Source organism: Egibacteraceae bacterium (assembly GCA_035540635.1).
Taxonomy (GTDB): domain Bacteria; phylum Actinomycetota; class Nitriliruptoria; order Euzebyales; family Egibacteraceae; genus DATLGH01.
Genome location: DATLGH010000014.1, coordinates 1 through 53,615 on the forward strand (window position 1 = coordinate 1; position 53,615 = coordinate 53,615).

Consider the following 53,615-nt stretch of genomic DNA (forward strand, 5'->3'; position numbering starts at 1 on the left):
CGCCGCCGGGCTCGCCGGCACCAAGGCGATGGAACAGGTGGCCAGCCGCCTCATGGCCCTGGAGTCCGAAGCCGACCAGCAACGCGAGCAGGCCGTGGGGCCGGGCCCGCCGTTCGTCCTCGCCGCCCGCAACCTCGCCCAGCGCGTCCTCGGCGTCGATCCCGACGAGGACCAGCAGAGCAAGGCCGGCATGATCCTGCACTACGGCGCAGGGCTCGCCTGGGCGCCGCTGTACCAGCAGCTGCGCCGCCGCACCGGCATGGGGCCCGTCGCCGCCGGCCTGGCGACCGGCGCGTCCCAGTCACTGCTGCTCGACGAGGTCGTCACTCCTGCCATCGGCGCGAGCGCCCCCAACCGCGACTATCCCGTGTCCACCCACCTGCGCGGCCTCGCCGCCCACCTGGCCTACGGCCTCGCCATCGCCGCCGTCACCGAGTTCGTCTGGAAGGCCACCGGCGCAGTCACGCGGTAACCACCGCCGCACCCGTCCGGCCGCCTGCCAGACTCCGGTCGTCCCGACCCCGGTCGAAGGCCGCCCCATCGAGCGTCTGCGCGTCATCGAGCACAACCTGGCCCCGCTGGTGGTCATCACGGCCGTGGCTGGCCTGGCGATCCCCGCGGTCGGTGTCTGGCTCAGCGGATGGGTCACGCCGCTGCTGGCGCTGCTCATGCTGTGCGTCAGCCTGACCTTCGACCTCGCCGAGCAGCCTCGACATGCCTGGTTGGCGGCTACCGGTACGGCCGGACGCCGGGGTCCTGCGCGGATGAGGCCTGGGAGTGCGGCGGATCCCACAAGGTCGCGACGGCAGCCGGAACCGCCGTCGTGCGGCGACTATCGGACGTTGTAGACGTGCAGGGGTCGGCACGAATCGGTGAGAAGACCGGGCCGTCGGGCGTGGTGCGCCACCGGGGGTTGTGCGCGATCTCCCAGGAGTGGCCGACGCTTCCATGCCCCCGCCCCCGCTCAGGATCCCATGCGCAGACTGTAGGCAGGAATTGGCATCCACCGCGCCTGTGCTTACGCCGCCGCGTCGGCGACATTGCCTCCCGGCGATCGGAGGCCAGGGGTTGTCGCCGCAGCGGCGTGCAGGCAGGCTGGTCGCCGTGCTGGTGCTGTGGGAGGTACTGACAGAGTTCGCCGCAGCCGTCGCCCGTGGGGACAAGTCCTGGTGGCCCCTTGTTGCCTCATTCGCGGTTGTAGCCGGGGCCGTCGTCGGTGTGCTCTGGCTACTGTAGGTCAGCATCGGGCGTTCCCTCGCGGGTGCCGCCCGCGCTGGTCGGGTTCCGCGACGGAGGCATCAGACGTCGCGGGGACGGGAGGCAGAAGGCAGATAGGACAGGTCTTTGGCGACCAGATGCTTGGGCCTCAACCTAACGAACTGGGTCCCCGCCCAGGGAGGCGCGTCGACGTCGAACCGGTCACGGTCCCAGCTGCTGGGATCCTCACCGAGATATCGGGCCAGTTTGCGTCGCGCCCGGTGTGCATCGTAGGAGTTCAGCTCGGCGCGTCCTCGAGCCAGCACCTGCTTGACATGTCCGCGGGCGAGGTCGCAGGTGTCCACGGTGAGTGCGACACGCGGATCACCCGTGAGTTCGCTGGCCAGACTCGACCACGGCCCGGTAAGCCACCAGAACGACCCGTCTTCCCACAAGTACCAGACCGGCCGCAAGACGGGACCTTGTTGCCCGATGCTGCCCACTCGTGCGGTGAGGGGTTGCGCCAGGAAGTCGTCGACGTCGAAGTCGAAGCGGTCCATGAACATCTCCAGCCCGGAGGGCACCAGGGCCTGCGTGACCCTACTCGACCGCGCTCTACTTCGAGCGGTGGACTCCGAGAGAGCATCGGCAGGCCGAGGCGTTATTCCACGTGGCCAGACGCACTGGCCGATGCGATCCTTCGCCAGCAAGGACCGCGTCGATGGTTACGGTCGACATCCGGCGCTCCCACCCTGGCTCGTGATCTGGAAAAGGGCGAGACATCCCATGGTCCGGGCGCAATGTCGCAGGGTTCGTAGATCCCCGGCTCCCGTACGGTTGGCCGGACCTTCCGGGATGCTCGGCTACGGGGATCTGACGCCCGGTGGCTCCCGGCCGGGGGGCCCCTCACGGGCAGATGGCCGGCAGACGAGTAGAGGGGTGCTGCCCAATGCAGCGGTTACCGAGCGAGCCTGAGGACCGTGGGCCTGATCCTGGGACTGCGCCGTCGCGGCAGTTCGAGGGTGATTTGGCGTCGGGTCGCCAGGGCGTGGGTGGCTGCGCGTCGCCAGTCGCGGTGAGCCTCTGCGCGTTCGAGTCGCTGGACCCGGAGCTGCTCAGGGCCGGCGGGTCCCAGCCGCGGAAACAACAGTCGCGGCGATCCGTCCGCCATGACCTGCGTGAGTGGCGTGCAGGGGTTGCCGGGCGCGTTCGAGGTCGCTGGGGTCGAAGGGTGGCGGGTTGTCGAGAACGGCTTGCTGGCGGGCGTCGAGTTCGGCGAGGGTCTGGTCGTCGAGGTCGTCGAGGTCGCGGAGGCGACGGGCGAGGCAGCGGTCGGCTTGCAGGGAGGCGTGGTCCCAGGCGGCCCGTGCGTCGGCGGGAGCCAGGCGAGCGGTCCCCGTGGACGTGGTGCGGGGGTTGCGCCGAGGACCCCGAGCCGCCAGTGCAGGACAGCGGCGGCGGAGCGGGCGTCACCGATCGGGCGCATCGTGATCGCTTCGTCGACGAGGGCTGCGGGTCGGGCCGGCCGAGGGCAACCTCGCGAGCGCGGCTGATCAGGCTGGGCCACTGCGGATCCTCGGCTGCTGCGCCGAGCCCGCGTGCGGTCAGGGTCTGGTGGAGCCACTGATCGGTGGCGCTGCGGGCGGCGTCCTCGAAGACCGCGCCGAGCTGCGCCAGGGAGGTGATGTCGCGCGGCGAGCCCTCGATGACCTGGTGCGCGGCGAGCCGATCGGGACCCGTGCGCCCGAGGACCCGCGAGAGGACCTTCTCTGGGGGCCGGTAGGTCGTGATGGTCGCGGACGACGTCGCCGTCGGAGTCGACCACGACCCACAGGTGGTTGCCGTTGCGTCGGGCAGGTGATCGTGGACCCGTCGGTGTGGCGGCACACGTCGGCGGCACCATCCGGATATGTCTGGATGACGGTCCACACCGGTTGACGACCCAGCTAGCGCGAGAGGCGCGGCCGATGCGGTCGCCGAACGGGCAGGCGCGCACGCGCCCGCCCTTGCCGAGGACGGTCACCACGTCCAGGTCGAGGTCGACGCGCTCGACGGTCAGCCTGGCGACCTCGGACAGCCGCGCGCCCGTGTCGAACAGCAGCCGCGCGCCCGTGTCGAACAGCATCCGCACGAGCGCGGCGTCACGGCGCCCGACGTACGTCTTGGCCTTCAGGTGTCGAGCACGGCCCGCACCTGGTCGACGCTGAGCACGTCGACCGGCTGCTCGGCACATGTACGCGCATTGTGCCCATGGGCGAGGTGGGCAGCTCTCCCTCGTCGACCAGCCAGTTCAACCACGGCTGCAAACTGCGCTGTACTGCCCCGACCGCAGCCCTCGACATGACGAAACTCCCTCCTCAGAGGGGGTTTGCGCGCCGGGGAGGATTTGAACCCCCGACCTTCTGATCCGTAGTCAGACGCTCTATCCACTGAGCTACCGGCGCGGGCGCGCCCATCGTAGCGTGGCCGGTCGCAGGGTCCAACCGGGGCTAGCGGTGAGGGGCGTAGACGGTAAGAGGCTCGGGGGCCTTCTCGATCGTGAAGGCGGCCGCGCAGTCGAACGGCTCGCCGTCGCGGGTGACCCGCAGCGGCCCGGTCAGCGAGCGGATGCGGACCTCCCGCTGCAGCGACCGCCGGTACACGCGGCTGCGCTCGAGGGTGCCGGTGGCCACGGCGAGCAGAAGGCGGGCGCGCGCCCAGCGCGGCTCGGCATCGACGATGCGCACGTCGAACAGCCCGTCGGCAAGGCGACGGCGCCAGGCGGGGGCGACCCCCGAGCCCTCGTAGCGGCAGTTGCCGACGAAGACCAGCCACGCCGAGCGCTGCTCGCCGTCCATCTCGAGGCGCAGGGGGCTGCGGCCCCGCAGCGCCTGCACGACGGCGAGGAGCATCGCGGGCCACTCCCCCACCCGCCGGCGCAGCCGCGCCCGCTCGTCGACGAGCCGCGGGTACACCCCCATGCAGGCGACGTTGCAGAACGGCCGGCCGTCGACCGTGGCGAGGTCCACGGTCATCCGCTCGCCCGACTCGACCGCCCCGGCGACGTCGGCGACGCCGCCGATGCCGAGGTCGCGGGCGAGGTGGTTGAGCGTGCCCGCCGGCACGACGACGAGCGGGCGGGCGGTGTCGTGCGCGACCGCCGCGGCGGCGTTGACGGACCCGTCGCCGCCGGCGACGCCGAGGGCGCGCGCGGTCGCCGTGTGTGCGCGCAGGACCGCGGTGAGGTCGTCGCCCTCGCCGATCTCGACGACCTGGGCGGCCGGCAGCTGCTCGGCGAGCTCGCCGAGGGGGTCCGGGCCGAGGGCAGGCCCGGCGGCGGGGTTGCCGACCACGACGAGGCCTTCCCCGCGCGGCAGCGGCGCGGGGTCAAGTCGCGCCTCGGGCGGCACCTCCTGCTCCTCGGCCGGCGGGGTGGGCACCCAGAGCCCCCGCGATGCCCAGGCGATGCCGGCCCCGATCGCCGCCCCGGCGAGCACGTCGCCCGGGTAGTGCACCCCGGTGTAGACGCGCGAGGTGGCGACCGCCGCCGCGAGCGCCGCAATGGGGGCCGCGAGGCGCGGCTTCTCGATCGCGACCCCCGTCGCGAACGCCGCTGCCGACGCCGAGTGCCCCGAGGGGAACGACGTGGAGGTGGGCAGGCGCGCGAGTCGGCGAACCTCCGGCACGATGCCGATCGCCGGGCGCGAGCGCCGGGCGAGCAGCTTCGCGGGCAGGTTCACCACCGCGGAGGTCACCGCGAGGACCACGACACCCCGGGCGGCTGCGCGCCGCCCGAACCGACCACCGGCTGCGGCGAGCACGGCTGCGGTAACCATCCACAGCACCGAGTGGTTCGCGGCGCGGCTCAGGCGCGGCAGCACCGCGTCGAGTATCGGAGCGTTGCGGCGCGCGACCCAGCGGAACGCGGCGACGTCGGCGCGCTGGAGGGCAGCCGGTACGCGCCCGCGCAGGCCGGGGCGCATGACGAGCTCGGGCCCCGGGCGGGCTGCGCGACGGCGGGGCACCGCCGCCTCGCTCAGCGCCGCCACACGCGGGCCGGCTCCCGTGGCGGCAGCGGGCGCAGCGTCTCCCACCGGCGCCGCCAGTCGGCCACCTCGGGCCCCGACGGGGAGGGGATGGCGCCCTCGGCGTCGCTGCGCAGCGACGCCCACCAGCCCGCGTCCTCCTCGTGCAGGCCTCGCGCGACCGCCTGGACGAGGCGCACGGTGAGCTCACGGGGCCGCTCGTCGGGGCCCGGGTACACCGGTGGCCCGAACCGCACCGCGAGCGGCGGGCGGCCGGGCCTCGCCCACGACCGGCCGCGCGGCATGGCTGCGTGCGTGCCGCGGATCGCGACGGGCACGGCGGGCACCCCGCGGTCGAGGCACAGCCGCGCGGGGCCGTGGCGGAACGTGCGCAGCCAGCCGTCCGGGGACCGGGTGCCCTCGGGGAACAGCAGCAGGCTCCAGCCGTCGTCGATGAGCTCGCGGGCGGTGGAGGCGGCGCGCTTGCCGCCCCGGCGCTCGACGGGGAAGGCGTTGAAGGCGAGCGCCGTCGCCGCCGCCCGCCAGCGCGCGTCGAAGAAGTAGTCGGCTGCCGCGCCGACCGCCGTGCGTTCCCGCCAGCGCAGCGGCAGGGAGCACAGCACGAGCGGCGCGTCGAGGTGACTCGAGTGGTTGGCGACGAAGATCACCGGGCCGCGCACCTCGTCGAGGCGGTCGAGGCCCTCCACGCGCGGACGGGTCTCGCGCCACACGAGCGGTCGGAGCAGGAACCGCTGCACCCCCTCGCGCGCGACGCAGCCCGCGGTCGTGCGCGCCCAGGCGGTGGGGAACTCCCGCGGCTCGGGTTCGGGCGTCCACGGCTCCGCCGAGCGGGGGGTGAGCGACCGCCGGGTCCAGCGCCACCCGCGGGCCACCTGCTCGATCTCGCGTGCGAGGCTCATCGCGTGTCCCCTCCCGTCATCGCACGTCCGCGAGCGTGAGCGGCGGCGAGTGCAGGTAGGTGATCCGCGGCGAGCGGCCCACCGTGTCGGAGGCCATCTCGAGCGCGTCGGCGAACGTCGACGCGGTCCGGAACCCCATCCGCGCCACCGCCCGCCGGTCCGCGCCGACGAGGATGACGTCGCCGACGTGCTGCAACGCGTGCGCGCCCCAGTACCACATGTAGAACGGGTGGACGCCGTGGTAGGCGTAGGAGTTGCGGTAGAGGTGGATGTACCACGGGTCGGTGGCGTAGCGCTGCTCGAACTTCGTCTCGATCGTCGCGGGGTCGGTCGTCTCCGCGAGGACCTCGTCGAAGAAGTCGACGTAGCTCGGGTGGTGCACCTGGTGGAACTCCCACGGCGTGGGATGGAACAGGACGAGCGTGCCGCCTTCGCGGACCATCGGCTGGCCGCGGTACATGTTGAAGTAGTAGCCGAGCCCGAGGCACATCACGAGGATCGGGTTCATGATCGAGTTCACGTTGTACGGGCAGATGAACGGCAGCCCGAAGACGAGCACGTCGGCCTGCCCGTCGACCTCGACGAGCTGCTGGCGGTGGATCTTGGCGAGCGTGCGCTGGTGGACCGGCTCGGTGGCGCCCGCGTGGACGCCCGTCACCCCGTAGGGGGCGGCGACACGCTGCCAGACCTTGCGGCGCAGGGACGCCGGCGCGAGGTCGTTCGCCCGCTTGGCCGCGAGGTAGCTCGCCTGGTCGCGCAGCGACCACTCCCACTCGCGCTTGTTGAGGAACCCGAACTCCGCGGGGAACGTGTCGTTGTTGAGCGTCGTCTCGATCGTGAAGATCCGCACGCCGCTGTCGGCGAGGAGCTTGCCCATGCGCGCGTACGACGAGTGCATCGCCGAGTTCGGCGGGTCCATGAACGACCTGGAGCGCTGAAGCGTGTGCACGTTGTGGTGGGGGCGCAGGCTGCGGTAGCTCGCGAGGCCCACCGGCACGGACTTGTGGCCACCGCTCATCGGCACGAGGTTGACGTTGACGTAGACGATGAGGTCACTTGACGCCGCCCGGCGGTTGATCTCCACCGTTTCGCCGTGGTCGGTCTCGCCGACGTGGGTCAGCCCGCCGGGATCCTCGGCGTCGTGGTTGCGCAGGTGGTCGGGCCAGAACGAGCGGAACACCCGCTCGCCGAGCATCCGTTTCAGCTCGGCCGGCGTCATGCGGCGGTGCAGCGCGTTCGCGGCGACGAGCTCGACGTCGTCGACGCCCGCGGCGGCGGCGCGCTCGAGCACCGCCTCGATGACGCGTTGGCGCACGTCGGGCGTCACCATCTGCGGCAGGGGGATCGACAGGTCGTCGAAGACGATCGTGAGGCGCATGTCGGCGAACAGCAGCTCGTCGAGCGGCTCGCTGTCGAGCGGGTGATCGAGGGCGTGGCGGATCGCCGCGCCGACGTCGCGGATCCCCGGCAGCGAGTCCGGCGGGTAGAGCACCCGCGTGCCCAGGGGGAAGGACTCGAGCCCGAAGCCCTCGCCACGGTGCACGACGAGCGGCGGGGTGCGCTCGTCGACCTCGAGCACGAAACCAGGTCGGGACATGGGGTGGCTACTCCTCCTGGGGGGCGAAAGCGATCTTCAGCGCGCCGAGGCGCCCTGCGGCGAACGCGTGGTCGATCGCCTCCCGCCAGCGCTGCAGCGGATAGGTGGCGCTGACGACGCCCTCGAGGGGGGCCTCGGCGGCCAGCGTCATCGCGGCGGCGAAGTCCGACCCGCGCCCGGGTGCCTCCCCGGTCGTGGCTGCGGGCTCGTGCTCGGGGGTGTGCGCGTGCCCCGAGGTCCCGCCGGTTGCGTACGCACCGACGAGCTCGAGCTCGCGGAACCACACGGGCGTGAGGTCGGCCCGGGCGGTCGGCAGGCCGGCGAGCACGACCCGCCCGCCGGCGCGCACGGTGCGCAGCGCGAGGTTGAGCCCGCCCGACGCGCCCGTCGCCTCGAACGCGACGTCGGCCCCGCCGAGCAGGTAGTCGCTGCCCCGCTCGGGATGCAGCAGGAACGCCTGGGACGACCGACGCAGCGCCTTCACCGCACGGTCGGGCGCGACCACGTCGGTCGCCCCGAACACGGCGGCGAGCTCACGCTGGCGGTCGTGCTTCGCGACGACGGTGATCTCCGCCGCCTGCGTGAACGCCCGTATCGCGAGCAGCGTGAACAACCCGACGGTGCCGGCGCCGACGACGAGGACGGCGTCGCCCGCGCCGATGCGGGCACGCCGCACGGCGTGGACGGCACAGGCCAGCGGCTCGACGAGCACCGCCCGCTCGTCGGACAGCGAGTCGGGCACCCGGTGCAGCTGCTCGCGGTGGGCGACGAGGCGGCGACTCCATCCCCCGCCGGTGTCCGCGCAGTAGCCCGTCTGCAGCCCCGGGGCCACGTGGCCGACGGTCACGCGGTCGCAGCGCCCCTGCTCGCCGGCGGCGCACGAGCTGCACGGGCCGACGCCCCGCGGCCCGCACGACAGCACGGGGTCGAGCACGACCCGCGTGCCCGCGGCCAGCCCGTCGAGGTCCTCGAGCAGCTCGCCGACCACCTCGTGGCCCGGCACGAAGGGCATCGAGACGAGCGGGGAGAAGTAGAACGACGACTGCCCCGACAGGGTGGCGAGGTCCGAGCCGCAGATGCCGGCAAGGCGTGGGCGCACCCGCGCCCACCCCGGGCCGGGCAGGCGCGGCTCGTCGCGGTTGACGAGCCGCAGCGGCGCGACGGGGCCCGCGAGGGCACCGGGGAGTCGACCCCCGACCGCCTTCGCGGCGAGGTAGCGCGACGTCGACCGGTACAGCTCCAGGGACAGCGTCACACCGGCACCTTCATCCCGGGCAGGGCGAGCCGGGGCGTGCCGCCGGAGTTCGGCCACTCCTCGACCGGCCAGCGCCGGCGGCGCGCGACCCGGTAGAGGCCATGGTCGGGGTTGACGGCCACGGGGTTTCCGACGGCCTCGAGCAGCGGCAGGTCGGAGTGACTGTCACCGTAGGCCCAGCTCGCCGTGAGGTCGTCGCCGGCCGCGCCGGCGCGCCGCCGCAGCCAGGCCGCACGGGCCTCGCCGACCAGCGGGGGCAGGGACAGGTAGCCGGTGTAGACGCCAGCGGGGTCGACGGCGAGGCGGGTGGCGACGACCTCGTCGAACAGCGGGCGCAGCGGCTCGACGAGCGGCTCGAGCGCCCCGGTGACGAGCACCGTGCGATGCCCGACGGCGCGGTGGTGGCGGACCCGGCGCACGGCGGCCGGGGCGGCGCGACGGAGCATGAGGTCGGCGACGTGCTGCTCGACGAGGCGCGCGAGACCCTCGACGGTCGCCCCCTCGTAGTGGCGGTAGAAGGCGCGGAGGAACTCGCCGCGGTCGCGGCGGTCGGCGGCGAGCAGCCCCGGCAGGGCGCGGGCGATCCCGGCGAGTTCGCTGGGCCACGCCCGCTGCGGCAGCTCGGCGAGGCGCAGCCAGACGTAGGACTCGACGACGTTGGACGACAGGATCGTGCCCTCGAGGTCGAAGACGGCGAGCACGCCGTCGCCGCCGCCGGCCGGCTCGGGGCTGCGGGCGCGGCGCGAGCGGGGGCGGTCCTGGCGCAGCGCCGCGCTGACGGCCGGGCAGTGCACGTCCTCGAGGTAGTGGCGCCAGTCGATGTCGCGGGCGTCGAAGCCGAAGGCCTCCTGCTCGCCGGGGGGCAGCGAGCGGTGCAGGGCCGAGGCGGCGTCGTCGGTGTAGCGGACCTCCGCCTCGGTGTAGGAGCCGTAGAGGTCGGCGTAGCGGCGCATGAACTCGACCCGGCGGCGCTCGCGGTGAACCTTCGTGAGCCACTCGCGGGTGCGCGCGGAACGGGGCACGCGCTCGAGGACGCGGTCGGCCACCTCGACGAGCTGCTCCCCGGTGCGCAGCAGCCGCTCGACGCGCACCCGGCCGGGGAAGCGCCACTCCGGTAGTGCGACGGCCCCCCGGTCGCTGTCGGGCAGCGGATCGCGTTCGAAGTAGGCGCGCACATGGTCGTAGAGCTCACGGAAGGCGAGCGGGTTCCGGGCCCCCGACGAGACGTGGTAGTAGGCGGGACGGGCCGGTTCGGGCGGACTGGCGGCCGCGGCGATGAGCGCGTTGGCGACGAAGTCGACCGGGATGATGTCGATGACCCCGTCGGGCACGGCCGGGAACTCGGGCAGGGCGCCCCGGCCGTAGGCGAGGATGATCGGCTCGGCCATCTTGAAGCCCTCGATCCACCCCGGGTAGGGGTGGCGCAGGGCGCTTTCGACGACGGAGGGCCGCACGATCGACAGAGGCAGGCCGCCCTCGGCGGCGAGCTCCTCCACCGCCCGCTCGCCGAGCGCCTTCGTGAGGGTGTAGACGTCGGGCCACCCGAGGCTTGCGGCACGCGCCCGCCCGTAGTCGACGAGGCGCTCGGTGACCTGATCGCGTCGGCGGCGCTCCGCGTCGGTCGCGACCGCCTGCGGGCCGGCGCGCCCGTGCTCCCGGCGCGCCGCCTCCATGCAGCGGTCGAGGACCTCGGGGCGGCGGGAGGCCCGCTCGACGTCGGCGCGGGCAGCGAGCGCGGCGTCGAGCTCCACGCGCCAGTCCGCGTCGTGGTCGAGGCTCGTCTCGTGCACCACCCCCTTGCGGACGCCGGCGACGTAGGCGGTCGACACGTGCACGAGGTGGGCTGCCGGGCTTGACCGCGCGACCGCCTCGTAGAGCCCGATCGCACCGGAGACGTTGACGGTGAACGCCTCGTCGATCGGCGGGTCGAAGCTGACCGTCGCCGCGCAGTGGATGACCGCGGCGAGGTCGGGGGGCAGCTCGGGGGTCTGCGGACCGATGCCGCCCTCGACGACGATGACGCGCTCGTCGAGGGTGCGGGCGACCTCCTCGTCGCCGACCCGCTGCCGCCAGCTCGCGAACGCCGGCTGGTCGAGCAGGCGCTCGAGGCGCTGCCGGCCGCTGCGGCGGGCACGGGGGCGGACGAGCACCGCGACCTCGGTGTCGGGCAGGTCGGCGAGCAGCCGCTCGACAACCGCCTGGCCGATGAACCCCGTCACGCCGGTGACGAGGACCCGCTTTCCCCCGAGCGCCTCCTGGATCACCGCCTTCCTCCTGCCGTGAGCGGTCCCCCGGCAGCCTCGCGGGTGTTGACGCCTGCGTCAATTCCCTGCGCACGTGGGTAGTCTCCCGCGATGCGCATCGGAATCCTCACCGGCGGCGGCGACGTCCCGGGACTCAATCCCTGCATCAAGGCCGTCGTGACCCGCGTGATCGACGACGGGCACGAGGTCGTCGGCATCCGCCGCGGGTGGGCCGGCCTGCTCGAATGCGACCTCGACGACCCCGACACCGTCGCCCGGCACACCGTGCCGCTCGACCGGGGGCGGGTGCGGACCGTCGACCGGAGCGGCGGCACGTTCCTGCACTCGTCGCGGACGAACCCCGCCAAGGTCCGCAAGGACGAGGCCCCCGCGTTCCTGGGGCTCGACGGCGACGGGCCGTGGGACGCAACCGCGCACGTGCTGGCGGTGCTCGACCGCCTGAGGATCGACGCGCTCATCCCCATCGGCGGGGACGACACCCTGTCCTACGCGCTGCGCCTGCACACCGAGGGCGTGCCGGTCGTGGCGATCCCGAAGACCATGGACAACGACGTCCACGGCACCGACTACTGCATCGGCTTCTCGACGGCGATCACCCGCAGCGTCGGGTTCATCCACTCGCTGCGCACCTCCGCCGGCTCCCACGAGCGGCTCGCCGTCGTCGAGCTCTTCGGCCGCTACTCCGGCGAGACCTCCCTGATCGCCGCCTACCTCGCCGGCGTCGACCGCGCCGTCATCAGCGAGGTGCCCTTCGAAATCGAGCGCCTCGCCCGCCTGCTCTGCGGCGACCGCTCCGCCAACCCGTCGAACTACGCGATGTGCACCATCTCCGAAGGCGCACAGATGCTCGGAGGCGAGGTCATGGTCACCGGTCGCGAAGACGCCTACGGCCACCGCAAGCTCGGCGGGATCGGCGCGGTCACCGGCCAGGTCCTCGCGGAGATCACCGGCGAAGGGGTCATCACCCAGCAGCTCGGCTACCTCATGCGGTCCGGGGCGCCCGACTCCCTCGACCTCATGGTGGCGACCAACTACGCGGTCATGGCCGCCGACCTCGCCGTCGAGGGCTCGCGGGGGCGCATGGTCGCGCTGCGCAACGGCACCTACACGAACGTGCCCATCTCGGTCACCGGCGAGGGCGCCAAGCGCGTCGACGTCGACGCGCTGTACGACGTCGACAACTACCGGCCGAAGGTCCGCCACGTCGGCGGCAAGCCGATGTTCCTGTACTGAAGGCCGGCGCCCCGGTTCACCACCGCCTCGGCGGACCCGGCTCAGGTTGCAGCATCGGTCGCGCGTCATGCGACCCAACCCTGCCAGCCGCACCCCGCTCCGCCGCAGCCGCCAGCCCCGGCCGTCCGTGCAGGATCGGCCGCCACGCACGACGCTACGGTGGCCCCCAGTCCCGTCCCCACGAACGCTCTGGACCGCCTGTGCCCGCCGCGCCCACCACCGCCCGCCCCGACCGCCGCCGCGACCGCCTGAGCGGCGCCGCCGCGCGCCACCCCTGTGGCTCATCGCGTTCGGGGTGCTGCTCTACTCGACCGGCCCGGTGTTCGTCGGGGCGTCCGAGGCGTCGGGCCCGGTGTTCAGCTTCTGGCGGCTGTGGATCGGGGCGCCCGTGCTCGGACTGCTCACGGCGCTGCACGTACGGGCGGGCGGGCGCTGGCCGGACCGTCGGGCGTGGCGGTGGGCCGGCTGGGCGGGGCTCGCGTTCGGCGCCCACCAGCTGCTCATGTTCACCGCGATCAAGGCGACGAGCGTCGTCGACGTGTCGCTCATGAACACCCTCGCCCCGATCGTCGTGGCGCTGGCGGCCGTCCCGCTGTTCGGGGAGCGACCGGGCTGGGCCTTCAGGACCTGGACGCTGCTCGCGATGGCCGGGGCAGCGGTCGTCGTGGTCGGCGCGTCCGCCGGACCCGAGGGCGACCCGGTGGGCATGGCCATGGCCATGGGCAACGTCGTCGCGTTCGCGGGCTTCTTCCTGCTGTCGAAACTGGGACGCGACCACCTCGACGTGCTGCCGTTCCTGTTCGGCACGATCGTCGTGGCGGCGCTTGCCGTGAGCGGCTACTGCCTGCTCGCAGGTGAGCCGCTGGGGACGGTGAGCGGGCGCGACCTCGGCCTCGCGGCGGCGACCGGCCTGGGGCCCGGCATCGTCGGGCACTTCGTCATGACGTGGCCGCTGCGTTGGGTGGCGGCCAACGTGCCGCCGGTCATGAAGCTCGCCCAGCCCGTCGTCGCGGGACTCCTCGCCTGGTGGCTGCTCTCCGAGCCGATCGGCGACACGCACCTCCTCGGGGGGCTGCTCACGCTCGTGGGAGTGGCGGGAGCGGTGGCTAGCCGCCCGGTTGCCGGCGACGCGCCCATGCAAGCGCAGCCGGCGGGGTAGCGGCGGAGGCGGAGGGATTCGAACCCTCGAGGGGTGTTAGCCCCAACGTCATTAGCAGTGACGCGCACTAGACCGGACTATGCGACGCCTCCGAGCGGTCCCAGTGTAGCCACGGCCGCAACGCTCCCATCATCCGCCCTCATGCGCCGAGGCCGGGGTCGGGCAGCCATGGCCCGCTGGGCCGGGTCAGCGGGTGAGGTCGTCCAGCAGGACCGGTAGGACCTGTTCCTCGTGGACGGCGTGGCCTGCGCGGTCCATGGCCGGTACGAGGTCGGGGTCCCAGCAGGCCTCGGCCGGTGTGCCGCGCAGCGGCGTGCCGGGCGGGGCAGCCCGGTAGTCGGCGGCGGTCAGGCGCCACGGCCGTGCCCCGTGGCCGGCGATGACGGTGGTGGCGATGCGCAGACCCGCCCAGTCGAAATCGCCGTGGTAGGCCAGGTGCGCCCCGGTCGCGGCGAGACGGTCGAGCAGGAGCCGGGCGGCGGTGCGGACGTGGCCCTCCACGCAAACCAGCGGTGCGCTGGCCGGTCCGAGGCGGTTGGCAGCCGCGGCGACGACGGTGGGGTTCTCGCAGACGTACACCGCGGCCGGGAGCAGGTCCGGCGGGTCGCGCAGCAGCTGGCGTACCGACAGCCGGTAGGGCTCGCCGGCCTCGGCGTGCACGGCCAGTGCCCGGCCCGCGGTGCCCGCGGGACGGGCGGGCAGGTTCAGGGTCAGCACCGGCGCGCTCAGCTCGTCGCACAGCACGCCGGCGCCGGCCCAGGCGTCACGCCGGCCCCGGGCGCCGTCCCATGCCACGCTTCCTCCTACGGCGGCGGCGGCCCGCACGGCCAGCGTGCCGACGGGCGCGCCGGCGTCCAGCGCGTGGCTGTCCCCGGTCGCCTGCGCGGCGAGCTCTGCGAGAGGCGCGCCGGCGGCGGGTAGACGCGCCGCCACCGCGACGGCCTGCTCGAGCAGGCGGCGCCCCCGCGCGGCGTCCCCGCCCGCGAGGCGGCGCACGAGACCGTCGGCGCGCAGGCCGTCGAGCCACTCCCCCAGCGCCGGATCCGCACCGACCCGGTCCCGGGCGTCGTCCCACAGCCGGTCCCACGCCCGTGCGACCGCGATCTGGCGCGCGCGCTCGTCGGGCACCTGCCCGGTCAGCGCCTCCACGGCCTCGGCCAGCCCGCCGGCCAGGCCCGCGTGGCGCACGACGCCGTCGAGGTCGTCCAGGCGCACGGTCAGGGCTCCGCCGCCGCGGGCGGGGCGGCGTCCGAGGAGCCGGTCCACGGCGTCGCGCTGCGCGGTGGTCGGCGCGTGCAGCGTGGCCGTCCCGCGCAGCGTGCCTCCACCGGCCAGCCGCCGGCGGGCCCGCTGGACGAGCCACGCGAGCGCGGGGTCTGCGAGCGCCTCGCGCAGGCGCGGCAGGTCGGCGAGCGCTACCACGGCCCGCCGGCGCCGTCGCGCGCGGCGCCGTTGCCGTCACCGTTCCCGACCGCTGCGGCGGGGGGCGCCGGCCGGTCGTCGCGGACCCGCTCGCGGCCGTTCCACACCCACCGGGTCACCCCGACCGCGTCGATGCCCGGGCGGGTCGCGAGCTGGTAGATCGCCACGCCCGGCAGGGTGGCGTAGCAGCCCCACTCACGCTCGCTGGTCATGACGAAGTCGAGGTCGAACGCGGCGAGCAGCCCCATGCACTTGCTGCGCATGTCCGCGTCGACGCCGACGAACGCCTCGTCGAGCAGGATCAGGCGCGGCGCGGCGGCGTCGGCGCTGCGGTAGTGGGCGGCCGCGGCGGCGAACTGCGGGACGGTCAGCGCGATCGCCTTCTCCCCGCCTGAGCCGGTCCCGTGGGTGCGGCGGGTCAGGCGCTTCCACTGGCCCTCCTGGCGGCGCTCGACCGCGAAGGTGTGCCACGCCCGGTAGTCGAGCGCGGCCGCGAGGTGCTCGGGCCACGTGCCCGTGTCGTTGGCGGCGCGCACCGCGTCGATCTGGTCCTTCAGGAACCCGCCCAGGGCCGCGCGCTCGTCGGGTGACCAGGTGCCGTCGGTGGCGAGCAGGCGCCTGCGGGCGTCGACCAGTCCGGCGGGCCCGTCGTCCACCGGCCGCCACGCGAACCGCAGCACGAGCCCGGTGCTCATCGGGCGGTCGGCCAGCTCGGCGTTCATCTCCGCGACGAGCCGCTCGCCGCCGCGCAGCAGGTCGTGCAGGTGGGTGGACACCTCGCCGATGAGGTGGTTCTCGAGCACCTCCCGCTCGCGCGCGTCGAGCAGCGACCGGCGGTGGGTCACCTCCTCGGACAGGGCGCGGTGCAGCGCCTCCATGGAGCACTGCCGTCCCTGGAAGGGCACCGTCACGACGAGCACGCCGTCCTCGACGGTGGTCGCCGGCTCGTAGCCGTGCGGCAGGAGCGTGTCGGTCAGCGTCTGGATGTGGCGGTGGATGTCGCGCTGGGTGCGCTGCCAGGCCGCGTCGTCGTCGCCCTCGCCGAGCTCGTCGCGGATCCGCCGCGCGCTGCGCACCGCCCGGTCGGCCGACCAGCCCTCGCCGGCGCCCTCGGCGAGGTCGGCGAGCCCGTCGCCGGCCACCGCGAGCAGTCCCGTCGCGGCGAAGGCCGCGAGGGCGTCGATGGCGGTGGCCCGCCGGCCCTCGTCGGCGGCGAGCTGCTCGCCGTGGGTGGCGATCTGGGTCTCGGCGACCTTCGCGGCGGCGGTGGCCTCGGTGCGCTCCTCCCGGCGGTCGTCGGTCTCGGCGCGGATCGCCTCGGCGCGTGCCCGTGCGTCGGCCAGCCGGGCGAGCACCTCGGAGACCGCCGCCCCGACAGTGGCCTCCAGGGCATCGCGTTCGCTCGCGGCGGCTTGCGCCCGCTCGTGGGCGTCCTGGCGCGACGCGGCGCGACGCCGCTCGGCTTCGGCGGCGTCGGCGGCCTGCGCGGCGGTGGCCGCCGCGGACCGCCGGGCCTGCAGGTGCCCCCGCAGCGTGGGCCACAGCGCCGCCACCGCCTGGCGGTACTCCGCGACTGCGGCGAGCAGCGCGGGCAGGTCGTCGAGGCGGTCGGCGAGGCCGAGGTCGGCGGCGGCGGTGTCCCGTTCGCCGGCGGCGCCGTCGAACTCGCGGCGGCGGGTGGCGACGCGCTGCTCGGCCTCGCCGAGGCGGGCGCGCAACCCGTCGACGGCGTGCCAGGCCGCGTCGATGTCGGCCAGGGCGCGGCGCAGCGGCCCGTCGTCGGGTGCGGCGGCGGCCTCCTCCCGGGCGGTGGTCTCGCGCAGGCCCACGCCGGCGAGCTCGGCGTCGATGTCGGCGACGGTCTGCTCGGCCCGGGCGATGTCCGCGGCGAGCACCTCGAGGCGCCGGCGCCGCGCCGCCTCGCGGGCGCCCTCGCCGATGTGCGCCGCGGCGGGCTTGCCCCAGCGGCCGTGAGCGGGCCCGGCCTGCCAGCTTCCGTCGGCGGCGACCCAGACCGGTCCGCCGTCGGTGGCGGCCTGCTTCCGAGCCGCCCCGCCGCCGCCGAGGCCGATGTGGGACAGCACCGCGGCGACGGCGCCCTCGTCGACCGGGGTGTCGCCGACGGCGGGCACGAGCAGCTCGGCGACGCTGGTCGCGGGGGCGGGGCTCGTGCCGGCGGCGAGGACGGTGTCGTGGTCGCCGGCGGCGTCACCGCCGAGCAGCCGTCCGTCGGGGGTCACCCAGGCGTCGAGCAGGCCGGCGGCCTGCAGCGCGGCCTCCAGCCCGGCCCGGTCGGCCTCGCCGACGCCGGGGCGGAAGTCGCACACCCGCCACAGCGGTGCGCCGGGACGGGCGGCCCGGGCGCCCTCGTCGCGGGTGGCCGGCGCCGGCGGGGGCGCGTGGGCGCCGGTGGCCAGCCGGTCGCGCTCGTCGGTGAGCTCGGCGAGCTGCTCGCGCGCGGTGGCCAGGCGGCCGCCGGCGTCGGCGCGCAGCCCGGCCAGCCGGCCGGTCGCGGTGCGGGCCGCGTCGGTCACGGCGGCGGTCAGGGGGCTCGGGCCCTGCGCGGTGCGGCACCACGTGTCGAGCTCCCACGCGACGTCGTCGGCGTCGGCGGGTGCCAGCTCGGCCAGGTCGCGCGCCCAGACGCGGTAGGCGGCGACGACCTCGGTGGTGGCCTCGCCGAGGCGCTGGCGGGCGGCGGTGTGGGCTTCGGTCGCCTCGTCGAGCTGGCCGGCGAGGTCCGTGGCGGACTGCGTGGCCAGCGCCAGCGCCTGGCGGGCGGTGGCGACCGCGGCGTCGAGGGTCTGCACGTGGCGGACCGCCCGCTCGCGGGTCGCGGCGGCCTGCGCAACCGCGCTCGCAGCGGCCTCCAGGGCACGCCCCCCGGCGTCCTCCCCGGGGCCGTCGGGCAGCGCGAGCGACCCGGTCGCGTCACGGTGGGCCTCGGCCAGCCCCGCGGCGCCGGCCGTCTGCGTCGCGTGCGCGGCGGCCTCGGCCACCCCCGTGCGTGAGGCGTCGGCGGCGTCCATCGCCTCGGTGGCGCCACGGTCGCGCTCGGCCCGGGCCTGCCGGGCCTCGGCGAGCTCGCGGTCGGCGCGGTCGGCCGCCACTGCGCGCTCGTCAGCGTCGCGGCGCACGCGGTCGAGGTGCTCGGCCGAGCGCATCTCCGGGCTGTCGGCCAGGGTGCGCACCGCGGCCTCGGCGGCGCGCTCGTCGACGGCGAGCTCCTCGAGGCGGCTGGTGACCGCGGCCAGCGCCTGGCTGGCGGCGCGCTCGTCCGCCTCGGCCTGGCGCAGCTTGCGCATGGTCGTCTCGTAGACGGCGTGCAGGCGGCGCACGCCGGCGCCGCGGCGTGCGGCGGCCAGGCGGGCGTACGTGCGGTACTCGTCGAGGAACGCGCCCGCCCCAGCGCCGGCGGCCACGAACGCGTCGAGGGCCTCGCGGTCGGCCTCCAGGCTGCGGAACGCGTCGGCGACGTCGGCGATCATCTGCGGGGAGACCGGCGGCAGCGCCTCGGACAGGGCGGCGGACAGCTTGCGCTCGTCGAGCTGGCGCGACAGCTGCGGCTGGCGCAGCTGGATGAGCAGGTTCACCAGCGCCTCGTAGCGGTGCTCACCGAGCCCGAACAGCGCCCGGTCGACCGCGCGGCGGTAGGCCGAGGCGGTGGTGAACACCTCGCCGCGCTCGCCGATCTCCTCGGCGAGGCGGGCCCGGGTCAGCGCGTGGCCCTGCTCGCTCTGCAGGTGCAGGTCGGCGCCGACGCGCTGGTCGGTGACGAAGAACCACCGGCCGTGCAGGCCCTTGCCGGCGATGGCGTGCAGCCCCGCGCCGATCGTGAGGTAGCGCGCCTGCCCGTCGTCGTCGACGCGCCCGAACTCGAGCCACGTGTAGCCGAGCCGGTCGCTGTAGGTGCCGAGCAGCAGGTTCCACTCCAGGCGCTTGGCAGGGTCGCCGTCGGGCTCGACGCGGTGCGGGGAGACCTCCCCGTCGAGCAGGAACGGCAGCTGCAGCGCGAGCACCCGCGACTTGCCGGTGCCGTTGTTGCCGCGCAGCAGCAGGTGGCCCTGCTCGTAGCGGAACTCCTCGTGGTCGTAGCGGTAGAGGTTCAGCAGGCCGCCGCGCAGCGGCTGCCAGCGCTCCCGCTGCGCCGCCGGCAGGGCGGGGGCGTGCCCGTTGGTCGTGGCGAGCGTGGTCACAGCAGCTGCTCCTCGGGTGGACTCTGCAGGGCGTAGCGGGCGATGGCTGCGCGGGGCACGACGCCGTCGGGGGTGCGGCGCACGAGCGCGAGCGCCTCGAGGCGGTCGAGGGTGGCCTCGGCCAGCGCCACGTCGGCGCCGGGCTCGGTGACCGCCTTGCGCCAGTGGGCCTTGTGGCGGGCGATCAAGCGGGCGGTGTGGCGGTGCAGCGCGGCGGGCGCGACGGGGGTGTCGGGGTGGCGGCGGGCGTGGGCGGCGAGGTGCTCGGCGAGCAGGAGCGTGAGGTGGCCGTCGGTGCCCTCCTCGGGCAGGCCCAGGTCGGTGGCGTCGCCGCGCTCGTCGACCAGGGCGATGCCCTCGGCGCGCACCTCGGGCACGAGGCCGGTCGCGTCGGCGATCTCGGTGAGCAGCCGCCCGCGCTGGCGGTGCAGGTAGTCGAGCGTGTCGGCGTCGAGGTCGTCGTAGTACACGACCGGGTCGTCGAGCAGCCGGCGCACGAGGTGGGTGCGCCGGGCGCGGTTGCGCCCGGCGTCGGTGTCGGGCAGCGGCTCGGCCACGATCGCGGCCAGCCGCTCCTCGAAGGTGCCCGCCTCGACCGTGGAGGGCCCGCGGCGCACGGCCAGCAGCCCGGCGAGGGCGGGCCGGTTGATCGTGTAGAGCACGTCGCCGCGCTCTGCGAGGTAGGCCTCCTCGTCGCCGGTGACGCGCACGAGCACCCGCAGGTCCAGCAGCAGGCGCACGACCGCGACGAGGTCGCGGCGCTGGTCGCGGCCGGTCAGGTCGAAGCGGTAGCCGGCGGCGGCGAGGTCCGCGTCGCCGGCGACCAGGGCCATGATCTCGTCCGCGAGCTTGCCGAGGGCGGTCTGGCGCTCGGTGCGCTCGAGCACGGCCAGCGCGAGGCACGCCAGGGCGTAGCGGCGGCGCGGGAACGGAGGGTCGCCGCGGCGGGCGCGGGCCGGGCGCGTCGCGTCGCCGAGGTCGGCGGGGGTCTTGCGCAGGCGCGCGGCCTCGGAGTCCACACGCAGGCTCCAACCCGGATGGCGGGCGAACCACTCCCGCAGCCACCCCGCGTGGCGGCGCACGAGCCCGAACTCGGCGGCCTGTGGCCCGTCCGCGGCCAGCAGCGGGCTGGCCAGCAGCGCACGCAACGCGCGGCGGCGCTCGTCGAGGACCGCGGCGTCGATGCGGGCGCCGAGAGCAGCGGGTGCGGGGGATCGGGTCATGCGCTGGCCCCCACCGGCTCGCGCACGGCCCGCGCGGCGAACGCGTCGCGGATCGTGACGAGGTGCTCGGGGCCGACCAGGCGCCCGGCGCTCGTGGCGATGGTCGCGGTGCCGGCCGCCGGCACGAGGATGATGACGAGGGTCCCGTCGGTCGAGGTCGTCTCGACGGCGTCACCCGGCCTGACCTTGGCCGCCAGGGCCTCGCCGAGCAGGTCCAGGAAGAGGTCGAACTCGCAGGGGTCGAGGTCGCCGAGGTCGGACAGCAGCGTCGGCCGGCCGGTGGCCAGGCGCCGGCGCGCGGCCTCGATCTGCGCGGCCTCGGCCTCGATGGTGGCGGCGATCAACGCCTTGCCGGCGCTGCGGTCCACGACGTCGGCGGGCCGGCCCCGCTTGGCGTGGCGCCCGGAGCGGCGCAGCCGCGGCGACAGGCGCAGGGGCGGCGCGGTCAACCAGCTGGTCTGGGGGGACACGGGGTCGGCGTCGCGCTCGTCGAGGGTGTCGGCGTTGACCTGCAGGTGGCGCGCGGGGGTGAGCGCGAACGCCGCCCGCCACAGGCGGTGGGCGTCGGCGTCGTTGTCGGCCTCGGCGAACCAGCGGGCCAAGGCGCGCAGGTCGGTGAACCGGTCGGTGCGCGTGACCCGCCGGTCGTTGATGGACGCCACGGCCTGCAGGAGCGCGGGGATGGCCGAGCGCGCCCGGGCACGCAGCACCTCGGCCTGCGACGGTGCCGCGCCGCTGCCGATGAACCAGGCCCGCAACCCCGCCCAGCGGCCGCGCCAGCGCTCGACGGCCTCCTCGGCGTCGGCGTCGGTCGGGGCCAGGGCGTCGGCGAGGTCGCGGCGCGCCGCCGCGGTGAGCAGATCCCCGGCGCCGGCGCGCTCGACGCGCTCGATGTGGTCGACGATGTCAGCGGTGGCCATGACGAGCTGGCCGATGAAGCGCTCAAGGTAGTCGATCAGGGTGTCCTTGTAGGCGACGAAGGTCGCCACGTCCACGCCGTGCAGGTCGATGGTGCGCTGCAACCCGGCGATGAACGTCTGCGCCTTCGCGGTCAGCTCGTCGAAGCGGGTCCGCAGCGTCGTCAGGATCCGGTGGACCTTGGCGTCGTCGGGCTCGCCGGCCTCCGCGAGGGCGGCGAGCTCGCCGAGCAGCTCGCGGATGTCGCCGAGGGCGGCGGCCTGCAGCTCGCCGGACTCCGCGACCGCGTCGTGGTAGGTGGCCAGCGCCCGCTCGGCGGCCTCCCCCTCGACGGTCAGCTGGTAGAGGTAGCGGGTGCGGTAGAACTCCTCGACGGTGGCGACCTCGGCGGTGTCGGTGTCCTTGCGCAGGTTGCCCCACTCGCAGAGCTGCAGCAGGCACGTCTCCACCTCGGCCTCGGTCAGCGGTGCGTCGTCGTACAGCGCGCGGGCGACGTCGGCGGGGCGCAGGTGCAGGGCGAAGCGTTCCTTCGCGACGGTGAAGACCCGCATGACCGCCCGGTAGGCCGGGGCCTTGTCGGCGGTGACGTGCGCGAAGGCCGCCAGCCGCCCGTCCTCGCGCTCCCCGGTCATGGTCACTCCCTCGTTCTCTGGTGCCGTACGTGCCAGCGGCGGGACATCCGACGGACAGCCACGCCGACACTGTAGGGTGTAGTTACAGGGATGTAAAGGAGACATCGTGGGGACCGTGATCGGAGCCGGCGGGGCCGCGCTGCTCCTCGGCGAGCTCGTGGCGAGCGGCGTGGTCGACGGCGCCGACATCGCCCGAGCGGTTTGCACGACGCCCCGCAGCGTCGCCCGCTGGCGTGCCGGCGCGAGCACGCCGCGCCGTGACCTGGAGGAGCGCCTGCTGGAGCTCGCCGCGGTCATCGACGCGCTGCGCGCCACCGTCGGCGACGCCGGCCGGGCCCGCATGTGGCTGCGCCGCCCCCACCCCCGCCTCGACCTCGACAAGCCCCTGGAGCGCATCGCCGCCGGCGGCTACCGCGACGTGGTGGCGCTGGCGGGCACGGCCGCGCCGTGACCCCAGGGTGGTCGGCCCCACCTGCTGTGGGCGTTCCCTGGGAGTGGGAGTCGGACGCCCTATGCACCGGGCGGTAGGATCAACGGTATGGCGAAGAGGAAGATATCCGCGACCCTGTCGCCCGAGCTGATCCGGCAGGCGCAGGCTCTCACCGGCGGCGGCAACCTGTCAGAGGTGCTGGAGCAGGGCCTGTCCGCGCTCATCGACCGGGAGCTCGAACGCCGCTGGCTCGCCGGTTACCAGCAGCAGCCACCAGCGGAGGATGTGCCCGACGACGTCCCGGTCGACTTGCGTGAGGTGCCGTGGGCCCCCCGGCGGTGAGCGCCGCGCGGCCCCACCGGGGCGAGCTGTGGTGGGCCGACGTCCCCGGAGACAAGGTCCGGCCCGTCCTCGTCCTCACGCGAGAACGGTTCATCGAACGGCTGCACTCGGTGCTGGTCGCCCCGGTGACGACGACGGTGCGCGGGATCCCCACCGAGGTGCCGCTCGGCGCCGGCGAGGGGCTGCCCCAAGCCTGCGCGGCCAACTTCGACAACCTGTTCACGCTCCGGCGTGACCGGCTCCGAGACCCGATCGGCCAGCTGACCGGGCAGCAACTCGAAGACGTGTGCCGCGCATACCGGTTCACTGCCGGCTGTTGAGCGGCCACCGCAGCCTGCTGGCCCGGTAGGCCCGGCCGCGGCGCGCGGCGGGGTGCTTCACCCGGCCGCGGGGGCGGCGGGGTGCTCCGTCGAGGACGGTCAGCCAACCGGCGGCGTGTGGATTGCGCCGGCGGTCACGTCGAGCCTGGCGAGATCCGCGGCAGCCTGCCCCGCGACCCATCCTCCGGCGTTGCTCACCGTCCGCGCCTGCTGGACGACCTCGGGGAAGGCGGCCCGCTGTGCGGCGCGCAGCCGGTCGTCACGCGCGGCGAGCACGGGCAGAAGCCGGTCGGCGTCGGCGCTGCCGGCGACCTGCCCGTCGGTGGCGTCCCGCAGCCGCTGGCTGATGCGGTGGGCGAAGCCGAGCAGGAAGGCACGCCGGAACGAGCGGGTGCGGGAACGGCCGGCCGCGTCTCGGTGGGAGCCGAGACGGGCCATGGCGCTCGTCGCCTGTGCAAGGAGCGACGCGGCGAGCAGCTCGACCGCGTCGAGGTCGTGGTCGTAGCCGAACGCGGTCACCCATCCGCAGTCGGGGCTGTAGACCACCCGGCAGCGGTTCGCCCCGGCGATCTGGGTGAGCAGCGAGGCCTTGGCGTCGGCGTAGGGGTCCTCCACGGGGATGCGGCGCGCCGACGGCTCCCCGACGTCGTCGCCGGTGTGCAGCAGCGCCTCGTCGATGGCGTGACGGGCGATGAGCTCCTGGGCCTTGGCCGTGAGCGCCTCCGCCTCCTCGTCGAACTCCGTCGACTCGGCCTTGGCGAGCAGGGAGCGCACCCGCGCGAGCATCCGCTCGTCGAGCCCCCGCGTCTGGCCGAGCGCCCCGTTGGCGCCGCCCCACGGCTGGCCGGGGGCAGGCACCGTCGGGGGCAGCCCCGGCAGCCGTGACAGCAGGCCGAGCACCGCGACGGCCACGCGCAGCCCGCCGGCGCCGCTCGCCACCGCGTCGCTCCGACGGGCGCAATCCTCCAGGACCGCCAGCTGCTCGCTCCACCGCGGGTGCAGCTGCTGGCCCAGCTCCCCGTGCCGCCGGCCGTCGGCCACGACCAGACCGGCGACCGTGTCGGCGTGGCCAACTCCGAGGCGGCGCGCCGTGACGCGCACGACGTCGGCCGGCGTCCACCCCCGCTGCCACAGCGCGGCGACCGCCTCGCGCAGGCACCCGTGCACGGCGGTGACCGCGGGCTGGCCACGCGCGGCCAGCTCGGCGAGCAGCGCCTCGTGCGCGTGCGCGTCACTGTCCGCCGACCACGCCGCCGCCCACAGCACGTCCACCAGGGACGGGGGCGGTGGCGGGTGCTGGCGGGGCTCCCCGCCTGCACCGGGGGGCCGGGTCGGCCCCGCCGCTCGGCCGTGGCGCTGCCGGCGCTTCTTCGCCGCCCGTCGCTGCTTGTTCTGCTTGCCCATGGGCAGCAGTGTCGCCCCTGCCGGTCTCCTGCGGCCGCATTTCGCGCGGCCTGTGACGACCGGCCTGTGGCGAGCCGTAGCTCGGCCCGGCGAGAGGGCCTCTCAGCCGGCCTACACTCGGGTCACGGAGGTGTGGCCGAGTCTGGTTGAAGGCGCCGGTCTTGAAAACCGGTAGACGGTTCTGCCGTCTCGTGGGTTCGAATCCCACCGCCTCCGCGCTGACCAGGGAACGCTACCTCAGGGGATGTCCTGGCTTCTCCCATGGGAGCGCCGCGGGCAACATTCTGGCAACATCCCGCGCGCGCTCGGCTCCGCGAGATGGTCCGTCCGTCGTCGGTGGGTGCGTGCACCGGTGACGGGGCGGGGGCGGCGCGATCATCGCCGGCCTCTTCCTCCGCCGCTTCACCCGGGGCGTGGCCTGGGGCGCACCTGACATCGCCGGTCCGGCGTTCCTTCCCGAAGAGGCTTGCCAGTGGGCACCTGCCGGCGGGCGCGACCGGCTTCGGGGTCCACACCTTGCTCGCCTGGCTCGAGCGTCGCGCGGTCTAGAGTGTGGGGCATCGTGGCGGCCCAGTTGCCGAGGCGTTCGATGGTGGGCTCAGCGCGGTAGCCGTGGGGCAGGTCCAGCACGATCTGGGTTCGTGAGATGCATCACTCGACCGCCACCGCGTGGGCCAGCAGGATGAGCTCACGTCTGCTCCGCAACCCGGCCTTGCGGAGAAGGTTGCGCACATGCGTACGCGAGGTCGCCGGCGAAACCCCGATCTGCGCAGCGATCTCCTCATCCGTGGTCCACCCACCACCGATCAACGCGAGCACCTCAAGCTCCCGTGGGGTAAGCCGCAGCTCATCCAGGCCCTTTGGCAGGGCCACGCGGTCGGTCAACCCCGCGACCATGCGATCCACTCGCCCCAGCGACCTTCGCACGCGATACACCAGCGCGAAGCCAGCACCGGCCAGCCCCGTCGCAGCCATGGATTTCACCAGTTGCAGGTCCGCCAGCAGCAAATCGCCTACACCGGGAGAGATGACCTCCAGCCGGTAGGCCTGCAGCGCCAAGCGCTGCACTGACCCGAGCACGAACGCCGCGCACACCACCGCCACGAGTAGCCCGAGCTGCCGCAGCGGCGCAGAGGCGCAACGCATCCACTGGACGATGCCCCACGAACCCAGCAAGACGAACAACATCATGTTCAATACGAGCCAAGCGAGGATCACCACATCGACGATGTTCACTTCTTGTCGCCCTTCCGCACGCCCCGAGATTTCCAGATACTAGCGAGCGACGGGGCGAGCGTACTTGCAGGCGACGGGCCCCCGACCATCCCACCCGACCAATGGGGTGCGTTTCGTCCCCCGGTTAGGGGGCTCTACCTGCTCAGAGGTACGGAGTTCCCCCTAGCCGCGTAACGATTCCCGCCCCCGGAAGTATGGACAACAAGATCCCGACCCCAGATGGTGACACCTTGGTCCCTCGGGGGGCCATGGGATATTCAGTCCTATCCAGCGCGACCCCGCCAAAAGGAAGGGGTGCTACCGCTCCTCACTGGGACACGATGCCCCCCAAGTCGATAGCAGCACTTGCCTCGGACATAAGACACACAGCTCGGAAGTAGAGCAGGCACCCAGTCAAAGCACATAATCAGCGGACCATGAAGGAGGCTTGAAGTGATCCTACGCTCATGGAACCCTAGTTTGCGATCGGCCGTCGTCGTGACCGTGGCTCTAACTGTGGTTGCTGTTATGACACCGCCACCGGCAGGGGCAAGAAGGGACCAGACACCCCTTGAGTCTCTCACCAGTCGCCAGCCCTCACAGGTCATCCAATGGGGGAAACAACAAGATCGTGGTACGCGCGGACAAACTACCTCAGGAGGAGCTACCGCTGGCCGAGGAGCTTGTGGCGGGCCTAAATGAAGCGCGGCGCGTCGGGCATATCTTGATAGCGCGCAGTTTCGTTGTGACCGCGACGCAGGCAGGAATCGAGGATCTTAAAACGCAAATGAATGTCACTTCGTATGATTGTGTCGCGCTGGCGGATATCGCAGTCGACTGGCGGGGGTTCCGAGCGGAAGCCCAACCAACATGTACCGACGAGGAGTTCCAAGAGCGGCATCGGGCAGCGCAGCTCCCGAGCGCAAACGACGACGCTATAATAGTGCCGATGAGTCACACGAGCCCAGGCCCGATCCATGTGTCCGAGAACTTCAATTGCTTCCTCTCCGTCGTCGGTCTTGCGCTTGCGGTCGTCGCAATAGTGGCTCTCATGTCGAACCCAGTTACCGGCTTTTGGGGATGGGTTGCATGGTCAGTCACCGGCGCATCGTCATTCGCCGCATGGACAGGCTTCGTCCTCAACTGTACTGGCATACGTGCTGTGAACCAGCGCGTCAGGACCAGTTCGGGCAACCGCGACTATGCCTGCCACTTCCACTACTATAGCAATTACAGGTACTCACCCCGCTATAATCGCTACGTCCCTACGTATGTACGCTATTACTGTTGATTCTGGAGGGCGGAAGGGAGCATCATGATAAGGCCGTGGGGTTTACGTCACCTTCTTGCTGGCGTTACGCTATTCCTCGGAACCGGGGCGTTAGCCATTACAACTGCCGCGTTCTCAACCGACGACAGGAATTGGTTGTTCGCGGCCAGCGCGCTGCTGACTCTTGCCGCTGTTGTGGGGCTGACTGCAGCGGTCACCGCCCGGCCGCCTCAGTTGAGGAGGGCTCCCGGAACGGAAGAATCGGCGCCTCCAGTGTTAACAATTATAGCTCTGTCGGCCGTGATAAGCGGTACCACTGTGTTGGCTGCCGGACTGTGGTTGTTGGCGGTGGCATGCTACGTGGCTGCCGGTGCATGCTTGGTTGGGGTTCTCAAGGATACTTTGGGACGCTCATCAGCTGAATAAGTGACATGCTAGCGTTCTAACAGAGGCGGGGCCCTTGGCGGTCCCCGCCTCATGTCTTCAACTACGCAATGCACGCCGACGGGTCGAGGACGTAGCGGCAGGTCTCCCAGCGGCCGGAGTCGACCTCGCGGGACTCCTCCTGGAACACGAACCCGTGCTCGCGCAGTCGGCCCGGGTGCTTGGTGACGGTGTTCTTGCTCAGGCCGAGGTTGGCGGCGATGCGCCGCACGCTCGTCTCGGCGACCAGACGCCCGCGGTCGTCGATGCGCGCGTCCAGGGCGATGTCCTCAAGGATCCCCCAGGCCATCAGGCCGACGGCACGCTTCATCGCGCGGCTGGACAAAAAGGACCTTCGCGAACGGCTCGGCGCGTGCGACGATCCGGCCGTCGGACAGCACCCGTCCGACCTCCCGGCCGAACGCCAGGACGTCGCGCGCTTCCCGCGGCTCGGGGTCCGACTGGGGCCCCGCGGCGGCCATCAGGCCGCCCTCCCCGCGGGCGCGGGATCACTCCTGGCGGTCTGGGGGACGCGACGGCTGGCAACGGGCTGCAACGTGCGTTCGACGACAGGCTGGGATTCGGCAGGTCCGGTCAGGACTGGCGAGGCACGAAAAGCCAGGGCAGCGACACGAAGAGGGGAAGCGCCGCAAGGGAGGGGACAGGCCGCAGAGGGCTTGAAAACCGGTAGGCGGTTCCGCCGTCTCGTGGGTTCGAATCCCACCGCCTCCGCGCTGACCAGCGGGAACGTCCCCTTGGGGTCTGCCCCGGCTTTCTCCCATGGGAGCGTGGCGGGCGCCTGGCGCTGCCTTGACCTCGACCGGGCGTCCCTGCGCGTCTCGCTCACGCTCGGCATCGTCGACGGCAAGGGACGACCGTAGAGGCGGTCGGCCTTGACGTAGGTGAGGAAGGTGGACAGCTTGCTCGACCGTCCAGACGCCGGTGCGGGCCTTCGGCGCGGACGGCGCCTCGACGAGGGCGGCCGCGGTTGCGCGCTACCCGTCCCGCTTGACCGCGTCGGCCAGGGCCTTGTGCAGGGCCCGATGCACGTTCAGGACGGTCTTCGCCGACAGCGGCTGGGGCGGTCCTGGCGCCGGCGGTCTCCGGCTCGTCGTAGAGGCGGTTGAGGTCCGGGGGTCGAGCCGCTGCAAGGGGACGCTGCCGATGCGTGGGACGACGTAGGTGTTCATGATGTCGCGGTAGCCGACCCAGGCGCTCAAGGAGACCTGGCCGCGGTGGCTTGGTCGACGAGCCGGACGCCGCGCAGGTCGATCGGCTGCGCGAGGCCAACGCCCGGCTGCGGGACGTCATCGACCGGCAGGCCGGCGAGCTGGACGAGGCGCGGCGGGACAACCAAGCTTTGCGGGCCAAGGTCGACGAGCTGTCCGTGAAGCTCAAAGAGCTGGCCGCGCGGCTGGGCCGCAACGCGAAGAACTCGTCGGTGCCGCCCTCGTCGGAGGGGCTGGCCAAGAAGCCCGCAACGCCGCGCAAGCGCGGCGGGCGGCGGGGCAAGCAGCCGGGGTCGCCGGGGCGCATCTGGCGCAGGTCGCCGACCCCGACCGGGGTCGTGGAGCACACGCCGGCGGCGTGCGCAGGGTGCGGCGGGGACCTGGCCCGGGCGGCGGTGGTTAGCGGCGCGCCGGCAGGTGTTCGACCTGCCCGAGATCGGTTTGGAGGTGGTCGAGCACCGCGCGCAGCGGCGCCGCCGGGGTGCTGCCCGCCTTCGCCGGCACCGCCGTGCACGACCGCTGGTCACCGTACTTCTCCTACCCGGCCGGCCACGCGTTGTGCGGCGCGCACCTGGTGCGTGAGCTGACCGCCGCCGCCCAGACCGGCGCCGACCAGGACTGGGCCACCCACGTAAGCCCGCCTAGTCGCCGCGGCGCATCGGCACGCCGAGGCAAGCACCTCGAGGACACCAAGCTGCGCCGGTCGTCCTCCGCCCTGGTCACACCTTTTGCCGGAGTGTGCGATAACTATGCGGCGGCCAATCCGAACCGCTGCCGCCTCGAAGCCTGGGGCGGTCGCTGCCTCCAGCAGCTGAAAGTTGACCGCCGTGGGCGGCGAGGCGGTCGCGCCCGCGGCGACTCACCAGCGGGCGCCGAAGACGCGGCCGGGCACCGGCACCGCTGCAGGGTCCCCGCCGTCGTCCAGCCGGAGCAGCGTGCCGTCGCTCATGGTGAGCAAGAGATGGCGTCCCGTCTCGTCGGCGTCGATCGCGGCCGGCACGTCCGGCAGGCGAATGGATTCAGCGACCGGCTCGAGCGTGTCGAGGTCGAGCGTGACGAGGCGGACCTCGCCTGCCTCAAGGTCGCAGCAAGTCTCCACCACGCTGAGGACCCCGTCGGCGCGGAAGACGGGGAGGCGCCAGGAGGCGGCCGCATCGGCGGGCTGCAGCCGGCGGGCATCGACGAAGCGGCCTCCCGGTGTCGAGGGGTCGACCACTCGCAGTTCGACGCCGTCCTCGTAGACGACGTGGAAGGCGAGACGGTCGCCGCCGGGTGACCAGGACAACGAACCGGGGACGACCAGCAGCTCGGGGTCGCTCGCCTCGCGCCAAATGGTCTCTTCTCCGCTCGTGAGGTCACGCACGACGACTTGCGGGTCGGCACCGCATCCCCCGGGAACCGCGTAGGCGAGGAATCGCCCGTCGGGACTCACGCTCGGAGCGGTGCCCGACGCCACCGGCGTCTGCCCGCGGCGTGCGACGTCCACGGCGACGATCTCGTGCAGGCAAGCCGTGACGATCCGCGAGACGTAGACGACCCCCTCAGAGGAGCGGTCCTGGGCGGTTGCCCCCTCCCCCACCTCCGTGTCGTCGAGGAGCACCTCGCGGATCGCCCCCGTGCGCGCGTCGACGGTGAACACCCCGCTGCCGGGCGCGTCGTCGCGCCAAACGTGCGCCATGAGCGTGCCGGGCGGCTCGCCGTCGGCCTTGGGAGCGTGCACCGGCTCACCATCCGGCGGCGGCTCGGGCAGGCGCTCGAGCGGGGCGAGCCAAACGGCGGCGTTGCGGTCCGGGGGTTGTCCGGCGTGGCCGACGACGACCACGCGGTCGGCTGCGAGGACCGCCCCTGTTGCGGCGCTCGGTCCGTCATCGCGGGACTCGACGTCGGCACGGTCCCACCTTGCGCCGCTCGCATCGCCGACCCACACGGCCGCGCGCTCCCCGTCGGAGCCGACGGCGATGAGGCGTTGCCCGTCCGTGAACACGCTGCTGACCGACTGGGGCCCTGGACCTGCGAGGGCTTCGTGGGTCGCGGCCGTCCAGTGGCGGCCGTCGGCCGACCACCACATCCCCGCGTCGCCGTCCTCGGGCGCCGTGGTGCCGTAGGCGAGCAGACGATCGTCGATGGCGGTGATTCCGAAGAGGAGCGCACCGGATTGCAGACCGGTCACCGGCAGGGCCTCCCATGCCGCGCCGTCAGTCGACTCCCACACGGCATGACGGCCACCGACTTGGCCGACCGCGAGGAGCCCCGCGCCCGACCGCGTCACGCCCCGCATGCTGCTGTCGGCATCGGTCGTGGGCAGCGTCAGCTCGCTACGACGCCACACGCCGCGGGGATCCCCGCCGGCCCATGCCGCGGCAGTGGTGCGCGTGTCCTCGTCGCCGTCCCCGGGACGCAGCGTGAAGCCGACCGCGACGGGCCCCGCCGGCCCGTCGGACACGGCGACCTGTTGCGCGCCGGTCTCACCGGGTAGCACCGTCAGCCCGAGGTCGGCGTGGGCCCACGTTTCGCCGTCGACACTCGTCCACACCGACCCGGTGGCGCCGGCCTGGCCGACCGCGACGAACTCGTCTCCGGAGACCGTCACGTCGAGCATGCCACCGTGCGCGAGCACGCCTCCGGCGTCCGGCGGGCGGGTCCACGTGGCCCCGCCATCGTCGGACAGCCAAACGCCCGGGGATCCACCTGCTGCCCCGACGGCGACGATGCGTCCCCCGAGCACGGCCGCGCTTTCCATGGTGTCCATGCCGGCACGCCCGAGTTGGGGGTCGAGGACGCGGACGAACGTGAGGCCAGGTTCCGACGGTCCTCCCAACCGCACGTCGGGGGGGATGAAGTCGCGGCCCACGACGAAGGCGACGGCCAGCAGGACGATCCCGCTCATGGCCGTGACCGCGGACCGGCGGGGTGCGCTGGCCCGGCGTCGGACGGCCGGCAGCGTACGCTGAGGGTCAACGGGCGCGACGGACTCGTCGAGCGCGTGGCTGGCCGCTCGGGCCTGGGTATCGATGTTCATTCCGCAGCCTCCGCCGTGCGCAAGGTGCGCGCGAGCCGCTTACGAGCGCGCCGCAGGTCCGATTTCACGGTGTTCTCGGGCCTGCCGAGGGTCTGCGCGATCTCCAGGACGGAAAGATCAGCGACGTAGCGCAGCGCCACCACTTGAGGAAGCGCCCCCGGTAAGGCACGCACGGCCGTCCAGAAGGCCGCCGCCTCAGCCGGGATGGGATCTGCTTCCGGGGGCCTGCGGAGCGCCAACCGCGCCATCGCCTTGGCCTCCGAGGCCCTGCGGCGAAACATCGACCGGGCGAGGTTGGCGGCCACGGCTCGCACCCACGCGTCCGGCCGTTCGTAGCCAGCTACTTCGTCCCAACGCCGGTACGCGCGGGCGAACGCCTCCTGTGCGAGGTCCTCGGCGACCGCGGGGCTGCCGGTCATGGCGAGGGCGACCTTGAGGACCGCACGATAGTTGCGAGCGTAGAAATCGGCGAACGAACTGCGCTCCAGCCCGGCTGCGCTGGGCACCTCTCCCGCCACGGCTCCTGGCACGCCCCCCCTCCTTCTTCCGCCTGCCCACTGAACGCCCGACGACCCCGAGAGGTTGCAGGTCTCTTGTGGCCCATAACATTCCTTGAAGGAGCCATGAGGGCGTGCCAGCCTGGGCGAAGCTGCGCCGCCTCGCTGCCTCCCAGCACTGCACTTGTCGGGGCGGGCCGCGCCGTGTTGTTGGCGTCGGCGTAGGTTTCCCTAACCCGACGAGGTTGCTGATCGCATTCACATGGATATGCAGCAAAGCAAGTCAATGACGCCGTTCGCCTGAATCGGTCCGCTCGTTCTTGCGGGCGGGCTCCCAGGAGTCGAGTCGGTCGTCATCACGGGCCGTTTGCACATGGGCGACTTCGCACCCTCCGCCCTCCGGTGTCGCATCGATACCGCCCAGAGGCCAGTGACCTGCGCCTTCGACGCCGACCTGCGAGGGCAGGTCCTCGGCGCTATGGACCAGTTGGTGACCGCCCGGGGTGTGGCGGCTGGACGACCTCGACGAGCGGCTGGCCGCCGTACGGTCTCTCCGCTCGGTTTGATGAAGGACGCGATCCACAGGTTGTTCACGGCGACCGATGCCGCGCGCCTCGACGTCTGCCCGCAAGCGCGCCCACGTCACGGCCAGACCACGGTCGTGCGGGAGGACGAGGTAGGGCTGCAGCGCGCTTTGGGATCCCGCTCACCGACAACCGGCGGCATTTCGGCCGTCGTCGAGGTCGAGCATCGTTGTCGTCGCCGTAGGGCCGCCTCATCCTCCACGAGATCCGGGGGTCCGTCCCAGCGGCGAACAGCTCCTCGTCTTCAACGGCCACGGTCAACCTCCTGCACCGCCTCCGGCGGTCCGCACGCGCGGCCCAGTAGCCTACGCGGCGAGCATGGAGACGGAGTCGCGGTGACGGTGCTGCACGCCCTGTGGAGCGACGGGCGGCTGCACGTGTGGGGGGAGCGGCCCCTGGCCGGCGACGTCCTGCCGCGGCCGCGGGGCCGGCGGCCCGCACCCGGTCGCGCGCGCCGGCACCCGTACGCCGCCAGCGCCGACGAGCTCGTCGCCGCACTCGCGGAGATCGGCGTCAGCGGCCCGGGCGCCGGCGAACTGCGGCTGCGCCTGCCGAGCACCGATGCCTCGCCGCTTCCTTCCCCGGGCCTGCCGGGCGCCTCCGTGGTCGACCGCCGCGCCGGGACCAGCCTGGCGCCGTGGCGGGTCGACGCGCTGGCCGTCCCGCCGGCGCCCGCGCTCGAACTGCTCCTGTCCACACCAACCGACGACCCCAGCGATGGCCGAAGTCTGGTGTGGTTGGCGGCCGCGGCGCGCCTCGCCTTGAACCTCGTAGCGCGCGGGAGGGTCCTGCCCGCTCTGGTCGTGGCCCCCGGCGGCCACGAGGCCCGCTGGCTGCCGGTGCTGGCCGCCGACGACCGCGACCGCATCGCGCGCCTGGCGGCCGGCATGCCGCCGGTGCTGCGCGCCGAGGACCGGCCCGAACCCGCCGACGCCGGCGCGCTGACCCGCGAGGTGCTGACCGCCCTGGTCGACGCCACCGCCCGTGACGCCCTTCGCCGCGACGGGGGGATCCGCCTGCCGCGGTCGCGGCGGACGGCGAGCTCGCCGGCGGCCGAGTCCTGGCTCACCGCGCTGACCCTGGAGGACGCCCGCGTCGAGGCGGACGCCACCGACCTGGCGCTGCTCGCCAAGCAGCTCGACGCCTGGCGGCGGTCCAGCCTGGTCGACACGGGCCCGCTGCGCACCTGCTTTCGCCTGCACTCACCGCCCCCGAAAGGCGACGCCGAGCACGACGACGCCGGCTGGCGGCTGGAGTTCTGCCTGCAAGCCACCGACGACCCGTCTCTCGTCGTGCCGGCCGCCGAGGTGTGGCAGGCTCGCGACACGCTGCGGTTCCTGGAGCGCCGCTTCGAGCAGCCCCAGGAGCGCCTGCTCGCGGACCTCGGCCGTGCCAGCCGCCTGTACCCCGAGCTCGAGCGTGCCCTGCACGTCGCCCGGCCCGACACCCTCGACCTCGACGGCGACGAGGTGCTGTGGTTCCTCGCCGACGGCATGGCGCTGCTCGAGCAGGCCGGCTTCGGGGTGCTCGTGCCCGCCGAGCTGCGCCGCCCCGCGCGTCTCGGAGTGCGGCTGCGGGCCAGCACGAAGAAGGAGCCCGCCACGGCCAGCTCAGGCCTGTTGAGCACCGACCGGCTTGCCGAGTACTCCTGGGAGGTCGCCGTCGGGGACGCGACCCTGTCCGAGGCCGAGCTGCGCGAGCTCGCCCGCCTCAAGGCGCCGCTGGTGCGGGTCCGCGGGCAATGGGTGAGCCTCGCCCGCGACGACCTCGCCAAGGCCGTGCGCCTGCTGGAGCGCCAGCGCACGCACGGCGCGCGTACGGCCGACGTCGGCGAGGTCGTCCGGCTGGGCCTCGGCCTGGTCGGCAACGACACGGGACTACCGGTCGTCGGCGCGGACGGCGACGGGGCGCTCGGGGCGCTGCTGAGCGGCCGCCCCGACGAGCGTCTCGAGCCGATGGCCACCCCGGCCGGCTTCAACGGCTCCTTGCGCGCCTACCAGGAGCGCGGCCTGGCGTGGCTGGCGTTCCTCGGGCGGCTCGGCCTCGGTGCGTGCCTGGCCGACGACATGGGGCTCGGCAAGACCCCGCAGCTGCTCGCCCTGCTCGCCGCCGAACGCGACGGCCGGTCCCGCCGATCGAGGGCGTGGCCCGGCCCCACGCTGCTGGTATGCCCCACCTCGGTCGTCGGCAACTGGGAGCGCGAGGCGGCGAAGTTCACCCCGGCCCTGCGGGTGCTCGTCCACCACGGCGCGACGAGGCTGCGCGACCAGAAATTCACCACGCAGGCGCGGCGCAGCGATCTGGTGCTCACGTCCTACCCGCTGGCGACCCGGGACCACAGGCTGCTCGCGCAGGTGCCCTGGGGGCGGGTCGCTCTCGACGAGGCGCAGAACATCAAGAACCGCGCCGCCAAGCAGACGCGCGTGATCCGCTCCCTCCCCGCGCGGCAGCGGGTCGCGCTGACCGGCACGCCGGTGGAGAACCGCCTGGCCGAGCTGTGGTCGATCATGGACTTCCTCAACCCGGGCTTCCTCGGCCCGGCGAAGGCGTTCCGTGAACGCTTCGCGATCCCGATCGAGCGCTACGGCGACGACACCGCCGCCGCGCAGCTCAAACGGCTCACCGGCCCGTTCGTACTGCGGCGCACGAAGACCGACAAGGCGATCGTCCCCGACCTGCCCGACAAGCTCGAGACCACCGAGCACTGCCTGCTCACCCGCGAGCAGGCGTCGCTGTACCAGGCCACCGTCGACGACCTGCTCGCCCGCATCGACGAGGAAGACGGCATGGCCCGAAAGGGGCTGGTGCTGCAGACGATGCTGCGCCTCAAGCAGGTGTGCAACCACCCCGCGCAGCTGCTCGGGGACGGCTCGCCGCTGCCGGGCCGCTCCGGCAAGCTGACCCGCCTCGACGAGCTCGTCGACGAGATCCTCGACGCCGGCGAGAAGGCGCTGGTGTTCACCCAGTTCGCCGGGATGGGCGCGATGCTCGTCGCGCACCTGCGGGCCCGCCTCGGGCGCGACGTCGCCTTCCTGCATGGCGGCACTCCGAAGCGCACCCGCGACACGCTCGTGACCGCGTTCCAGTCCGAGACGGGTCCGCCGCTGTTCGTGCTGTCGCTGAAGGCCGGCGGGGTGGGCCTCAACCTGACCGCGGCGAACCACGTGATCCACTTCGACCGCTGGTGGAACCCGGCGGTGGAGAACCAGGCCACCGACCGGGCGTTCCGCATCGGCCAGCGCCGCGACGTGCTGGTCCGCAAGCTCATGTGCACCGGCACGCTCGAGGAGCGAATCGACGAGATGATCACCCGCAAGAAGGCCCTCGCCGACCAGGTCGTCGGCTCCGGCGAGGCGTGGCTCACCGAGCTGTCCACCGACGAGCTGCGCCAGGTCGTCGCCCTGTCCGCCGAGGCGGTGGCGTAGGTGGCGCGGCGGCGCCGCTCGAGCTGGCAGGCATTCCCGCCGCCGTCGAAGCCGCGGCCGGTCGAGGGCGGACTGAAGGCGCGAAGCACGCGCGGCGCGATCGGCCAGACATGGTGGTCGCAGCGGTTCGTCGAGGTGCTCGAGTCGTTCGGGATGGGCCCGCGGCTGGCCCGCGGCCGCACGTACGCCCGCAAGGGGCAGGTCACCTCCCTCGACGTGGCGGCGGGGCAGGTCACCGCGCTGGTGCAGGGCTCACGCGCCCGGCCCTACCGGGTGCTCATCGGCGTCGCCGAGCTGTCGGCGGCCGACTGGGACGCCGCCGAGGCCGAGCTCGCCGACCGGGCGATCTTCCTCGCCAAGCTGCTCGCCGGGGAGATGCCGACTGATGTCGAGGCGGCGTTCGCCGCCTGCGATCTGTCGCTGTTCCCGGCGAGCCCCGAGGACCTCGACACCGCCTGCTCGTGCCCCGACTGGGCGAACCCCTGCAAGCACGTCGCCGCCGTCTACTACCTGCTCGCCGAGGCGTTCGACGACGACCCGTTCCTCATCTTCGCCTGGCGCGGCCGCGGCAAGGACGAGCTGCTGGCGAACCTGCGCGCCCGCCGCGGGGGCCAGCAGCCGAAGGCGCCCGCGCCGGACGACGACACCTGGCCGGCCGTGGCCACCCCGCCGCTGGACGACTGCGTCGAGGCGTTCTGGGATCTGGCCGGCGACCTGCCCGAGATGCACCTGCGCCCCGCCGCAGTGGCCGACGCGCTGCTGCGGCAGCTCGACCCGGCGGAGGTCACCGTCCGTGGCGTCCCCATCGACGAGCTCCTCACGCCCGCCTACCGGGCGCTCGCCGGCGCCCCCAGGAGGGCCGGTGAGGGTGCCTCCCTCAGCGGCGGGCGCGGCCAAGGGCGACGCACCGGCCCCTGAAGATGGGGTCTTCTCGCTCTCGCTGCCGCCTGGGTACCGAGGACGGGCTCGCCCGCGTCGCAACACCCGATGCCGATGCGCGTGCGCGGCAAGACGGCCTACCGGCCGGTGGCCACGAGGCGGGGGTCGAAGACGTCGCGGAGGCCGTCGCCGAGGAGGTTGAAGCCGAGGACGACGAGGGTGATCGCCGCCCCGGGGTAGATCATGAGCTGGGGGGCGCTCGTCAGGAAGGCCCGGCCCTGGTTGAGCATCGTGCCCCACTCCGGGGTGGGCGGCTGGACGCCGAGGCCGAAGAAGCCGAGGGCGGCGAGGGCGAGAAGGAGCTTGCCGGTCTGCAGGCTCGCAAGGACGAGCACGGGCGAGATCATGTTCGGCACGATGTGGCGGGACATGATCCGGAAGTTGCTCGCGCCGAGCGCGCGTGCGGCGACCGCGTACTCACGGTCCCGCAGGGAAAGTGCGAGGCCGCGCACCACCCGGGCGTAGAGCACCCAGGTCACCCCGACGAGCGCGATCATGACGTTGCGCACACCTGGACCGAGCGTGCCCACGACCGCGAGCGCGATGACGAGCGGCGGCAGGGCGAGCAGGACGTCGACCAGGCGCATGATCATGGTGTCGAGCAGGCCCCCGTAGTAGCCAGCGACCAGGCCCGCCGGAAGACCGATCACCAGCACGAGAAGGGTCGCGGCCACAGCCGCCCCCAACGACCAGCGGGTGCCGTAGAGCAGGCGGCTCAGCATGTCGCGGCCGAGGTGGTCCGTGCCGAGGGGGTGCTCGAGGCTTGGCGGGGCCAGGCGCGCGAGCACCTCCTGCGCGTTAGGGTCGTGCGGACTCAGGGCCGGCGCGAAAACCGCCGCGAGGCCGAATGCGACGACGATCGCCAGGCCGGTCATGGCCAGGCGGTCGCGGAAGAAGCGGCGGACGTAGGGACGGCGCCGTGGCTGCGCGCCCGCAACGGGCGGCTCCGTGAAACCGTCTTCCGGCGCGCGGACTCTAGCGGTCGCCATCGGTCCCACCGGAGAAGCGCACCCGGGGGTCGAGCCACGCGTAGGACAGGTCGACGAGCAGGTTCACGAACACGAAGACCGCGCCGGCGAACAAGACGAAGCCCTGCACGACCGGCAGGTCCCGGTTGAAGATCGCGTCGACGACGTACTTGCCGACCCCGGGCCAGGCGAAGACGTACTCCACGATCACCGTCCCCGTCACGAAGTGGCCGAGGATCATCCCGGCCACGGTCACGACCGGAATCATCGCGTTGCGCAGGGCGTGATGGGCGATCACCCGGCGGTCGCGCACCCCGACGGCCCGTGCCGTGCGGATGTAGTCCTCACCGAGGACCTCGAGCAGGCTCGACCGGGTGAGACGCATCATCGTCGCGGTCGTGCCGATGCCCAGGGTGACCACCGGCAGCACCACGTGCTGCCACGTGCCCCTCCCCGCCACCGGGAACCAGCCGAGCTTCACCGCGAACAGGAGGATGAGCAGGTACGCCAGCCAGTAGGTCGGTATGGAGTCGGCCGTCAACGACCCGACGCGGCTCGCATGGTCGACGACGGTGTTGCGCTTGACCGCCGCCACGAGCCCGACGAGCAGCGATACGGCCAGCGCGACCAGGAACGCTGGCACCGCCATCTGAAGCGTGACCCACGACCGGGACACGAGCACGCCCACCACCGGCCGCCCGCTGCGGTAGCTTGTGCCGAGGTCGCCGCGCGTGGCATCGGCAGCCCAGCGTGCGTAGCGGACGACCGGAGGATCGTTCAGCCCCATCCGCTCACGCTGCGCCTGGAGCTGCTCGATCGTCGGCGGCTGGCCGAGCTGCTGCTCGAGGATCATCGCCGCGGGGTCACCCGGCGACAGCTCCGAGAGCACGAACACCAGCAGCGTGATGCCCAGCCAGACGGGAACGAGCATCCCGAACCGTCGCAGGATGTAGGTCTGCATCGGAACGTGCCCCCGACGCTCCCCCGGGCGGCTACTCGCCGATGAAGACCGTGTCCCAGCGCTGATTGATCCCCGACGGGTGCGGGACGAACCCTTCGATCGTGTCCCGCATCGCGTAGATGCGGTACGTGCCGGCCAGCGGCACGGCGGCGTACTCGACGGCGAGGAGCTGCTGCATCGCCTCGGCCGCGAGCCTGCGGAGCTCGTCGGGGTCCTCCTCCTGCTGGGTCTGGTCGATGAGCGCGTCGAACTCGGTGTCGGGGCCGGGGGACGCGAAGGCCGCGTTGGGGATGCGGGACTTCGAGTACCACCGCAACGCCAGGAGGAAGGCCGGGTTGGCGTCGTTCTGGTTCGGCGCTTCGATATGGAGGTCGTAGCCGCGCCCGTTCTCGATGCGTTCGCGGTAGGCCGCCGACTCCAGCTGCTCGACCTGGGCGTCCATGCCGACGCGGCTGAGCTGCTCCTGGACGTACTCGGCCATGCTGGGGGTGATACGCACGGGGTCGAAGATGGTCCGCACGACGAGCGGCTGGCCGTCACGCTCGCGCACGCCGTTCTCACCAAGCGTCCAGCCGGCCTGGTCGAGGACCTGTGCCGCTGTCTCGGGGTCGTACTCCACGTCCTCCACCACGTCGGAGTGCTCGCCGAGCACCTCGGGCGGGTTGATGGTGTTCACCACCTCGCCTTCCCCGCCGAGCACGCCTTCCACGAAGGACTCCCGGTCGATCGCGTGAGCGATCGCCTGGCGCACGGCGGGATCGCTCGTGACCGGCTCCGGTTCGCCTTCCGCCGCGCGCAGCGCCATGTAGACGACGAGCACCTGGCCGACCGGGGCCCGGACGATCTTCACGTCGGGGGCCTCCAGGCTCGGCACGAGCGCGCGCTCGACGTTCTGGATCAGATCCACCTCACCGGCCTGCAGGGCGAGCGCACGCGTGCTGTCGTCGGGGATGAAGCGGAAGGTGATCCGGTCGAGGCGGGCCAGATCCCCCCAGTAGTCCTCGTTGCGCTCGACCACGAGCTCTTCGTTCTCGTTGTACTCGACGAGGCGGAAGGGGCCGGTGCAGACGGCATCCTGGTCCTCGAGCGGGTCGCTGCCCGGCGCGAGGATGCCGAAGGTGGGGTGGTTGATCTGCTCCACGAGGCGCATGTTCGGCTCTTCCGGGGTGACCTCGACCGCGAGGTCGTCGACCGCCTCGGCCGAATCCGGGCCGAGGAACGCGAACGTCCCCGTGGCGGGCTCCTCGCCGGTGTAGTTGAGCGTGTAGGCGACCGCCCCGGCGTCCATCGGCGTGCCGTCGTGGAACTCCACTCCGTCGCGCAGCTCGAAGCGGAAGGTGTTGTCCCCCGCGACCTCCCAGTCCGTCGCGAGCCCCGGCTCGACGTCGAAGTCCTCGGTCAACCGCACGAGCGTCTCGCAGATGTTCGCGTTCAGTGGATACATGCCGAGGCGCTTCATATTGATCTCGTCGTCGACGAACTCGTCGGGGCCTGTCGCGACGACGAGCTCCTGCGCGACGTCGGGGTCGGGCGTCGCTTCGCCCGCTTCTTCGTCGGGCTCGACGGCCTGATCCTCTCCCGGGGCGCACGCCGCGACGATAAGCGCCCCGCAAAGCAGCAGCCCCAGCAAGCGAAGGTGCCCACGACTCATGGAGGTCCTCCTCAAGAGTTATTCAGCCCGACCGGTTTCGTCGACCCTCTGAAGCTAGATAAGATGACAAATAGCCCGAGTCACCGTATCACGGGTAGGGAGTTGGGACCGAGCGAGCCGTGCTGGCACGGTTGTCCTCAGTCCGGTCGCGACGACACGAGCTGCCCCTGGGTCCAGCCGAGGTGCCACTCGGGGTAGTCCTCGCCCCACAGCGGCACGCTGAACAGGTAGCCCTGGGCGACGTCGACCTCCAGGGATCGCAGGGTGTCGAGGATCGGTTGGTCCTCGACGCCTTCACCCACGATGCGCAGGCCGAGCTCGCGGCCCAGGGTGACGATCGTGCGGACGAACGCCTGGGAGCGCTGGTCGCCGAGCTGGTCGACGAACGACTTGTCGATCTTCAGCTCGTCGACGGGCAGCTCCCGCAGGCGGGCGAGGCTCGACATGCCCGTGCCGAAGTCGTCGATGGACAGGTTCACGCCGAACGCCCGCAGCTGAGCGAGCGCGTCCCTCAGCACGCCGGGCGACTCCGCCGGTTGCAGGGCGATGTCGCTCTCGGTGAGCTCGAGGCAGATGTGGCCTGCACGCAGGCCGCTCCCGGCGATCGACTCCTCCAGGACGGCGACGAGTCCTGGGTCGAGGAGGTTGTCAGCGACCATGTTCACCGACACGCGCAGGTCGATGCCGTACATGCGGTGCCACCGGCCGACCTCCCCTATCGCCTGGCGCAGCACCTGCACGGAGAGCTGGCGGATGAGGCCCATGTCCTCGGCGAGCGGGATGAGGCTGCCCGCCCCGATCAGCCCGCGCACGGGGTGGCGCCAGCGCGCGAGCGCCTCCACCGCCACGACGCGCTGCTCGGCGATGCTGATCTGCGGCTGGTAGACGACCGCGATCTGGTGGTCGTCGATCGCGGTGCGCAGCTCGTTGCTGAGAGCAAGGCGCGTGCGGGTCTCCGTGGACACCTCCGGGTCCGCTCCGGGGTCATACCAGGCGACACCGAGGCGCAGGGTCTTCGCCCGGTTCATCGCCGAGTCGGCACGCCTGATGACCTCCTCCGCCGCGTCGCCGGGCAGGGCGAAGACGATGCCGATGCTCACCGGCACCTCGAGCGTCACCCCGTCGAGGAAGACCGAGGCGAGCAGCGTGCCGGCGATCTCCTGCGCGATGCGTGCTGCTCCTCCCTCGTCGACGTCGCGGAGGACGACCCCGAACTCGTCCGCGCCCGTGCGCGCCACCGTGTCGGTCTCCCGCACGATGTCGGACAGGCGCGCGGAGACGACCCGCAGCAGCTCGTCGCCGGCCGCGCGCCCGAGCGTGTCGTTGACCTGCTTGAACCGGTCGAGGTCCAGGGCGAGCACCGCCACCCCGCGCCCCTGGCGCTTGTTGGCGAGCAGCGCCTGGGCGAGCCGGTCGACGAACAGCCTGCGGTTGGGCAGGTCGGTGAGCGCGTCGTGCAGCTGCTGGTGCTCCTTGGCGATGTAGATCTCGGCCATCTTGAACAGCGCGACGATCGGCACGGCGAGGAGCGGGAGGTACCACAGGCTCGCCTCGGCGACCACCGCGACCGCCGGGGACACGGCGAGCATGACGGTCATCGGGCCAGCCGCCGCGACGAGGTTCCTCCTCGCGTACACGCCGACCGGCACCCCCGCCGCAAGCGCGACCACCACGGCGAGGAGGAGGAAGTTCACCGCGATGAACGCCGCTGCCCCGAGGAGCGCTCCGGGCAGGTGGACCGGCAGGAACGGGGGCGCTGCGCCGATGAGGGAATACCCGGGGGCCGTGAGGGACAGGACCATGCCGCTGACGACGGCGGCGATGGCGAACTGCCCGGCGTTGAAGGCGGTCTTGAACCAGGGCTTGCGGTGCGTGAGGCCGTTCGCGGCCGCGCCCGCGGCGAAGGCGACCGCCGCGGGACCGACGCCCTCGATGAGCAGCAGGGCATAGCCGAAGGTCGTGCTCGTCGTCACCTCGCTGTCGTCCTGACCGGCGGGCAGGCGGATCGAGAACGACTCGAGCACGACGACGACGACGACGAAGATCCAGAAGGCCGGCGACCGCACGAGTCGCTCGTACTCGATGAGCAAGGCGACGACGACGGCGGCGGAGCCCGCAGAGGCCACCCCCCCGATGTAGCAGCGCAACACGCGCGACCGTGGCTGAGCCAACCTCGCTGCGCTCCCTCCGACCTGCTGGTTGTCTGGACGGTGCGGGCGCCGGCGGCCTGCTGCTTCGCCAGCCGCACCGCCAAACCGATAGGGGTAGTTTGTCGCATACTACCGACCCGCATCCCAGTATGCGCCTGTCCCGACGGGTCAGGAGTCGACGGCGGACAGCTCACCCATGTCGCGGAGGACGGCGGCAGCGGCGCGCACGAGCGGGATGGCGAGGGCGCCACCGGTGCCCTCACCGATGCGCAGGCCGAGGTCGAGCAGCGGCGGGAGGCCGAGCGCGGCCAGGCACGCGCCCGCCCCCGGCTCCGGGGACCGGTGGCCGGCCACCAGGTAGCCGACCACCGGCGGGCACAGCGCGGCGGCGGCGAGCGCGGCCGCGTTGCTCGCCAGCCCGTCGAGCACGACGGGCAGCCCCTCTGCCGCGGCGGCGAGGACGACCCCCGCCAGGGCTGCGTGCTCGAGACCGCCGAGAGCGGCGAGGACCGCGAGGGGCTCGTCCGCGTCGGCCGCGTGGCGGGCTAGCGCAGCCTCGACCACGGCCACCTTGCGCGCGAGCGTCGTGTCGTCGCCGGCTCCGCGCCCGGTGACGGCGGCGGGGGGCGCACCGGTGAGCGCGGCGACGAGGCACGCGCCGGCAGTCGTGTTCGCGATGCCCATGTCGCCGGGCACGACGAGATCGGCGCCCGCGCCGGCGAGCTCCTCCACCACCCCGGCGCCGGAGAGGACCGCGCGGGTGGCCTCCTCGCGGGTCATGGCCGGACCGCTCGTCAGGTCGGCGGTGCCCGCCCGAACGCGGGCCTTGCGCAGCCTCGGATGGTCGGGGGGCTCGTTGGCGCAACCGACGTCGAGGACGGTCACCGATGCGCCGACGGCGGCGGCGAGCACGTTCACCGCCGCGGTCCCCCCGCACAGCTGGCCGAGCATCGCCGTCGTGACCGCCTGCGGCCAGGGGGTGACTCCCTGGGCGTGCACGCCGTGGTCCGCAGCGGCGACGACCACCACCGGCCGCTCGGGGACCGGCGGCGGGCAGCGCCCGGCGATCGCGGCGAGTCGCGCCCCGAGCTCCTCGAGGCGCCCCATGCTGCCGGGCGGCTTCACGAGCCGATCGTGACGGTCGCGCGCAGCCGCGGCGGCGCCCTCGTCGACGGGGCGGACGTCGGCGAGGAGGTCGTCGAGACGGGCGGCGAGCGTCACGGGAGCTCCGCGAGCACGTCGGCGAAGGCCTCCACGAGCGCGTCGTTGTCGGCATCGTCGCGGACGGTCACCCGCACGTGGTCGGCGTCGAGCCCCGGGAAGGTCGACGGGCGCACGGCGATCTTCCGCTCGAGCAGGCCGGCCCGGAGCCGCGGCCCGCCCGGCACCCGCACGAGCAGGAAGTTCGCCGACGACGGCCACACCGTGACCCCGGGCTGCGCGCCGAGGCGGGCAGCCAGACGCGCCCGTCGCGCCGCCACCACCTCCGCCTGCGCCCGGCGCCACGCCTCGTCCCCCGCGCACGCCTCGAGCGCGTGCAGCGCCGGGGCGCTCACCGGCCAGGGCTGGCGGGCGGCGTCGAGGCGGCGCGCGAGGCCCGTGGGGGCCACGGCGTAGCCCGCCCGCACCCCGGCGAGCCCCCACAGCTTCGTGACGCTGCGGACGACGACGAGCCCGGGCAGGTCGCGCCGCCCGGCGAGGCTCGCGGCGGGGTCGGCGACGAAGTCGACGAACGCCTCGTCGACGACGGTCACCCGGCCGGGCCGGCAGAGCGCCGCGACGGTCGCAGGGTCGTCGAGCGTGCCCGTCGGGTTGTTCGGGTTGCCGACGGCGACGAGGTCCGCGGCGGCCGGAACCGCGCCGGGGTCGAGGCGCCAGCCGTGGTTGGGGTGGCGGAGGACGGTGGTGCAGCGCACGCCCGCGGCGCGCAGCGCCGCCTCCGGCGCGGTGAACGCGGGGTGCACGATCGCCGCGAGCCGCACGCGCACCGCGGCGGCGAGCAGCCAGAAGACCTCAGCGGCGCCGGCCGCCGGGACGACCTCCCCCGGCTCGCGGCCGTGGCGAGCGGCGAGCGCGGCGCGCGCGGCCCGGTCGTCGGGGTAGCGGGCGGGTTCGGCCAGCGCCGCGCGCAGCGCGCCGGCGACCGCAGGCGACGGCCCCGCGGTGTGGACGTTGACCGCGAAGTCGAGCGTGCCGGGGGGCGCGACCCGGTCGCCGTGCGCGGCGAGGTCCGCCGCGGCGGTTTGGTCGTGCAGGGAGGACACACCGAGCGGCGGGGGCGGCGGCGGCAGCTCGACGACCCGGCCCGCGACGACGGACAGGACCCGCTCGGCCCCGGCGGACAGGGCCTGCACCACGGTGCCGAGCAGGTCGACGAAGCGCCGGGCGCCGGGGTCGGCGGGCGTGAGGCCGGCGCCGACGTCCTCGGCGACGACGACGACCGGGCCCGCGCGCACGACGGCGGCGGTGAACAGCGCAGCGGCCTCGCGTACGAGCGCCGCGCCGGCGGTGCGGACCCGCGCGTCCGGTGGCGCGAGGGCCGTGCCGGGCGGCGGCCAGAGGTCCTCGGCGCTCATGCGCGCCGCGAGCCAGCCCCCGAGGCCGTCGACGAGCACGGCCGCCTCGTCGGGCGCCTCGCGCACCGCCCCGGCGAGCGCGCCCGGCGCCGCACCGGCCTCGACGGTCCGCCAGGACGCGGGGCGGCGCGCACGGTGGACGGCGACCCGCTCGGCCATCTCCGCGTCCCCCGAGGCGGCCGTCGCGACGTAGACGACGCTCGGCGCGGTTGTGACGATGCGCTCGGCGACGGCGCTCTTGCCCGAGCGCGTGCCGCCGACGACGAGGACGCGCTCACCCATGGGCGTGGGTCGGTCGGTGCGTGCGCGCGTCGTCGGGATGGTGGTGGGGCACCAGGGGGCTCCCGAGCTTGTGCCCGAACCCGGGGGTGGGCACGCGGTGCACGCAGGTGTCGCAGCTGCGGGGCACCCCGCCGGCGACGACCTCGGCGTAGCGTTCGAGGACGAGTGCGGCCACGGCGTCGTCCGGGCCGAGGTAGCGGGTCACGGCGACGTCCACGCCGGCGTGGGCGGCGGCGAAGGCGCCGGCCTGCGCGCGGATGCGCTCCTCGAGCACGCCGGTGAACAGGAAGTAGGGGACGACGGCCACGCGGGGCGCGCCGAGCCGGACGAGGCGGTCGAGCCCCTCGGCGACGCGGGGCGCGGTGATGCCGACGAAGGCCGCCTCGACGAGCGGCCAGTCCCGGCCCTCCCACAGCAGGCGCGCGACGCGGTGCAGCTCGGCGTTCGCGTCGGGGTCGGACGACCCGCGGCCGACGAGCAGGACGCCGGTGCGCGCGCGCTCCCCGGCAGGGACGCAGGCGTGGAGGCGCGCCTCGACGGCGGCGAGCAGGTCGGGATGGACGCCGAGCGCCCGCCCGTAGGTGAAGCGCACGCCGGGGTGGTCGGCGCGGGCGAGGTTCACGCTCGCGGGCACGTCGGTTTTCGCGTGTCCGGCGTCGAACAGCACGAGCGGCACGACGACGATCTCGGTGTGCCCGGCGGCGACGAGGTCGCCGACGGCGACAGAGATCGGTGGCGGCGACAGCTCGATGAACCCCGCGGCGACGTCGAGGTGCCCGGCGAGGCTCCGGACCCGCTCGGCCAGGGCGAGGTACTCGGCGACGCCCGCCTGGCTGCGCGTGCCGTGGCCGACGAGCAGGAGCCCCGGAGCGGGCGTGATCATGAGGCGTCCCCGGCGTAGAGCAGGGCGTTGACGGCGGCGGCAGCCACGGCCGAGCCGCCCTTCGGCCCGCGGTTGGCGACGGCCGGCAGGCCCGAGGCGAGCAGCTCCGCCTTGGACTCGGCCGCGTCGACGAACCCGACCGGCAGGCCGATGACGAGGGCCGGGTCGGGGGCGGCGTCGACGAGCGCGCGCAGCGCCGTCGGTGCGCAGCCGACCGCGTAGACCGCGCCGGGGCCCGCGTCGCGCGCGGCGAGCAGGACGGCGGCAGCGGTGCGCGTCAGGCCGCGCTCGCCGGCGAGCGCGGCGGCGTCGGGGTCGCCGACGCGGCAGGCGGCGGGGTAGGCGGTGACGCCCGCGGCGACCATCGCGACGTCGACGACGAGCGGCGCGCCGGCCGCGAGCGCGGCGGCGCCCGCGGCGAGGGCGGCCTCGTCGAGGACGAGGTCGCGGGCGTAGTCGACGTCGGCGGTGGCGTGCAGCACCCGCTCGGCGACGGCACGCGACAGCGGCGGCAGGTGTGCCGTGTTCACGGCCGCGCGCAGGCGCCGGTAGGACTCCGCCTCGATGGGGTGCACCAGACGGGCCCTCACACGTAGCCCCGGGGGGTGACCATGCGGCCGCCGGCGACGAACGTCTGGCTGCTGCCGACCACGACCGTCGTCGTCATGCCGACCTGGTCCGCGTCGAGGTCGGCCAGCGTCGTGAGCTTCACCCGCTGCCCCGGCCGGTAGGCGTCGGTGACGATGCCGACGGGGGTGTCGGGCTTGCGGTGCTCGAGCAGGAGCAGGCGCGACTCGTCGAGCTGCCACCGCCGCCCGCGGCTGCGGGGGTTGTAGAAGGCGACGACGAAGTCGCCCTCGGCGGCGGCGCGCACCCGCCGGCGGATCACCTCCCAGGGGGTGAGCAGGTCCGACAGCGAGATCGCGCAGTGATCGTGACCGAGCGGTGAGCCGAGCAGCGCCGCCGCCGCCGCCGCCGCCGTGACCCCGGGGACGACCGTCACGTCGATCCCCTCCGCGTCGGCCCGCTCCGCGAGGCGCTCGAGCGCCGGGGAGCCCATCGCGTAGACCCCGACGTCGCCCCCCGACAGCAGGGCGGTGCTGCGCCCGGCGGCGGCGGCGGCGACGGCCTGGTCGGCGCGGGCGACCTCGTCGCCGACCGGCGAGGCGTGGACCACGGCACCCGGACGGATCCAGCCGCGGACGCGGTCGATGTACTGGTCGAGGCCGACGACGACCTCGGCTGCGGCGATCGCCTCCCGCGCCGCGGGGGGCACGAGCGCCGCGTCGCCGGGCCCGGTCGACACGAGCGCGAGCCGGCCCGCCACCGGCAGGCGGGCCACGGCGACGGTGGCCATGGCCGCGGTGCCGGGGCGCGACGGCGACCGGCGTTTGGGCACGAGCAGCGTTCCCCCGGCTACGAGGGCGGCCGCCTCGGCGACGCTCGGGGTGCCGACCGCGACCGCGACCGCCGCGCTCGGGTGGGGCACGGCGACGCCGGCGAGCCGCTCGGCGGGGTAGGTCACGACCGGCCAGCCGCGGGCGGCGGCGGCGGCGAGGATCCCCGGCTCGTCCGCCTTCGCGTCGACTGTCGCGAGGTGGGCGACGCTGCGGGGGGACAGTCCCGCCCCGGCGAGCGCAGCGTCGAGCGCGGCGCCGACCTCCTCGGCCGACGCGCCGCGGGACGCGCCGACGCCGACGACGAGCGACGGGGGCCGGTAGATGACCGCGGGGCGCGGCGGGTCGACGAGCTCGTCGGTGACGCAGATCAGCGGAGGCTCTGCGCCGGCGAGGTCGTCGACGTCGACGACCGTGCCCGGGAGGGGTTCGGCGGGCCACGGGCGAGCGCGCCACCGCCGCACCGGCTCACCGCCGACGAGGGCGGCGCCGACCGCGGCGAGGTCGGCGACGTCGGGGTCGACCCGCAGCCCGGTCGTGGCGCCGTAGCGGTCGAGGCCGGGCAGCCCGAGCATGTCGCTCGCGGTCGTCACGACCGCCTCCGCGCCGAGCGCGTCGGCGACCCGGCGGGCGAGCTCGTTGCCGCCGCGGTGCCCCCCGGTGACGGTCACCGCGTAGCGGGCCGCGTCGTCGACGGCGACGACGGCCGGGTCGGTGCGCTTGTCGGCAAGGTGCGCCGCGACGAGGCGGACCGCCGCGGGGGTCGCCATGCAGAGCACGAGGGCGTCGGCGCCCGCCCAGGCCTCGGCGACGGCCTCGCGCAGCGAGCCGGCGGCCTCGTGCACGCGGGCGCCCGGCAGCGCGCCGGCGAGGTGCGCGGCGTGCCGACGGCCGGCGGCGGTGGCGGCGAGCAGCACGACCGTCACGGCGGCGACCCGTTTGGGGGCTCGTCGCCGCCCGCCGCCCGGCGCGACGTCTGCGCGGGCGGGTCGGCGGGCCGGTGCCCGGCGACGAGTACGACGGGGTTCTGGGCGGCCAGGCGATGCCCGGCGCCGAGGGGCGCGAGGCGCGCGGCCGACAGCTGGGTCGCCCGCACGTCGAGGCCCGCGCCGGCGAGCGCGGCGAGGGTGGGCGAGACCCGCTCGAGCGTGGCGAGGGCCACGACGACGCAGCGGCTGGCGCGGGCGGCGGCTGCGTCGAGGATGGCCGGCAGCGCCTGGCCGCCGCCGCCGACGAAGACCGCATCAGGGTCGGGAAGCAGGGCCAGCGCGCCGGGCGCACGGCCGGTTACGACCTCGACGGGCACGCCGTGGCGGCGGGCGTTCGCCGCGGTGCGCGCGAGCGCGTCGGGGTCGGCGTCGACGGCGACGACGGCCGCCCCGAGGCGGGCGGCCTCGACGGCGACCGCGCCGCTGCCCGCGCCGACGTCCCAGACGAGGTCACCGGGTCCGGGCCCGAGCCAGGCGAGCGCGAGGGCGCGCACCTCGGCCTTCGTGATCATGCCGGCGCGGTGGTCGAAGCTCGCGTCGTCGAGCGCCCAGCGGGTGGCGCTGGCCCGCGGCGGGGCGGACCAGCCTCTGCCGGCCGGCTCCGCGGCCGGGTCGAGGACGACGACGACGTTGGGGTCCGCCCAGGTGCGGTGGAGGGCGTCCTCGGCGGGCAGGCGGGTGATGCGCTCGTCGTCGTGGCCGAGGCGCTCGGCGACGACGAGCTGCCTGCCGAGGCCTGCGAGCGCCGCACCGATCTCGGCGGGGCCGAAGGCGGGCTCGGTGAGCACCGCCACCTTCGGGAAGCGCCGGCAGACGGCGAGTGCACGGTGCGGCGGCCGACCGTGTGCGGAGACGACATGGGCGTCGTCCCACGCGACCCCGGCCGCGGCGAACGCCGTGGCCACCGACGACACCGCGGGGACGACGACCAGGTCGTGCCCACGGGCGCGGAGGGCCCGCACGACGCCGAAGTAGCCGGGGTCGCCGGAGGAGAGCACGACCGCCGGCCGGGGCGCCGCGTCGAGCGCGGCGAGGGTCGCGTCGAGGTCGGCGTCGACCACCTCGACGCGCGCGCCGGCGGGCAGCGTGTCGCGCACCGCCGCGACGTGGCGGGGCCAGCCGACGACGAAGCGGGCGTCGGCGAGCGCCTTCGTCGCGGCCGGCACAAGGGGCCCGCCGTCGACGCCGACCACGGTCACCGGCGCGCTCACGGCTGCGCCCGCCATCCGGCGCTGGCGGCCACCGGCTCGAGGGTGTCGAAGTCGACGAGCACGGCGTCGCAGATCACGCGACCGCCGGTGAAGCGGGTGAGGTTCGCGGCGACGCGCTCGCACAGCAGGTCGCCCACGGGGCCTGCGAGGCCGGCGTCGCGCCACAGCTCGTAGGCGTGGCGCCCGGTGTTGGCCCGCTCGACCGCGCCGGCGAGCTCCGCGCCGCCGCCGGCGTCGGCGGTGAGGCACGCGAGGAGCGACAGGTCCACCTTCGAGCGGGTGTAGTGGGTCATCATCACGCCCGCCGCGAGCTTCGTGAGCTTGCCGGCCATGCCGACGAAGACCCCGCGGGGGATGGCGCGCTCGGCCGCGCGGGCCAGGGCGGCGCCGGTGAAGTCGCCGACCTCGACGAAGCAGGCCTCGGGCAGCTCGGGCAGCAGGCGCATCGCGGCCCGCTCGGTGCGCCCCCCGGTGGCGAGGACGACCGTGGCGGCGCCCCCCGCGGCCATGACGTCGACGGCCTGCACGACCGACGCTCGCCACGACGCCGTCGAGAACGGCCGCACGACCCCCGTCGTGCCGAGGATCGAGATGCCCCCGACGATGCCGAGCCGGCGGTTCGTCGTTTTGGCGGCCATGCGCTCGCCGCCGGGGACGCTGATCGTGCAGGCGAGCCCGAGGGGGGCTCGCACCTCGGCGACGGCGGCGGCGATCATCTCTCGCGGCATGCCGTTGATCGCCGGGCCGCCGACCGGCAGGCCGAGCCCGGGCTTGGTGACCGTGCCGACCCCCGCCCCGCCGTGGAAGGCGATGCCGGGGTCGCCGGTCGGGGCGAGGCGGACGACGAGGTGGGCGCCGTCGGTGCAGTCGGGGTCGTCGCCGGCGTCCTTGACGACGACCGCCTCGGCCCAGCCGGCGCCGGCGGCCGTGCGCTCCACCGGCAGGGTCGCGCGCCGCCCGCCGGCGTGCAGGCCCGGCGGGGCGACGAGCCCGTCCCCGCCGGCGTAGGGCTCGGGCAGCGGGATCTCGACGCTGCGGGGCGCGGGCCGGCCGGCGAGCACGGTCGCTGCCGCCTTCGCGGCCGCGGCGGCGCACGCACCGGTCGTCCAGCCGGTGCGCAGCGCCCGGTCGCGCACCTTCGCGGTGCGCGGCAGGTCGGGTTCGCGCAGCTCGGGACGCACGAGCCTCACCGCGCCCTCGGCTCGCGGCCCGCGGGCACCGGCGCGTGGCCGGTGGGGGTGCGGAAGGCGTGCGCGAACGCGGGGTCGTAGAGGTAGCTGCGGGTCCCGCCGGCCTCGAGCGCCCGGCCGACGAGGATGAGCGTGTGGCGGACGAGCCCCGCGTCGCGCAGCGTGGCCGCGAGCGCGTCGAGGCGGCAGCGCAGCACCCGCTCCTCTGGCCACGTCGCCCGGTACACCACCGCGCAGGGCGTGTCGGGCGGGTAGCCGCCGGCGAGCAGCTCGGCCTGGACCCGCCGTCCCCGCTTGGCGGACAGGAACAGCGCCATGGTCGTGCCGTGGGCGGCGAGGGCGCGCAGACCCTCGTTGCCCGGCGTCGGCGTCGCGGTGGCGAGGCGGGTGAGGATGACCGACTGGGCGACGCCAGGCACCGTGAGCTCCCGCCCGAGGGCGGCCGCGGCGGCGCCGAGCGAGGACACCCCCGGGACGATCTCCCAGTCGAGGCCGCGAGCGGCGACCTCCTCGATCTGCTCGCCGAGCGCGCCCCACAGCGACGGGTCGCCCGAGTGCACGCGGGCCACGACGAGGTCTTCGGCGGCGGCGCGGTCGTAGACGGCGCAGACGTCCTCGAGCGTGAGGCCGGAAGAGTCGACGAGCTCCGCTCCGCGGCGGGCGTGCGCGGTGACCGCCTCCTCCATGACGAGGCTCGCGGCCCAGACGACGACGTCAGCGGCGGCGAGCACCCGGGCGGCGCGCAGCGTGAGGAGGTCGGGGGCGCCGGGGCCGGCGCCGACGAACCAGACCTTCCCGCGGGTCAAAGCCGGCCTCCCCGCTCGCCCCGCGGGCGGGTGACGATGACCGTGGACAGGTAGGGGGCGGCGCCGGTGGCGGGCAGCCCGCCGACGGTCTCGCCGTCGAGGCCGAGCCTCGCGCCGAAGACCGCGTCGGCGGTGCGGCCCGCGTCGGCGACGACGGCGCGCACGCGGGGCAGGTGCCGCCCGCCCTTGTAGGTCACGACGGTGTCGTGGGCGTCGAGGGCGGCGGCGAGCCGTTGCGCGCCGGCGGTGAACGGCAGGAGCGCGACGGTCTGGGTGCCCTCGGCGAGGACCAGGCCGGCGCGTGCGGCGAGGTCCTGCATCGCGGTGATGCCCGGCACGCTGTCGATCACCGGGCCGGGGGCGAGGGCGCGGACGGTGTCGGCGAGGTAGGTGAACGTCGAATAGAGGTTGGGGTCGCCGATGGTCGCGAAGGCCGCGTGCCCGCCGCCGGCGAGGACCACGGCGACCGCCTCGCCGGCCGCGTCCCAGCTCGCCTGCCGCGCCGCGGGGTCGTCGCCGAGTGCGAACGTCAACCGGGTCACCCGCTGGTGGCGGGCGTGGGCGAGCACGACCCGCTCGGCGTAACCGGGCTCGCCGGTCGCGGCCACGGGCACGAAGACCCGGTCGGCGGCCTGGAGCACCTCGACGGCGCGCACGGTGACGAGGCCGGGGTCCCCGGGCCCGACACCCACGCCGGTCAGCCGCCCCGTCACCGTGGAGGTCATGCGCGCACCGCCTCGCGCGACCGCGCCGCCGCCGCGACGAACCGGGCGGCGACGGCCGGGGTGGCGGCCCAGTGGGTGTGGAGGTAGCTCGCGTGGACGTTGCCGGTCACGTGGCCCTCGCGACGCCCGTCGTCGTGGCGCCATGCGGGACCTGGGCCGGCGGGCGGGGTGACAGCCGAGTAGTGGAACTCGTGGCCGCGCACGACCGCGCCGGCGGGCCACAGGAACGACCCGTTCGCGGCGGTCGCGGCGCGATAGCCGAGGGTGCGGCGCCCCGCAATGGTGGCGTCGGCGGGTACCACCCCGCACATGGGCCGCCCGTCGAGGGTGCGGCAGAGGTAGAGCAGACCGCCGCACTCGGCGTGGACCGGCCGGCCGGCGGCCGCGTGGGCGGCGACCGCGGCGCGCAGCGGCGCGTTCGCGGCGAGGGCGTCGGCGTGGGTCTCGGGGAACCCCCCGCCGAGGTAGAGCCCGTCGGTGCCAGGCGGCAGCGCCTCGTCGATGGTGGGGTCGACGTCGACGAGCTCGGCGCCGGCGGCGGCGAGCAGCTCGCGGTTCTCGGGGTAGGCGAACGAGAACGCGCTGCCGCCGGCGACCGCGATGCGGGCCCTCGCGCCGCCGGCCGCCGGGGGCGGTGACGGGCCCGCGGACGGGTCCGCCAGTGGCGCGCCCACCGTGCTGCCCGTCGGCGCGACCTTCGACCCGGTGC

At 74.2% G+C, this 53,615-nt stretch carries 38 protein-coding genes, 3 tRNA genes and 1 pseudogene; 10 read left to right on the plus strand and 32 right to left on the minus strand.

Annotated features, from left to right (window positions below; translation table 11 throughout):
* A partial coding sequence (locus VM324_02650) for a hypothetical protein (protein ID HVL98175.1) occupies positions 1 to 472 on the plus strand: 472 nt, incomplete at its 5' end.
* Between the two features lie 826 nt (positions 473 to 1,298).
* Here VM324_02650 and VM324_02655 read toward each other — a convergent pair.
* The 7 genes from VM324_02655 to VM324_02685 form a co-directional block, all read right to left on the minus strand.
* A complete protein-coding gene (locus VM324_02655) occupies positions 1,299 to 1,757 on the minus strand; it encodes a pyridoxamine 5'-phosphate oxidase family protein (protein ID HVL98176.1) in 459 nt (152 codons plus the stop codon).
* Positions 1,758 to 3,568: 1,811 nt separating this feature from the next.
* A tRNA-Arg gene (locus tag VM324_02660) sits at positions 3,569 to 3,641 on the minus strand.
* A 45-nt stretch (positions 3,642 to 3,686) separates the two neighbouring features.
* Positions 3,687 to 5,225 (minus strand): phosphatase PAP2 family protein, encoded by a 1,539-nt coding sequence (locus VM324_02665; protein HVL98177.1) that lies wholly within the window; start codon positions 5,223 to 5,225, stop codon positions 3,687 to 3,689.
* Positions 5,213 to 6,121: a lysophospholipid acyltransferase family protein gene (locus VM324_02670; protein HVL98178.1), complete on the minus strand. Its 909-nt coding sequence runs from the start codon at positions 6,119 to 6,121 to the stop codon at positions 5,213 to 5,215. Before VM324_02670 ends, VM324_02665 begins: the two co-directional genes overlap by 13 nt.
* A 16-nt stretch (positions 6,122 to 6,137) precedes the next feature.
* Positions 6,138 to 7,718 (minus strand): lactate racemase domain-containing protein, encoded by a 1,581-nt coding sequence (locus tag VM324_02675; GenBank protein HVL98179.1) that lies wholly within the window; start codon positions 7,716 to 7,718, stop codon positions 6,138 to 6,140.
* 7 nt (positions 7,719 to 7,725) lie between these two features.
* Positions 7,726 to 8,973 carry an alcohol dehydrogenase catalytic domain-containing protein gene (locus VM324_02680; protein ID HVL98180.1) on the minus strand — a complete coding sequence of 416 codons (1,248 nt, stop codon included), beginning with the start codon at positions 8,971 to 8,973 and terminating at the stop codon, positions 7,726 to 7,728.
* A complete protein-coding gene (locus VM324_02685; protein HVL98181.1) occupies positions 8,970 to 11,237 on the minus strand; it encodes an HAD-IB family hydrolase in 2,268 nt (755 codons plus the stop codon). Before VM324_02685 ends, VM324_02680 begins: the two co-directional genes overlap by 4 nt.
* A 90-nt stretch (positions 11,238 to 11,327) precedes the next feature.
* Between VM324_02685 and VM324_02690 the strand changes: the two genes are divergently transcribed.
* Both VM324_02690 and VM324_02695 read left to right on the plus strand, forming a co-directional pair.
* The gene (locus tag VM324_02690; protein ID HVL98182.1) at positions 11,328 to 12,470 is read left to right on the plus strand and encodes a 6-phosphofructokinase; all 1,143 of its coding nucleotides are present in this window, start codon (positions 11,328 to 11,330) and stop codon (positions 12,468 to 12,470) included.
* A gap of 67 nt (positions 12,471 to 12,537) precedes the next feature.
* Positions 12,538 to 13,629 carry a DMT family transporter gene (locus tag VM324_02695; GenBank protein ID HVL98183.1) on the plus strand — a complete coding sequence of 364 codons (1,092 nt, stop codon included), beginning with the start codon at positions 12,538 to 12,540 and terminating at the stop codon, positions 13,627 to 13,629.
* A gap of 3 nt (positions 13,630 to 13,632) precedes the next feature.
* Here VM324_02695 and VM324_02700 read toward each other — a convergent pair.
* From VM324_02700 to VM324_02720, 5 genes are all read right to left on the minus strand, one after another.
* Positions 13,633 to 13,721, minus strand: a tRNA-Ser gene (locus VM324_02700).
* A gap of 94 nt (positions 13,722 to 13,815) precedes the next feature.
* On the minus strand, positions 13,816 to 15,051 hold the full coding sequence (locus VM324_02705; GenBank protein ID HVL98184.1) for a TIGR02679 family protein: 1,236 nt from the start codon (positions 15,049 to 15,051) through the stop codon (positions 13,816 to 13,818).
* Positions 15,045 to 19,247, minus strand: a complete 4,203-nt coding sequence (locus VM324_02710; GenBank protein HVL98185.1) for a TIGR02680 family protein — start codon at positions 19,245 to 19,247, stop codon at positions 15,045 to 15,047. Before VM324_02710 ends, VM324_02705 begins: the two co-directional genes overlap by 7 nt.
* Positions 19,244 to 20,470 carry a TIGR02678 family protein gene (locus VM324_02715; GenBank protein HVL98186.1) on the minus strand — a complete coding sequence of 409 codons (1,227 nt, stop codon included), beginning with the start codon at positions 20,468 to 20,470 and terminating at the stop codon, positions 19,244 to 19,246. Before VM324_02715 ends, VM324_02710 begins: the two co-directional genes overlap by 4 nt.
* Positions 20,467 to 22,020 carry a TIGR02677 family protein gene (locus VM324_02720; protein ID HVL98187.1) on the minus strand — a complete coding sequence of 518 codons (1,554 nt, stop codon included), beginning with the start codon at positions 22,018 to 22,020 and terminating at the stop codon, positions 20,467 to 20,469. Before VM324_02720 ends, VM324_02715 begins: the two co-directional genes overlap by 4 nt.
* A gap of 106 nt (positions 22,021 to 22,126) precedes the next feature.
* On the opposite strand from VM324_02720, the gene VM324_02725 reads away from it, so the two are divergent.
* The 3 genes from VM324_02725 to VM324_02735 all read left to right on the plus strand — a co-directional run bounded on the left by VM324_02725 (position 22,127) and on the right by VM324_02735 (position 23,112).
* Positions 22,127 to 22,471: an antitoxin Xre/MbcA/ParS toxin-binding domain-containing protein gene (locus VM324_02725; protein ID HVL98188.1), complete on the plus strand. Its 345-nt coding sequence runs from the start codon at positions 22,127 to 22,129 to the stop codon at positions 22,469 to 22,471.
* Positions 22,472 to 22,558: 87 nt separating this feature from the next.
* Entirely contained in the window at positions 22,559 to 22,792 is a 234-nt protein-coding gene (locus VM324_02730; GenBank protein HVL98189.1) for a type II toxin-antitoxin system CcdA family antitoxin, read from the plus strand.
* Positions 22,789 to 23,112: a type II toxin-antitoxin system PemK/MazF family toxin gene (locus VM324_02735; GenBank protein ID HVL98190.1), complete on the plus strand. Its 324-nt coding sequence runs from the start codon at positions 22,789 to 22,791 to the stop codon at positions 23,110 to 23,112. Before VM324_02730 ends, VM324_02735 begins: the two co-directional genes overlap by 4 nt.
* A gap of 99 nt (positions 23,113 to 23,211) precedes the next feature.
* Here VM324_02735 and VM324_02740 read toward each other — a convergent pair whose 3' ends face one another.
* On the minus strand, positions 23,212 to 24,516 hold the full coding sequence (locus VM324_02740; protein ID HVL98191.1) for a DUF2786 domain-containing protein: 1,305 nt from the start codon (positions 24,514 to 24,516) through the stop codon (positions 23,212 to 23,214).
* 126 nt (positions 24,517 to 24,642) lie between these two features.
* On the opposite strand from VM324_02740, the gene VM324_02745 reads away from it, so the two are divergent.
* Positions 24,643 to 24,732: transfer RNA gene (locus VM324_02745), tRNA-Ser, on the plus strand.
* A 435-nt stretch (positions 24,733 to 25,167) separates the two neighbouring features.
* On the opposite strand, the gene VM324_02750 is transcribed toward VM324_02745, so the two are convergent.
* From VM324_02750 to VM324_02760, 3 genes are all read right to left on the minus strand, one after another.
* On the minus strand, positions 25,168 to 25,752 hold the full coding sequence (locus VM324_02750) for a helix-turn-helix transcriptional regulator (GenBank protein ID HVL98192.1): 585 nt from the start codon (positions 25,750 to 25,752) through the stop codon (positions 25,168 to 25,170).
* A 1,736-nt stretch (positions 25,753 to 27,488) separates the two neighbouring features.
* A complete protein-coding gene (locus VM324_02755; GenBank protein ID HVL98193.1) occupies positions 27,489 to 27,755 on the minus strand; it encodes a hypothetical protein in 267 nt (88 codons plus the stop codon).
* A gap of 664 nt (positions 27,756 to 28,419) precedes the next feature.
* Positions 28,420 to 28,644: a hypothetical protein gene (locus VM324_02760; protein ID HVL98194.1), complete on the minus strand. Its 225-nt coding sequence runs from the start codon at positions 28,642 to 28,644 to the stop codon at positions 28,420 to 28,422.
* Between the two features lie 481 nt (positions 28,645 to 29,125).
* On the opposite strand from VM324_02760, the pseudogene VM324_02765 reads away from it, so the two are divergent.
* Positions 29,126 to 29,272 (plus strand): annotated as a pseudogene (locus VM324_02765) (transposase).
* A 240-nt stretch (positions 29,273 to 29,512) separates the two neighbouring features.
* Here the strand turns inward: VM324_02765 and VM324_02770 are convergent.
* Positions 29,513 to 31,672 carry a hypothetical protein gene (locus tag VM324_02770; protein ID HVL98195.1) on the minus strand — a complete coding sequence of 720 codons (2,160 nt, stop codon included), beginning with the start codon at positions 31,670 to 31,672 and terminating at the stop codon, positions 29,513 to 29,515.
* A complete protein-coding gene (locus VM324_02775; GenBank protein ID HVL98196.1) occupies positions 31,669 to 32,190 on the minus strand; it encodes a sigma-70 family RNA polymerase sigma factor in 522 nt (173 codons plus the stop codon). The genes VM324_02770 and VM324_02775 overlap by 4 nt, the downstream gene beginning before the upstream one ends.
* An 898-nt stretch (positions 32,191 to 33,088) precedes the next feature.
* On the opposite strand from VM324_02775, the gene VM324_02780 reads away from it, so the two are divergent.
* Positions 33,089 to 36,178 (plus strand): DEAD/DEAH box helicase, encoded by a 3,090-nt coding sequence (locus VM324_02780; protein ID HVL98197.1) that lies wholly within the window; start codon positions 33,089 to 33,091, stop codon positions 36,176 to 36,178.
* Positions 36,179 to 37,096 carry an SWIM zinc finger family protein gene (locus tag VM324_02785; GenBank protein ID HVL98198.1) on the plus strand — a complete coding sequence of 306 codons (918 nt, stop codon included), beginning with the start codon at positions 36,179 to 36,181 and terminating at the stop codon, positions 37,094 to 37,096.
* 98 nt (positions 37,097 to 37,194) lie between these two features.
* Here the strand turns inward: VM324_02785 and nikC are convergent, their stop codons facing one another.
* The 14 genes from nikC to VM324_02855 form a co-directional block, all read right to left on the minus strand.
* A complete protein-coding gene (gene nikC, locus VM324_02790) occupies positions 37,195 to 38,106 on the minus strand; it encodes a nickel transporter permease (protein ID HVL98199.1) in 912 nt (303 codons plus the stop codon).
* Positions 38,093 to 39,046, minus strand: a complete 954-nt coding sequence (gene nikB, locus VM324_02795) for a nickel ABC transporter permease (GenBank protein HVL98200.1) — start codon at positions 39,044 to 39,046, stop codon at positions 38,093 to 38,095. The genes nikC and nikB overlap by 14 nt, the downstream gene beginning before the upstream one ends.
* A gap of 31 nt (positions 39,047 to 39,077) precedes the next feature.
* A complete protein-coding gene (locus tag VM324_02800; GenBank protein ID HVL98201.1) occupies positions 39,078 to 40,697 on the minus strand; it encodes an ABC transporter substrate-binding protein in 1,620 nt (539 codons plus the stop codon).
* Positions 40,698 to 40,834: 137 nt separating this feature from the next.
* A complete protein-coding gene (locus VM324_02805) occupies positions 40,835 to 42,847 on the minus strand; it encodes a bifunctional diguanylate cyclase/phosphodiesterase (GenBank protein ID HVL98202.1) in 2,013 nt (670 codons plus the stop codon).
* A gap of 168 nt (positions 42,848 to 43,015) precedes the next feature.
* A complete protein-coding gene (gene cobT, locus VM324_02810) occupies positions 43,016 to 44,068 on the minus strand; it encodes a nicotinate-nucleotide--dimethylbenzimidazole phosphoribosyltransferase (protein HVL98203.1) in 1,053 nt (350 codons plus the stop codon).
* Positions 44,065 to 45,705 carry a bifunctional adenosylcobinamide kinase/adenosylcobinamide-phosphate guanylyltransferase gene (locus VM324_02815; GenBank protein ID HVL98204.1) on the minus strand — a complete coding sequence of 547 codons (1,641 nt, stop codon included), beginning with the start codon at positions 45,703 to 45,705 and terminating at the stop codon, positions 44,065 to 44,067. The genes cobT and VM324_02815 overlap by 4 nt, the downstream gene beginning before the upstream one ends.
* Positions 45,698 to 46,588 (minus strand): sirohydrochlorin chelatase, encoded by an 891-nt coding sequence (locus tag VM324_02820; GenBank protein HVL98205.1) that lies wholly within the window; start codon positions 46,586 to 46,588, stop codon positions 45,698 to 45,700. The genes VM324_02815 and VM324_02820 overlap by 8 nt, the downstream gene beginning before the upstream one ends.
* Positions 46,585 to 47,163, minus strand: a complete 579-nt coding sequence (locus VM324_02825; GenBank protein HVL98206.1) for a precorrin-8X methylmutase — start codon at positions 47,161 to 47,163, stop codon at positions 46,585 to 46,587. Before VM324_02825 ends, VM324_02820 begins: the two co-directional genes overlap by 4 nt.
* An 11-nt stretch (positions 47,164 to 47,174) precedes the next feature.
* A complete protein-coding gene (gene cobJ / locus VM324_02830; protein ID HVL98207.1) occupies positions 47,175 to 48,911 on the minus strand; it encodes a precorrin-3B C(17)-methyltransferase in 1,737 nt (578 codons plus the stop codon).
* A complete protein-coding gene (gene cbiE, locus VM324_02835; protein ID HVL98208.1) occupies positions 48,908 to 50,185 on the minus strand; it encodes a precorrin-6y C5,15-methyltransferase (decarboxylating) subunit CbiE in 1,278 nt (425 codons plus the stop codon). Before cbiE ends, cobJ begins: the two co-directional genes overlap by 4 nt.
* Positions 50,182 to 51,375, minus strand: coding sequence for a cobalt-precorrin-5B (C(1))-methyltransferase (locus VM324_02840; GenBank protein HVL98209.1), 1,194 nt, complete (start codon positions 51,373 to 51,375; stop codon positions 50,182 to 50,184). The genes cbiE and VM324_02840 overlap by 4 nt, the downstream gene beginning before the upstream one ends.
* Complete coding sequence (gene cobM / locus VM324_02845; protein ID HVL98210.1) at positions 51,372 to 52,181, minus strand: precorrin-4 C(11)-methyltransferase; 810 nt, start codon at positions 52,179 to 52,181, stop codon at positions 51,372 to 51,374. The genes VM324_02840 and cobM overlap by 4 nt, the downstream gene beginning before the upstream one ends.
* Entirely contained in the window at positions 52,178 to 52,906 is a 729-nt protein-coding gene (cobI, locus tag VM324_02850; GenBank protein HVL98211.1) for a precorrin-2 C(20)-methyltransferase, read from the minus strand. Before cobI ends, cobM begins: the two co-directional genes overlap by 4 nt.
* A partial coding sequence (locus VM324_02855) for a hypothetical protein (protein HVL98212.1) occupies positions 52,903 to 53,615 on the minus strand: 713 nt, incomplete at its 5' end. The genes VM324_02855 and cobI, both read right to left, overlap by 4 nt.

Coding starts and splice junctions, on each gene's coding strand:
- VM324_02815 (HVL98204.1), bottom strand. CDS start 45,705: ATGGGTGAGCGCGTCCTCGTCGTCGGCGGCACGCGCTCGGGCAAGAGC.
- VM324_02670 (HVL98178.1), bottom strand. CDS start 6,121: ATGAGCCTCGCACGCGAGATCGAGCAGGTGGCCCGCGGGTGGCGCTGG.
- VM324_02655 (HVL98176.1), bottom strand. CDS start 1,757: ATGGACCGCTTCGACTTCGACGTCGACGACTTCCTGGCGCAACCCCTC.
- cobI (HVL98211.1), bottom strand. CDS start 52,906: ATGACCTCCACGGTGACGGGGCGGCTGACCGGCGTGGGTGTCGGGCCC.
- VM324_02820 (HVL98205.1), bottom strand. CDS start 46,588: ATGATCACGCCCGCTCCGGGGCTCCTGCTCGTCGGCCACGGCACGCGC.
- nikB (HVL98200.1), bottom strand. CDS start 39,046: ATGCAGACCTACATCCTGCGACGGTTCGGGATGCTCGTTCCCGTCTGG.
- nikC (HVL98199.1), bottom strand. CDS start 38,106: ATGGCGACCGCTAGAGTCCGCGCGCCGGAAGACGGTTTCACGGAGCCG.
- VM324_02755 (HVL98193.1), bottom strand. CDS start 27,755: ATGAAGCGTGCCGTCGGCCTGATGGCCTGGGGGATCCTTGAGGACATC.
- VM324_02770 (HVL98195.1), bottom strand. CDS start 31,672: ATGAACATCGATACCCAGGCCCGAGCGGCCAGCCACGCGCTCGACGAG.
- VM324_02740 (HVL98191.1), bottom strand. CDS start 24,516: ATGGGCAAGCAGAACAAGCAGCGACGGGCGGCGAAGAAGCGCCGGCAG.
- VM324_02720 (HVL98187.1), bottom strand. CDS start 22,020: ATGACCGGGGAGCGCGAGGACGGGCGGCTGGCGGCCTTCGCGCACGTC.
- VM324_02715 (HVL98186.1), bottom strand. CDS start 20,470: ATGACCCGATCCCCCGCACCCGCTGCTCTCGGCGCCCGCATCGACGCC.
- VM324_02730 (HVL98189.1), top strand. CDS start 22,559: ATGGCGAAGAGGAAGATATCCGCGACCCTGTCGCCCGAGCTGATCCGG.
- VM324_02800 (HVL98201.1), bottom strand. CDS start 40,697: ATGAGTCGTGGGCACCTTCGCTTGCTGGGGCTGCTGCTTTGCGGGGCG.
- VM324_02690 (HVL98182.1), top strand. CDS start 11,328: ATGCGCATCGGAATCCTCACCGGCGGCGGCGACGTCCCGGGACTCAAT.
- VM324_02695 (HVL98183.1), top strand. CDS start 12,538: ATGCGACCCAACCCTGCCAGCCGCACCCCGCTCCGCCGCAGCCGCCAG.
- VM324_02675 (HVL98179.1), bottom strand. CDS start 7,718: ATGTCCCGACCTGGTTTCGTGCTCGAGGTCGACGAGCGCACCCCGCCG.